Origin of the sequence: Streptomyces sp. NPDC058373, assembly GCF_042723275.1 — a bacterium.
Taxonomy (GTDB): domain Bacteria; phylum Actinomycetota; class Actinomycetes; order Streptomycetales; family Streptomycetaceae; genus Streptomyces.
Map to the genome: position 1 here is coordinate 1 of NZ_JBHXJE010000048.1, position 48667 is coordinate 48667.

At 71.9% G+C, this 48667-nt stretch carries 31 protein-coding genes, 2 tRNA genes and 2 pseudogenes; 10 read left to right on the forward strand and 25 right to left on the reverse strand.

Going from position 1 to position 48667, the window contains the following annotated elements:
* Positions 1 to 1220: 1220 nt before the first annotated feature.
* The 14 genes and pseudogenes from ACFWMZ_RS23345 to ACFWMZ_RS23410 form a co-directional block, all read right to left on the reverse strand.
* A pseudogene (locus ACFWMZ_RS23345) lies at positions 1221 to 4490 on the reverse strand (Rne/Rng family ribonuclease); the annotation flags it as partial.
* Positions 4491 to 4727: 237 nt separating this feature from the next.
* Positions 4728 to 5519, reverse strand: a complete 792-nt coding sequence (locus ACFWMZ_RS23350) for a TIGR03936 family radical SAM-associated protein (protein WP_383183677.1) — start codon at positions 5517 to 5519, stop codon at positions 4728 to 4730.
* A gap of 242 nt (positions 5520 to 5761) precedes the next feature.
* Positions 5762 to 5923 carry a hypothetical protein gene (locus tag ACFWMZ_RS23355; RefSeq protein ID WP_383203870.1) on the reverse strand — a complete coding sequence of 54 codons (162 nt, stop codon included), beginning with the start codon at positions 5921 to 5923 and terminating at the stop codon, positions 5762 to 5764.
* Between the two features lie 323 nt (positions 5924 to 6246).
* Complete coding sequence (locus ACFWMZ_RS23360) at positions 6247 to 8193, reverse strand: TIGR03960 family B12-binding radical SAM protein (RefSeq protein WP_383183681.1); 1947 nt, start codon at positions 8191 to 8193, stop codon at positions 6247 to 6249.
* A gap of 69 nt (positions 8194 to 8262) precedes the next feature.
* Positions 8263 to 9861, reverse strand: a complete 1599-nt coding sequence (locus ACFWMZ_RS23365) for a CHAD domain-containing protein (RefSeq protein WP_383183683.1) — start codon at positions 9859 to 9861, stop codon at positions 8263 to 8265.
* A gap of 84 nt (positions 9862 to 9945) precedes the next feature.
* Positions 9946 to 11136, reverse strand: a complete 1191-nt coding sequence (gene rodA, locus ACFWMZ_RS23370) for a rod shape-determining protein RodA (RefSeq protein ID WP_383183685.1) — start codon at positions 11134 to 11136, stop codon at positions 9946 to 9948.
* Positions 11136 to 13316 carry a penicillin-binding protein 2 gene (gene mrdA / locus ACFWMZ_RS23375; protein ID WP_383203873.1) on the reverse strand — a complete coding sequence of 727 codons (2181 nt, stop codon included), beginning with the start codon at positions 13314 to 13316 and terminating at the stop codon, positions 11136 to 11138. Before mrdA ends, rodA begins: the two co-directional genes overlap by 1 nt.
* Positions 13317 to 13356: 40 nt before the next feature.
* Entirely contained in the window at positions 13357 to 14028 is a 672-nt protein-coding gene (gene mreD / locus ACFWMZ_RS23380; protein ID WP_383183689.1) for a rod shape-determining protein MreD, read from the reverse strand.
* Positions 14029 to 14038: 10 nt separating this feature from the next.
* A complete protein-coding gene (mreC, locus tag ACFWMZ_RS23385) occupies positions 14039 to 15031 on the reverse strand; it encodes a rod shape-determining protein MreC (RefSeq protein ID WP_383183691.1) in 993 nt (330 codons plus the stop codon).
* A 218-nt stretch (positions 15032 to 15249) separates the two neighbouring features.
* Positions 15250 to 16269, reverse strand: a complete 1020-nt coding sequence (locus ACFWMZ_RS23390; RefSeq protein ID WP_383183704.1) for a rod shape-determining protein — start codon at positions 16267 to 16269, stop codon at positions 15250 to 15252.
* Positions 16270 to 16829: 560 nt separating this feature from the next.
* On the reverse strand, positions 16830 to 17243 hold the full coding sequence (ndk, locus tag ACFWMZ_RS23395) for a nucleoside-diphosphate kinase (RefSeq protein ID WP_383203876.1): 414 nt from the start codon (positions 17241 to 17243) through the stop codon (positions 16830 to 16832).
* 210 nt (positions 17244 to 17453) lie between these two features.
* Entirely contained in the window at positions 17454 to 17798 is a 345-nt protein-coding gene (locus ACFWMZ_RS23400) for a DUF4233 domain-containing protein (protein WP_383183695.1), read from the reverse strand.
* Between the two features lie 8 nt (positions 17799 to 17806).
* A complete protein-coding gene (locus tag ACFWMZ_RS23405; RefSeq protein WP_383203880.1) occupies positions 17807 to 19333 on the reverse strand; it encodes a bifunctional folylpolyglutamate synthase/dihydrofolate synthase in 1527 nt (508 codons plus the stop codon).
* Between the two features lie 116 nt (positions 19334 to 19449).
* Positions 19450 to 22071, reverse strand: coding sequence for a valine--tRNA ligase (locus ACFWMZ_RS23410; protein WP_383183699.1), 2622 nt, complete (start codon positions 22069 to 22071; stop codon positions 19450 to 19452).
* Positions 22072 to 22208: 137 nt separating this feature from the next.
* On the opposite strand from ACFWMZ_RS23410, the gene ACFWMZ_RS23415 reads away from it, so the two are divergent.
* Positions 22209 to 23180: a hypothetical protein gene (locus ACFWMZ_RS23415; RefSeq protein ID WP_383183701.1), complete on the forward strand. Its 972-nt coding sequence runs from the start codon at positions 22209 to 22211 to the stop codon at positions 23178 to 23180.
* A 238-nt stretch (positions 23181 to 23418) separates the two neighbouring features.
* Here the strand turns inward: ACFWMZ_RS23415 and clpX are convergent, their stop codons facing one another.
* The 5 genes from clpX to ACFWMZ_RS23440 all read right to left on the reverse strand — a co-directional run bounded on the left by clpX (position 23419) and on the right by ACFWMZ_RS23440 (position 28332).
* A complete protein-coding gene (gene clpX / locus ACFWMZ_RS23420) occupies positions 23419 to 24705 on the reverse strand; it encodes an ATP-dependent Clp protease ATP-binding subunit ClpX (protein ID WP_100452730.1) in 1287 nt (428 codons plus the stop codon).
* Positions 24706 to 24863: 158 nt separating this feature from the next.
* The gene (locus ACFWMZ_RS23425; RefSeq protein WP_383183706.1) at positions 24864 to 25535 is read right to left on the reverse strand and encodes an ATP-dependent Clp protease proteolytic subunit; all 672 of its coding nucleotides are present in this window, start codon (positions 25533 to 25535) and stop codon (positions 24864 to 24866) included.
* A 67-nt stretch (positions 25536 to 25602) separates the two neighbouring features.
* Positions 25603 to 26220, reverse strand: a complete 618-nt coding sequence (locus ACFWMZ_RS23430) for an ATP-dependent Clp protease proteolytic subunit (protein ID WP_277994550.1) — start codon at positions 26218 to 26220, stop codon at positions 25603 to 25605.
* A gap of 454 nt (positions 26221 to 26674) precedes the next feature.
* On the reverse strand, positions 26675 to 28075 hold the full coding sequence (gene tig / locus ACFWMZ_RS23435) for a trigger factor (protein ID WP_383184153.1): 1401 nt from the start codon (positions 28073 to 28075) through the stop codon (positions 26675 to 26677).
* Positions 28076 to 28255: 180 nt separating this feature from the next.
* Positions 28256 to 28332: transfer RNA gene (locus tag ACFWMZ_RS23440), tRNA-Pro, on the reverse strand.
* A 151-nt stretch (positions 28333 to 28483) separates the two neighbouring features.
* On the opposite strand from ACFWMZ_RS23440, the gene ACFWMZ_RS23445 reads away from it, so the two are divergent.
* Positions 28484 to 28557 (forward strand) — tRNA-Gly (locus ACFWMZ_RS23445).
* A gap of 184 nt (positions 28558 to 28741) precedes the next feature.
* Here the strand turns inward: ACFWMZ_RS23445 and ACFWMZ_RS23450 are convergent.
* Positions 28742 to 28936 carry a hypothetical protein gene (locus ACFWMZ_RS23450; RefSeq protein ID WP_003948050.1) on the reverse strand — a complete coding sequence of 65 codons (195 nt, stop codon included), beginning with the start codon at positions 28934 to 28936 and terminating at the stop codon, positions 28742 to 28744.
* Positions 28937 to 29698: 762 nt separating this feature from the next.
* Between ACFWMZ_RS23450 and ACFWMZ_RS23455 the strand changes: the two genes are divergently transcribed.
* A complete protein-coding gene (locus ACFWMZ_RS23455; RefSeq protein ID WP_383184155.1) occupies positions 29699 to 30901 on the forward strand; it encodes an acyltransferase family protein in 1203 nt (400 codons plus the stop codon).
* Between the two features lie 334 nt (positions 30902 to 31235).
* Positions 31236 to 32447: a cation:proton antiporter gene (locus ACFWMZ_RS23460; protein WP_383184157.1), complete on the forward strand. Its 1212-nt coding sequence runs from the start codon at positions 31236 to 31238 to the stop codon at positions 32445 to 32447.
* Positions 32448 to 32913: 466 nt separating this feature from the next.
* On the opposite strand, the gene ACFWMZ_RS23465 is transcribed toward ACFWMZ_RS23460, so the two are convergent.
* The gene (locus tag ACFWMZ_RS23465; protein ID WP_383203891.1) at positions 32914 to 34029 is read right to left on the reverse strand and encodes a PP2C family protein-serine/threonine phosphatase; all 1116 of its coding nucleotides are present in this window, start codon (positions 34027 to 34029) and stop codon (positions 32914 to 32916) included.
* 159 nt (positions 34030 to 34188) lie between these two features.
* On the opposite strand from ACFWMZ_RS23465, the gene ACFWMZ_RS23470 reads away from it, so the two are divergent.
* Positions 34189 to 35418 (forward strand): GNAT family N-acetyltransferase, encoded by a 1230-nt coding sequence (locus ACFWMZ_RS23470; RefSeq protein WP_383178865.1) that lies wholly within the window; start codon positions 34189 to 34191, stop codon positions 35416 to 35418.
* Positions 35419 to 35441: 23 nt separating this feature from the next.
* Here the strand turns inward: ACFWMZ_RS23470 and ACFWMZ_RS23475 are convergent.
* Both ACFWMZ_RS23475 and ACFWMZ_RS23480 read right to left on the reverse strand, forming a co-directional pair.
* Positions 35442 to 36242 (reverse strand): annotated as a pseudogene (locus ACFWMZ_RS23475) (Fpg/Nei family DNA glycosylase); the annotation flags it as partial.
* Positions 36242 to 36733 carry a ribose-5-phosphate isomerase gene (locus tag ACFWMZ_RS23480; protein WP_383178868.1) on the reverse strand — a complete coding sequence of 164 codons (492 nt, stop codon included), beginning with the start codon at positions 36731 to 36733 and terminating at the stop codon, positions 36242 to 36244. The pseudogene ACFWMZ_RS23475 and the gene ACFWMZ_RS23480, both read right to left, overlap by 1 nt.
* 360 nt (positions 36734 to 37093) lie before the next feature.
* On the opposite strand from ACFWMZ_RS23480, the gene ACFWMZ_RS23485 reads away from it, so the two are divergent.
* Positions 37094 to 38539, forward strand: coding sequence for an amino acid permease (locus tag ACFWMZ_RS23485; RefSeq protein WP_383203882.1), 1446 nt, complete (start codon positions 37094 to 37096; stop codon positions 38537 to 38539).
* 1317 nt (positions 38540 to 39856) lie between these two features.
* Here the strand turns inward: ACFWMZ_RS23485 and ACFWMZ_RS23490 are convergent.
* The gene (locus ACFWMZ_RS23490) at positions 39857 to 40447 is read right to left on the reverse strand and encodes a biotin transporter BioY (RefSeq protein ID WP_383178874.1); all 591 of its coding nucleotides are present in this window, start codon (positions 40445 to 40447) and stop codon (positions 39857 to 39859) included.
* Positions 40448 to 40810: 363 nt separating this feature from the next.
* Between ACFWMZ_RS23490 and ACFWMZ_RS23495 the strand changes: the two genes are divergently transcribed.
* The 3 genes from ACFWMZ_RS23495 (at position 40811) to ACFWMZ_RS23505 (ending at position 44662) form a co-directional block, all read left to right on the forward strand.
* Positions 40811 to 42253: an amino acid permease gene (locus ACFWMZ_RS23495; protein WP_383178952.1), complete on the forward strand. Its 1443-nt coding sequence runs from the start codon at positions 40811 to 40813 to the stop codon at positions 42251 to 42253.
* Positions 42254 to 42418: 165 nt separating this feature from the next.
* On the forward strand, positions 42419 to 43867 hold the full coding sequence (locus ACFWMZ_RS23500) for an amino acid permease (protein ID WP_383203885.1): 1449 nt from the start codon (positions 42419 to 42421) through the stop codon (positions 43865 to 43867).
* A gap of 156 nt (positions 43868 to 44023) precedes the next feature.
* Positions 44024 to 44662 carry a superoxide dismutase gene (locus ACFWMZ_RS23505; RefSeq protein ID WP_383178880.1) on the forward strand — a complete coding sequence of 213 codons (639 nt, stop codon included), beginning with the start codon at positions 44024 to 44026 and terminating at the stop codon, positions 44660 to 44662.
* Between the two features lie 554 nt (positions 44663 to 45216).
* Here ACFWMZ_RS23505 and ACFWMZ_RS23510 read toward each other — a convergent pair.
* On the reverse strand, positions 45217 to 45861 hold the full coding sequence (locus ACFWMZ_RS23510) for a DsbA family protein (protein ID WP_383178883.1): 645 nt from the start codon (positions 45859 to 45861) through the stop codon (positions 45217 to 45219).
* A gap of 165 nt (positions 45862 to 46026) precedes the next feature.
* Between ACFWMZ_RS23510 and pepN the strand changes: the two genes are divergently transcribed.
* Positions 46027 to 48612, forward strand: a complete 2586-nt coding sequence (gene pepN, locus ACFWMZ_RS23515) for an aminopeptidase N (protein WP_383203888.1) — start codon at positions 46027 to 46029, stop codon at positions 48610 to 48612.
* Positions 48613 to 48667 lie beyond the last annotated feature (55 nt).

Genomic DNA, 48667 nt, shown 5'->3' on the forward strand with positions numbered 1-48667 from the left:
TGTTTTTTTGTTTCTCCGCCGCGGGCCGGCCCGGGGGGGGGGCGGCGGGGGGGCGCCCCCCCCCCGCCCCCCCACCGCCGTACGGCTCAGTCCTCGGTGGAGGCGGGGGCGGCCGTCTTCTTGGCCGACGCCTTCTTGGCCGTGGTCTTCTTCGCCGTGGTCTTCTTCGCCGTCGTCTTCTTGGCCGCGGCCTTCTTGGCCGTCGCCGTCTTGGCGGCCGTCTTCTTGGCCGTCGTCTTCTTGGCGGCGGGCTCCTCGGGAGCGGTCTCCTCCGAGGCCGTCTCCTCGGCCGCAGCCGGCTTGACCGCGGTCTTCTTGGCCGTCGCCGTCTTCTTGGTGGCGGCCTTCTTCGTCGTGGCCTTCTTCGCCGTCTTGCGCGCCGCCTTCTTGGCGGGCGCCGCCTCGGCCTCGTCCCCCGCGGGAGCCTCGGCGGGCGCCGCGGCCTCCTCGGGCGCGGCCTGGGGCGCGGGCTCCGGACGGTCGGCGGCGACGACCACCACGGCCGCCTCCTCCGACGCGGTCGGCGCCGAGGCCTTACGGACGGCACGCCGACGCGTCCGGGCCGGGGCAGCGGCGGCCGGAGCGGGCTCCGGCCGCGGCTCGGCCTCGGGCTCCGGGGCCACCGGCGAGGCCTGCGGGGCCTCGGCGACGGGCTCGACGACCGGCTCACTCACCGGCTCCGCCGCAGGCGGCGCACCGGCGGGCGCGGAGGCCCGGCGGGTGGCCCGGCGACGGCCCCGCTTGGGCGCCTCCTCGGCCGGGGCCTCGGCGACAGGGGCCTCGGCGACAGGGGCCTCGGCGACCGGCTCCGGCGCGGCGGCCGGCTCCTCGGCGACCGGCACCGCGGGCTCCCGCTCGGCCGCCGGGGCCTGCTCGCGGCCCGACTCCTCCGGCCGGCGCGGCGCACCGGCGGGCGCGGAGGCCCGGCGCGTGGCGCGGCGACGGTTGCGGCGACCCGAACCGGCAGCGGCCTCGGCCTCGGCGGCGCTGCTGTACAGCTCCTCGTCCGGGACGAACTCCGGCGACGGCAGGGCGGCGGGCTCGGCCGTCTCGGCGGCGACCTCGGCCTCGGTCTCGACCTCGAAGCTCTCCGGCTCCGTCTCCTGGTCGTGGACGTGGTCGTGCGTGTGGACGCTGTCCTCGTGGCCGCCCTTGCCGCGCTTCTTGCGCTTGCCGCCGCCACCGCCGTTGCCGGAGGCGGTCGGCTGGTCGAGGTGGACGATGACGCCGCGCCCGTTGCAGTGGACGCAGGTCTCCGAGAACGACTCCAGCAGACCCTGGCCGACCCGCTTACGGGTCATCTGGACCAGGCCCAGCGAGGTCACCTCGGCCACCTGGTGCTTGGTCCGGTCGCGGCCCAGGCACTCCAGCAGACGGCGCAGGACCAGGTCGCGGTTGGACTCCAGGACCATGTCGATGAAGTCGATGACGACGATCCCGCCGAGGTCGCGCAGCCGCAGCTGGCGCACGATCTCCTCGGCCGCCTCCAGGTTGTTCCTGGTGACGGTCTCCTCCAGGTTGCCGCCCTGGCCGGTGAACTTGCCGGTGTTGACGTCGACGACGATCATCGCCTCGGTCTTGTCGATCACCAGCGAACCGCCCGAGGGCAGCCACACCTTGCGGTCCAGCGCCTTGGCCAGTCCCTCGTCGATCCGGTACGTCGCGAAGACGTCGGTCTCCGAGGTCCACCGCTGGAGCCGGTCGACCAGGTCGGGAGCGACCTTGCTGACGTAGCCGTGGACGGTCTTCCATGCCTCGTCACCGCTGACGATGACCTTGGAGAAGTCCTCGTTGAAGATGTCGCGGACGACCCGGACCGTCATGTCCGGCTCGCCGTAGAGCAGGCTCGGCGAGCTGGCGTTGCTCGCGTTGGCCTTCTTCTGGATCTCCTGCCACTGGCCGTGCAGCCGCTCCACGTCGCGGCGCAGCTCCTCCTCGCTCGCGCCCTCGGCGGCGGTGCGCACGATGACACCCGCGTCCTCGGGGACGATCTTCTTGAGGATGCTCTTGAGGCGGGCCCGCTCGGTGTCGGGCAGCTTGCGGCTGATGCCCGTCATCGACCCCTCGGGGACGTAGACGAGGTAGCGGCCGGGCAGCGAGACCTGGCTGGTGAGGCGGGCGCCCTTGTGGCCGATCGGGTCCTTGGTGACCTGCACCAGGACCGACTGGCCGGACTTGAGCGCCGACTCGATGCGGCGCGGGCCGTGCGCCATGCCCAGCGCGGCGAAGTTGACCTCACCGGCGTACAGCACGGCGTTGCGGCCCTTGCCGATGTCGATGAAGGCGGCCTCCATCGACGGCAGGACGTTCTGGACCTTGCCCAGGTAGACGTTGCCGACGTAGGAGGTGGCCTGCTCCTTGTTGACGTAGTGCTCGACGAGGACGTCGTCCTCCAGCACGCCGATCTGGGTGCGCTCGCCGCTCTGGCGGACGACCATCACCCGCTCGACCGCCTCACGGCGGGCCAGGAACTCCGCCTCGGTGATGATCGGCACCCGGCGGCGGCCCTGCTCGCGACCCTCGCGGCGGCGCTGCTTCTTCGCCTCCAGGCGGGTCGAGCCCTTGATGGACTGGACCTCGTCGGGACCGGTGCCCGGCTCGTCCTTCTTCCGCTCGCGCGGCTCGCGGACCTTGACGACGGTGCGCTCCGGGTCATCGCCCGAGGAAGGCTGCTCCGGCTCGCCCGCGCCGTCGCCGGCGCGGCGGCGGCGACGGCGACGACGGCGGCTGCTGCTGGAGCCCGCGCCGTTGTCACCTTCCTGGTCGTCCCGGTCGTCCCGGTCGTCCCGGTCCTCGCGGTCGTCCTGCGCGGCCTCGTCGTCCTGCGCGGCCTCGTCGTCCTGCTCGTCCCGCTCGTCCTCGGCGGCGATCTCCCGGCCGCCGGAACGCGCGCCGGAGTCGGCGCCCCGCTCCTGCTGCTCGTCCTGCTCGTGGTCGGCGTCGCCGGACTCACCGCGACGGCGGCGGCGGCCACCGCGACGACGGCGGCGCGAGGGGCGGTCGCCGTTCTCCTGGTCCTCGTCGTCCCGGGCGCCCCGGTTCTCGTCCTCGGCCGGCTCGGCCTCGTCGGCGGCCTCGGGCTGCGGGGCCCGCTCCACCGGCTTCTCCTGGACCGGCGCGGCCTCCTGGACCGGGGCGTCCTCGCCGCGGCGGCGACGGCGCTTGCGCGGCGCCTGCTCCTCGGCCTCCGGCTCCGGCTCCGGGGCGGAGGTGTCGGCGGCCGACGAGGCGGCCTCGGCGGCGGCGCGCTCCGGCGTCTGGAACATCGGCTCGGAGAAGACCGGCGCCTGGAAGACGGCGACGGCCGGGCGGCGGCGCGAACCGCGGCCACCCGACTCCTTCTCCTGGCGCTCCTCGCGGGCGCCCTTCGGCTGGTCGGGCTCGCTGAACAGCCCGCCCTTGCGGACCGGCTTGCGGCGGGCGCGGCGCGGCGCGGCCTCTTCGGCGGTGTCGCTGCTCGCTGCGGTGCTGTCCTCGGCCACGGTGGTGTCCTCCGGCGTGCTTTCGGCCTCGGCAGCCGCGGGGCTGCCGACGGGTGCGGAAACGCGACGTGTGGCACGGCGGCGCGTACGGGTGGGGGCGGCCTCCTCGGTGGGGGCCTGCGCGGCGGTCTCCGGCTCGGCGGCGGCCGGTTCGGCGGCGGCCTGCTCCTCGACGGGCGCGGCGGCCTCGGCGGGCCGGGTGGCGCGGCGGCGCTTGCGGGCCGGGGCGGCGCTCTCCTCGGCGGGGGCGGCCTGCTCGGCCGGCTCCCGCTCGACGGTCTCCGCGGCCTCGGGGGCACCGGCGGGCGCGGAGGCCCGGCGGGCGGCGCGGCGGCGCGGACGGGCGGGGGCGGCCTCCTCGGCCGGCTCCTCCACCTCGGCCGCCACCGGAGCGGGCTCCGGCTCCGCGGCCGGCGCCTCTGCGGTGGTCTCCGCCTCGGCGGCGGGGGCTCCCGCGGGTGCGGTGGCACGCCGGGTGGCGCGGCGGCGGGGCCGCGCGGGGGCGGCCTCGGCGGTCTCCGGGGGTGCCTCGGCGGCCTGCGGCTCCGCAGCCTCGGCCGCTTCGGCGGCGGGCACCTCCGGCGTACCGGCGGGCGCACCGGCCGGGGCGGACGCCCGGCGGGTCGCACGGCGGCGCGGGCGGGCGGGGGCGGCCTCCTCGGCCGGCTCCTCCACCCGGGCCGTCACCGGAGCGGGCTCCGGCTCCGCGGGGGTCTCGACGGTGGTGTCCGCCGCCACGGGCTTGCCGGCCGGGGCGGAGGCCCGGCGCGTGGCACGGCGGCGCGGGGGCGCGGCCGGTTCCTCACCGGAAGGCACCTCGGCGGCGGGCGCGTCGGCGCCCTGGTCCGCCGGTGCCGAAGCCGGTATGGCCACGGCCGGTGCCTCCGCCCCGGTGGGCGGCCCGGCGGGCCGGGAAGCGGCCCGCCGTCGCCTGCGCGGCGGCAGGGTGTCGCTGGGGCTGTCGTTGTCCACGTCCACGCCTTCGGCGGGATCGTTCGATCCGAGCATGCGGGGGTATCTCCCGTCACGCTCCCGGGCGCCGCGTCGAATCCGGTGGCGGTCGCCTTCGCGCGAAGTGTGCGCGGGACCGTCCTCCGGGGCGCGGGCGCCGCACGGGAGCTTCTCTGTCCTGTTCTCGCCGGTTCCGTACGCGTCTCGCGGGCGGCCTGGCGAAAGTCTTCTGGTCGGTGCGCTGCCCGACCCAGGTGGCTCCCGGATTCGAGGGCGGCGCTGCGGCGAGCGTCCCTACGCGGGACCCACCGCTGTGGTGGCCTGCGCGGCGGCGAGCGGGGCGCCCTCGGAAGGGGCGGCCGTGACTGCCTCGCGGTCGGGCGCGAGCGGATCGGTCACCGTGCCGGTCTCGTCGTCGAAAGGCCCCTGCGCCAGCCTGGTCACCGCTGCGGGGACCGGCGGCGCCAGGTCGGCCACTACTCGGAGACCGGACAGGACGTCGTCGGGTCGTACGGCGGGTGTCTCGTGCCGAACAACCAGGCGCAGTATCGCACAGGGGCGCGCCGACGGCCTATCACCCGGCTCGTCCGAGGGGTCGGCGACGCTGAGCGACACCACGGCGGCGCGGGCGTCGAAGGTCCGCATGCCGTTCTTGGTGCGCCGCTGGACCTCGACCGTCTCGGCCGCCTCGAAGGCGGCGACGGCGGCCCGGGCCGCCTCGGGCTCGACCTTGTCGAGCCGCAGCTCCCAGACCGAGGCCTGGAGCCGGTCGGCGAGGCCGGAGGTACGCGCCTCCACGGCGTCGGTGATGTCGAGGCCCTCGGGCATCGACGCGTCGAGCAGTTCCCGCAGCGTGGCCGGGTCGCGCTGCGCGGAGAGGCCGATCTCCAGGTACTCCGCCTCGCTGCCCGTACCGGTGGGCGCGGCGTTGGCGTAACTCACCTTCGGGTGGGGCGTGAAGCCCGCCGAGTAGGCCATCGGCACCTCGGCGCGGCGCAGGGCCCGCTCGAAGGCGCGCTGGAAGTCTCGGTGGCTGGTGAACCGCAGGCGGCCGCGCTTGGTGTAGCGCAGACGGATCCGCTGCACCGTCGGCGCGGGCGGAGGCCCTACGGGCTGTCGCTTACCCAGTGTCGTTCAGTCCCTCGTGAGTGCGGTCGTACCACTACCTAGGGTACGCGCCACGCCGCCGGGTGGTTCCCGGGCCCGGACGCCGTCCCGCGGCAGCGGGGGCGAGCGGGCGGTCCGCTCCAGCGGATGGCGTCGTCAGGAGCGCCGGACCGCCCGCTCGCCCCCATGCTCCCCGGCCCGCCCGGCCCGCGCTCCCCCGGTTACGGCGTACGGCTCAACATCCCCCGCGCGACCCGCCTCACCAGGCCCGCCGCCACCAGCGCCCAGACGGCCACGGCCACCCACAGCAACGCCCGCCCGAGGGGTTCGAGCCACCCGGACGTGCCCGACCCGGCCTGCCCGGCGGCGGTGAGCGAGGCCACCGCGGCCTCCCGAGGGGAAGACGGTGGCCCAGCGCCGCGCGTCGTACCCCGGCCTCGGCCACCGCACCTCGGCCCCCACCAGACGACACCCGACGGACACGATCCCGGTGGCCGTCACGGCCGCCCCCGCGACGGGGCCGATAGCGGCTCTCCACGGCTCGTGGCCGCCGACCGGAGGCATGGCGGGTTCCATGGGGCCACCTTCTGCGCCGACGCCGCGGCCTGCCACCGGAGGGCGCCCGGCCGTAGCACCGTCCCCGGGCATGGCCGTGCCGGGGGCCGTCAGCACGGCCCCCGGCACGGTCACACTCACATCCCGGTCGCTACTCGCCCTGCCCCACCACGCTCAGCGGCAGCAGCTTCTTGCCCGTGGGCCCGACCTGGATGTCCAGGTCGAGCTGAGGACACACCCCGCAGTCGAAGCAGGGTGTCCAGCGGCAGTCCTCGACCTCGGTCTCGTCGAGGGCGTCCTGCCAGTCCTCCCAGAGCCATTCCTTGTCGAGGCCCGAGTCGAGGTGGTCCCAGGGGAGGACTTCCTCGTAGGTGCGCTCGCGGGTGGTGTACCAGTCGACGTCGACGCCCTGTTCGGGGAGGGTCTTCTCGGCGCAGGCCATCCAGCGGTCGTAGCTGAAGTACTCGCGCCAGCCGTCGAAGCGGCCGCCGTCCTCGTAGACGGCGCGGATGACCGAGCCGATGCGGCGGTCGCCGCGGGAGAGGAGGCCCTCGACGATGCCGGGCTTGCCGTCGTGATAGCGGAAGCCGATGGAACGGCCGTACTTCTTGTCGCCGCGGATCTTGTCGCGGAGCTTCTCCAGGCGGGCGTCGGTCTGCTCGGCGGAGAGCTGCGGGGCCCACTGGAACGGGGTGTGCGGCTTGGGGACGAATCCGCCGATGGAGACGGTGCAGCGGATGTCCTGGGAGCCGGAGACCTGGCGGCCCTTGGCGATGACGTTGGTCGCCATGTCGGCGATCTGGAGGACGTCCTCGTCGGTCTCGGTGGGCAGGCCGCACATGAAGTACAGCTTCACCTGGCGCCAGCCGTTGCCGTAGGCGGTGGCGACGGTGCGGATCAGGTCCTCCTCGGAGACCATCTTGTTGATGACCTTCCGCAACCGCTCGGAGCCGCCCTCGGGGGCGAAGGTGAGGCCGGAGCGGCGGCCGTTGCGGGTCAGCTCGTTGGCCAGGTCGACGTTGAAGGCGTCGACGCGGGTCGAGGGGAGGGACAGGCCGATCTTGTCCTCCTCGTACCGGTCCGCCAGGCCCTTGGCGACGTCGCCGATCTCGCTGTGGTCGGCGGAGGAGAGGGAGAGCAGGCCGACCTCTTCGAAGCCGGTGGCCTTGAGGCCCTTGTCGACCATCTCGCCGATGCCGGTGATGGAGCGCTCGCGGACCGGGCGGGTGATCATGCCGGCCTGGCAGAAGCGGCAGCCGCGGGTGCAGCCGCGGAAGATCTCCACCGACATCCGCTCGTGCACGGTCTCGGCGAGCGGGACCAGCGGCTGCTTCGGGTAGGGCCACTCGTCGAGGTCCATGACGGTGTGCTTGGAGACGCGCCACGGGACGCCGGAGCGGTTGGGGACGACGCGGGCGATGCGGCCGTCGGCCAGGTACTCGACGTCGTAGAAGGCGGGGACGTAGACGCCGCCGGTGCGGGCGAGGCGGAAGAGGACCTCCTCGCGGCCGCCGGGGCGGCCCTCGGCCTTCCAGGCCCGGATGATCTCGGTGATCTCCAGGACGGCCTGCTCGCCGTCGCCGATGACGGCGCAGTCGATGAACTCGGCGATCGGCTCCGGGTTGAAGGCCGCGTGACCGCCGGCGAGGACGATCGGGTCGTCCAGGGTGCGGTCGGCGGCGTTCAGCGGGATGCCGGCGAGGTCGAGCGCGGTGAGCATGTTGGTGTAGCCGAGCTCGGTGGAGAAGCTGAGGCCGAAGACGTCGAAGGCGCCGACGGGCCGGTGGCTGTCCACGGTGAACTGCGGGACGCGGTGCTCGCGCATCAGCTCTTCGAGGTCGGGCCAGACGCTGTAGGTGCGCTCGGCCAGGACGCCTTCGCGCTCGTTCAGCACCTCGTAGAGGATCATGACGCCCTGGTTGGGCAGCCCGACCTCGTACGCGTCGGGGTACATCAGGGCCCAGCGGACGTCGCAGGACTCCCACGGCTTGACGGTGGAGTTCAGCTCACCGCCGACGTACTGGATGGGCTTCTGTACGTGCGGGAGCAGCGCTTCGAGCTGGGGGAAGACCGACTCCGCAGTCGACTGGTCAGTCATCGGAAACCTTCGTGAGCGGGCAGGGCTGATCCTCAAGCGTAGCGTGGTACGGACCGGCCCCTGACACCGTCAGCCGCCCGCTCCCGGCGGTCCCTGGGCCCGGACCGCCTCCCACGCCTCGGGCAGGTCGCGTTCGGCGGCGTCGGCGCGTGCGGTCTCCGTGCCGTACAGCAGCCCCCAGGTGAAGGCGGACTCCCCCGCTCCGTGCGCCTGGAGGCCGAGCTGCCGCAGGGCGTCGCGGGTGACGACGCTGTCCTGGTGGGCGCCGAGGAGCCGCTGGACGGTCTTGACGCGTTTGCGGTAGCGCTTGGCGGGCTTGCCGAGGGCGGGGCGGGCGGCCTCGGTGGCGTAGCGGGCGCGTTTGGCGGCCTTGCGGGCCCGGTGGAGGGCGTGGTCGCGGTCGGCGCCCGGGGGCAGGGCGAGGGCGTGGTCGATGCGGGTGGCGAGGCGCCGGTGGTCGCGGGCGAGGGCGGCGGGGAGCACCTTGCGGGCGGGCCGGTGGGCGGCCTCGCGCAGCGGCGGGTCGGTGGCGAGGCGGGCCAGCGCGGTGAGCAGGGCGAGGTGGCGGGGGCTGTCGAGGGCGGCGTGCACGCGGTCGCGGGCCTCGGCGGCCCGGGCGGTGGACCAGAGCTGGAGCCGAGCGGGGGCGGGGCCGAGGACGAGGGCCGGGTCGGTGGTGTCGAGGAGGTGGTGCAGGCGGGCGGTGAGGACCTCGCCGTCGCGGGCGGGGGCAAGCTGACTCGCGAGCCATTTCAGCTCGTCGCCGATCGGCTCCGTGACGGCCCGGTCGAGGACCTTGCGGTATGTCCTGAACGCGCCGCGCAGGCGGCGGATGGCGACGCGGAGCTGGTGGACCGAGTCGGGCAGGTCGCGGCGGACGTCGGTGTCGAGGGCGACGAGGGCGCGGTGCCACCGGGCGACGTGGGCGAGGACTTCCGCGCCGGCGGTGCCGGGGGCCGGCGCCGGGTCGGGGCCGGGTTCGGTCTCGGGGGGCGGGCCGGTGTCGGCGAGGGCGCGGGCGAACTTGGAGCGGTCATGGGAGCGGCGGATCCCGGCGTCGGTGAGGTGTTCCTCGGCGCGGTCGAGGAGGTCGGCGGGGGCGGCCTCGGTCAGTTCGATCTCGATCTCGCGCCAGGCGGTGGCGCGTCCGGCGAGGCCGCCGGGGGCGCCGTCGAGGCGCTCGGCGCGGACGGTGTCGGCGGCGACCTCGGCGAGGGTGGTGCCGTCGGCGGCGTGCAGGGTGTGGCGGCGGCGGGTGGTGCGCAGCCGGAGCACCGGGCCGAGCGGTGCTCCGCGGGTGCGGGAGCGCAGCAGGCGGGCGAGGTCGGCGGGGACGGTGTCGGCGAGCGGGGCGTGGAGTTCGTCGCGGGCGTCGTCGGCGGTGGTGACGGGGAGTTTGAGGTGCCAGCCCGCGTCGTGGCCGCCGGTGCGGCGGCGCAGGGTGGTGCGGGTGGCGGCGAGGCGGCCGTCGTCGGTGTCGTGGTAGACGGCGTCGAGTTCCTCGGTGTCCTGTTCCCTGACCCGGTCGACGCCGTCGGTGCGGGTCAGCGCGTCGAGGAGGGCGGTGTCGTCGGCGGCGGGCGGACCGTCGCGGCCCGGGGTGCCGGCGGCCGGGGTGTCGGCGGGGGCTTCGTACTTCCGCTCGATCTCGCGCGTGACAGAGGCCATGGAACCGACATTAGCGGCGATACGGGCGCCAGGGCAGTCCCTGGGGAGGGACGGCCCTGGTGGCGGGTGGGATGCGGCGGTGGGTCAGTTGGCGGAGAGGGGGCGTTGCAGCTTGATCGACTGGAGGAGCCCTATGGCGATCCAGGCCGCGAACATGGCGGTGCCGCCGTAGCTGACGAAGGGCAGCGGGAGGCCGGCGACGGGCATGATGCCGAGGGTCATGCCGATGTTCTCGAAGGACTGGAAGGCGAACCAGGCGATGATGCCGCCGGCCACGATCGTGCCGTACAGCTCGGTGGTGGCGCGGGCGATGCGGCAGGCGCGCCAGAGGACGACGCCGAGCAGGGCGATGATCAGTCCGGCGCCGAGGAAGCCGAGTTCCTCACCGGCGACGGTGAAGACGAAGTCGGTCTGCTGCTCGGGGACGAACTGGCCGGTGGTCTGGGTGCCCTGGAAGAGGCCGGTGCCGGTGAGGCCGCCGGAGCCGATGGCGATGCGGGCCTGGTTGGTGTTGTAGCCGACGCCCGCCGGGTCGAGCTGGGGGTTGGCGAAGGCGGCGAACCGGTTGATCTGGTACTCGTCCAGGACGCCGAGCTGCCAGACCAGGATGGCTCCGGTGGCTCCGGCGCCGATCAGGCCGAGGATCCAGCGGTTGGAGGCGCCGGAGGAGAGCAGGACGCCGAGCACGATCATCACCATGACCATGACGGAGCCGAGGTCCGGCATCAGCATGACGATGAGCATCGGGACGGTGGCCAGCGCCAGGGCGAGGACGACGGTGCGGTGGTCGGGATGTTCCCGGTCCCCGGCGTCGACGCGGGCGGCCAGCAGCATCGCCATGCCGAGGATGATGGTGACCTTGACGAACTCGGACGGCTGGAGGCTGAAGCCGCCGATCACCAGCCAGGCGTGGGCGCCGTTGATGGTGGCGCCCAGCGGGGTGAGGACCAGCAGGATCAGCAGCACCGAGATGCCGTAGAGGACCGGGACGGCGGTCCTGAGGGCGCGGTGGCCCAGCCAGATGGTGCCCGCCATCAGGGCGAGGCCGATGCCGGTGTTGAGCAGGTGGCGGACGAGGAAGAAGTACGGGTCGCCCTGGTTGAGTCCGGTGCGGTTGCGGGTGGCGGAGTAGACGAGGGCGACGCCGACCAGGGAGAGGGCGAGCGCGCTCAGCAGCATCGGCCAGTCGAGCCTGCGCACCGCGGAGTCGCGGGCGAAGACCCGGGTCCAGGGGGCGCGCTCGGGCCCGTAGCCGGGGACGGAGAAGCCGGCCATCAGTCGCGCCTCCAGAGAAGGGGGCCACCGGGGGCGGCGGCGAGGTCCTGGGTGTCGGCGGGCGCGGACGGCTTCGCGGGCAGGTACGGCTTGACCGTCGGGGCGTGGATCGAGCCGTCCGGCTGGACCTTGGGCAGCGTGGACTGGGGCTTGGGCAGCAGGGCCTTCTTGACGTCCTGGTCGCCTTCCTCGTTCAGCCCGTACATCGCCTCGAAGATCTTGCGGACGGCCGGGCCGGAGGCGCCGGAGCCGGTGCCGCCCTGGGAGATCGTCATGACGATCGTGTAGTCCGGGGTGTAGCTGGCGAACCAGGAGGTCGTCTGCTTGCCGTAGACCTCGGCGGTGCCGGTCTTGGCGTGCATCGGGATCTTGTCCTGCGGCCAGCCGACGAAGCGCCAGGCGGCGGAGCCGGTGGTCGCGACGCCCGCGAGTGCCTGCTCTATCTGCTTCCTGGTCTTCTGGTTCATCGGCAGCTTGCCGTGGGCCTTGGGCTGGATCTCGGTGGTCTTCTTGCCGTCGGCGCTGATGACGGCCTTGCCGACGGTGGGGTCGTAGAGGGTGCCGCCGTTGGCGATGGCCCCGTAGATGGTGGCCATCTGGATGGGGGTGACGAGGGTGTCGCCCTGGCCGATGGAGTAGTTGACCGAGTCACCGGCGCGCATCCGCATGCCTTCGAGGCAGTTCTCGTAGGCGATCTGCTCGGCGTACTCGCCGCCCTTCTTGCCGGACTTGCACCAGCCGTCCTTGTTGGCCTCCCAGTAGTCCTTCTTCCACTGGCGGTCGGGGACGCGGCCGGTGACCTCGTTGGGGAGGTCGATGCCGGTCTCCTTGCCGAGGCCGAACTGGTGGGCGGTCTTGTAGAACCAGTCCTTGGGGTGCTTGGGGTTGTTGCCGCCGTCCTTCTGCCACTGCTGGTGGGCGAGGTGGTAGAAGACGGTGTCGCAGGAGACCTCCAGGGCGCGGCCGAGGTTGATGGAGCCGTAGCCCTGGGACTCGAAGTTCTTGAAGACCTGCCCGCCGATCGAGTACGAGCTGGGGCAGGGGTAGCTGCCGTTGAAGTCGTACCCGGCGTTGACGGCGGCGGTGGAGGAGATCACCTTGAAGATCGAGCCGGGTGCGGCCTGGCCCTGGATGGCCCGGTTGAGCAGCGGGTAGTTCGACTTCTTGCTGGTGAACTTGGCGTAGTCCTTGCCGGAGATGCCGCCGACCCAGGCGTTGGGGTCGTAGTCGGGCAGGGAGGCCATGGCGACGACGCGGCCGGTCTTGTTCTCCATGACGACGGCGGCGCCCGCGTCGGCCTCGTAGGTCCGGTTGGTGTTGCGGTCCATCTCCTTGCGGGCCGCCTTCATCGCCTCGTTCAGCTCGTACTCGGTGACCGCCTGGACGCGGGAGTCGATGCTGGTGACGACGTTGGCGCCGGCCTCGGCCGGGTCGGACTCGGCCTCGCCGATGACGCGGCCGAGGTTGTCGACCTCGTAGCGGGTGACGCCGGCCTTGCCGCGCAGCTCCTTGTCGTAGGTGCGCTCCAGGCCGGAGCGGCCGACCTGGTCGGAGCGGAGGTAGGGCGAGTCGGTGTGCTCGGCCTTCTTGATCTCCTCGTCGGTGACCGGGGAGAGGTAGCCGAGGACCTGGGAGGTATGGGCCTTGCCGGGGGCCGGGTAGCGGCGCACGGCGGTCGGCTCGGCGGAGATGCCGGGGAACTCCTCGGTCCGCTCGCGGATCTGGAGGGCCTGCTTGGCGGTGGCCTCGTCGGTGATGGGGATGGGCTGGTACGGGGAGCCGTTCCAGCAGGGCTGGGGCGTCTCGGCGTCGCAGAGGCGGACCTTGTCGGCGACCTCCTTGGGCGTCATGCCGAGGACGTCGGCGAGGCGGCCGAGGACGCCCTTCCCGTCGTCCTTCATCTTCATCAGCTCGGTGCGCGAGGCGGAGACGACGAGGCGGGTCTCGTTGTCGGCGATGGGCACGCCGCGGGCGTCGAGGATGGCGCCGCGCACGGCGGGCTTGACGACCTGCTGCACGTGGTTGCCGGAGGCCTTGGCGGCGTACTCGTCGCCCTGGCGGATCTGGAGGTACCACAGCCGCCCGCCGAGGGTGAGCAGCAGGGAGACGACCAGGACCTGGATGACGATGAGCCGGATCTGCACGCGGGGGGTGCGGCCGGTCTCGGGGATGTTGCTCACGGGCGGGGCCTCCTCGCGCGAGGTGCGGCGGGAGTTGCGGTCACAGGCGCTTGACCCCCTTGATGCGTCCGGCCCGGGCGACCCGGGACTTCATGGCTCTGGCGCGCAGGCCGCCGCGCTGGCGGCCGATGGCGAGGCCGGTCCCGGAGGAGAGCCAGCCGGCGGCGACGTCGCCGCCGGAGGGGCCGGAGGAGGGCTCGGCGAGCGGGTCGTGCTCGCCGCGGCGGGCCAGCGCCATGATCACCGGCACGGTGAACGGCGCGAGGAGCAGGTCGTACAGGCTCGCGGTGAAGAGCAGCCAGCCGAGGCCCACGTCGCGGGCGGCGGTGTCGCCGACGAGGGCGCCGACGCCCGCGTAGAGCAGGGTGGAGCCGATGGCGGCGCCGACCACGACGACCAGCGGGGCGGTGGCGGAGCGCAGCTTGCCGCCCTCGGGCTTGGCGAGCCCCGCGACGTAGCCGACGACGCAGAGGACCAGGGCGTACCGGCCCACGGCGTGGTCGGCGGGGGGCGCGAGGTCGGCGAGGAGTCCGGCGCCGAAGCCGACGAGGCTGCCGCTGGTGGGGCCGTAGACCATGGCCAACGCCAGGACCGTGAGCAGCAGCAGGTCGGGGACGGCGCCCGGCAGCTGGAGCCGGGCGAGGACGCTGACCTGGACGACGAGGGCGACCACGATCAGCGCGGCGGAGAGCAGAATCCGGTTGAGGCGCATGGCAGCAGCTCTACTCCTGGTCGGTTCCGGGATCGGGCTGCCCCGCCACGGGGGCGCCGGCTTCCTCGGCCCCCTCCTCGGGGGTCTCGCCCTCACCGGGCGGAGGTGCGGTGACCGTCACGGTGGGGGTGGGGGTCGGCTTCGACTTGGGCGGCAGCACGGTGTCGCGGGGGTCGTCGCGGGGTGCCTGGACGACGATGCCGACGATGTCGAGCTTGGAGAAGCCGACGTACGGCCTGAGGTAGACGGTGCGGGTCAGGTCGCCGCCGAGCGGGTCGACGCGGACCACCTCGCCGACGGGTACACCGGGCACGAACGGCTTGTCGGCGTGGGAGCCGAAGGTGACCATGCGGTCGCCCTTCTTCACCTTGGACTTGCCGTTGAGCAGCTGGACGGCGAGCGGGCGGTCGCCCTGCCCGGTGGCGAAGCCGAGTTCGTCGGAGCCCTCCATGCGGGTGCCGACGGTGAAGTCGGGGTCGCTGGCGAGCAGCACGGTGGCGGTGTGCGGGCCGACGGTGGTGACGCGGCCGACGAGGCCGTCGCCGTTGAGGACGGTCATGTCGCGGGCGATGCCGTCCTTGGTGCCCGCGTCGATGGTGATGGTCCAGGAGAAGCCCTGGGCGGGGCCGATGGCGACGACTTCGGCCCCGCGGATGCCGTACTGCCCGGCGCCGGCCTTCTTCAGCATGGCGTCGAGCTGGCGGACGCGGCTCTGGTTGCGCGCGTCGCTGCCGAGGCGGGTCTTGAGTGCGGCGTTCTCGCGCTCCAGGGCGGCGATGCGGTCGTGGCGCTCGCCGGAGTCGCGGACGGCTCCGATGGCGTTGCCGATCGGGGCGACCGCTCCGGCGACGCCGCTCTCCACCGGTCCGAGGACGGTGGCCGCGGCCTTGCGGGCGCCGTCGACGGGCGAGTCCTCGCCGCCGCGGATGTCCACCGTGATCAGTGCGAACGCGATGGCGATCAGCAGCACCAGGAGCAGCCGGCTCTCTCGTGTGTCCCTCACGTGCGGCGGCCGTGCCTTCCTCGTCGGAATGGGTTCGGGCTTCGGGTCGAACGGGGGGGCGGCGGGCCCGGCCCCGGGTGCGGCGCGGGCGGCGCGGGGGCGGGGCCCTGGTGCCGTCCTGCCGACGAGGGGAGCGCCGGGGACCCGGGGGTCCGCCGGTGCTCCGGCCGCCGTCACCGGGCGGGCCGCGGGGGCCCGCCCGGGTCACTCAGACGCGGTCACCTGCGCGGGGAGGCGTCCAGGACCTGCTGGAGGGCCTCGAACTCCTCGACGCACTTGCCGGAGCCGAGCGCGACGGAGTCGAGCGGGTCCTCGGCGATGTGGATGGGCATGCCCGTCTCGCGGCGGAGCCGCTCGTCCAGGCCGCGGAGCAGGGCGCCGCCGCCGGTGAGGACGATGCCGCGGTCCATGACGTCGCCGGAGAGCTCGGGCGGGCACTTGTCGAGGGTGGTCTTGACCGCGTCGACGATGGCGTTGACCGGCTCCTCGATCGCCTTGCGGACCTCGGCGGCCGAGATCACGACGGTCTTGGGGAGCCCGCTGACCAGGTCGCGGCCGCGGATCTCGGTGTGCTCGTCGGTCTCGAGGTCGTAGGCCGAACCGATGGTGAGCTTGATCTGCTCGGCGGTGCGCTCGCCGAGGAGGAGGCTGTACTCCTTCTTGACGTGCTGGATGATCGCGTTGTCCAGCTCGTCACCGGCCACCCGGATGGACTGGGCGGTGACGATGCCGCCGAGCGAGATCACGGCGACCTCGGTGGTGCCGCCGCCGATGTCCACGACCATGTTGCCGGTGGCCTCGTGGACGGGCAGGCCGGAGCCGATGGCGGCGGCCATGGGCTCCTCGATGATGTGCACCTGGCGGGCGCCTGCCTGGGTGGACGCCTCGATCACGGCGCGGCGTTCGACCCCGGTGATGCCGGAGGGGACGCAGACGACGACGCGGGGGCGGGCCAGGTAGCGCCGCTTGTGGATCTTGAGGATGAAGTAGCGGAGCATCCGCTCGGTGATCTCGAAGTCGGCGATGACGCCGTCCTTCAGTGGCCGCACGGCGACGATGTTGCCGGGTGTGCGGCCGATCATCTTCTTGGCTTCGGCACCTACCGCGAGGATGCCGCCGGTGTTGGTGTTGATGGCGACGACGGACGGTTCGTTGAGAACGATCCCTCGGCCCCTGACGTACACCAGCGTGTTGGCGGTCCCGAGGTCGACAGCCATGTCACGGCCGATGAACGACATTGTGTTCCCCATCAGGATTCGTCTGGCCTTCCCAAAGTGGAGCGTTGACGGCTTTTCAGGATGGCGAGGGTGGGTGCTGTGGCGTGAAGGCTTCCATCGTAGTCTCGCCCGCACGGGCACAGCGCAAGGGCTTCGCCATTGTCAGCAGATGATGGGCCGCCTCGCCCTGGGAGACGTGCCATCCGGGCCATGGGTTCCCCCGAACAGCCCGCATAAGCGGAAGGCGGCCGACTCCTGCCGGCCGCCGCGCGTCGGCACGTCGTCGTGCTGACCCGACGTCACCGGCCGGGGCGGACCCCGGCGCGCCGCGCGGCCGTCCGCACAGTCTGGTCCGGACGGGCGCGCTGCGCAATCCACGAAACGGAGTGTCTCAGGGGGTGGCCGCAAAGTCCCGAGCGGTGTCCGCGGTTTCCGGCGCCTGCTCTCCGCGCGCGAGAGGGAGACCCTCGTAGCGGAGCTACTTGGGCCTCCGGCCGGTGCGGCGAGAGTGCGTGCCGGGCGCCGTGGGCGCCGTGGGGGACTTTGCGGCCACCCCCTGGTCCCCGGTCACGGGGACGGGCTCAGACGCGGCCCGGGAAGAACAGGGCGACCTCGCGCTCGGCCGACTCGGGCGAGTCGGAGGCGTGGATGAGGTTCTCCCGGACGATGGTGCCGAAGTCGCCGCGGATGGAGCCGGGCGCGGCGGCGATCGGGTCGGTCGGGCCGGCGAGCCGGCGCACGCCCTCGACGACCCGCTCGCCCTCGACGATCAGCGCGACGACCGGACCGGACTGCATGAAGCCCATCAGCGGCTCGTAGAAGGGCTTGCCCTTGTGCTCGCCGTAGTGCTGCTCCAGCGTCCCGGCGTCCAGCCTGCGCAGCTCCAGCGCGGTGATCTCCCAGCCCGCCTTGCGCTCGATGCGGCCGATGATCTCGCCGATCAGGCCACGGCGGGCGGCATCGGGCTTGAGCAGGACGAGGGTGCGCTGAGTCATGTGCGGCTCCTTGGCGGCCGGGGGTGTGCGGTTGGGCCGAGGTTACCGGGTGTGACCGGAGCGGCCGCGGGCGGACCCCCACCAGGCCGCCTCCCCCACTGCGGGCGACCGCGCGGGCGCGCTCCGTGGCGGTCGGCGGGGGCAGCCGCAGGAGTGAGCAGGTACGGCGGAAAGGGCCGGCCGGGACCTCCCGCAACCGGCCCCCGCGGGTCAGGCCTCCGCCGCCGCCTGCTCCGCGAACCGCGCCTTGGCCTCGTCGATCTTCCGGCCGAAGTGGATCGAGGCCCACCACAGCCCGGCGAAGCACGCCCCCAGCACGAACATGACCGGCACGAACAAGCCGCTGAGGACCAGCGCGCCCTGCAGCGCCCAGCCGAGCCAGACGCCGACCTGCCGGGAGAGCACCCCGCAGAGCAGGAGGCTGACGGCCATCAGGGCGCCGCAGACCGTCCAGACGGTGCCGGTGGCGAGGCCGGGGTCCTTCATCGCCACCAGGCCGGCGAAGCCGATGACGAAGAACTCACCGATGAGCGTCGAAGCGCAGAGCATCCGCATGGCGCCGCTCAGCCCCTTCCCAGAAGCAGCCGGGCCTCGCCGACCGTGATGACGGAACCGGTGACCAGGACGCCACCGCCGGAGTACTCGCCCTCTTCCTCGGCGAGGGTCACCGCCGCCTCCAGGGCGTCGTCGAGCCGCGGCTCGACCTGGACCCGGTCCTCGCCGAAGACCTCGACGGCCAGGCCCGCCAGCTCGTCCACGTCCATGGCCCGCTCGCTGGAGTTGCGGGTGACGACGACCTCGGCGAGGAGCGGCTCGAAGGCTTCGAGGAGCCCCTTGGCGTCCTTGCCGCCGCTCACCCCGATGACGCCGATCAGGCGGCTGAAGTCGAAGGCCTCACTGACGGCGGTCGCCGTGGCGCGGGCGCCGGAGGGGTTGTGGGCGGCGTCCAGGACGACCGTCGGCGACTTGCGGACGACCTCCAGGCGGCCCGGCGCCGTCACCGCGGCGAACCCCTTGCGCAGGGTGTCGATGTCCAGGGTGCGGGCGTGCTGCGAGCCGATGCCGAAGAAGCCCTCGACGGCGGCGAGCGCCACGGCGGCGTTGTGCGCCTGGTAGGGGCCGTGCAGCGGCAGGTAGATGTCCTCGTACTCGCCACCGAGCCCGCGCAGGGTGACGAGCTGGCCGTCGACCGCGACCTGCCGGGAGACGACGCCGAACTCCATGCCCTCGCGGGCCACGGTCGCGTCGGCCTCCACGGCCTTCTTGAGGATGACCTGGGCGGCGTCCACCGGCTGCTGCGCCATGATCACCGAGGCGTCGGGCTTGATGATCCCGGCCTTCTCCCCCGCGATGGCGCCGGGCGTGGTGCCGAGCCGGTCGGTGTGGTCCAGGTCGATCGGGGTGATCACGGCGACCTGGCCGTCGATGACGTTGGTCGCGTCCCAGCTGCCGCCCATGCCGACCTCGACCACGGCGACGTCCACCGGCGCGTCGGCGAAGGCCGCGTAGGCCATCCCGGTGAGCACCTCGAAGAAGGAGAGCCGGTACGCCCCCTGGTTGTCGATCATCTCGACGTACGGCTTCAGGTCGCGGTAGGTCTCCACGAACCGGTCCGGGGCGATCGGCGCGCCGTCCAGGCTGATCCGCTCGGTGATCGACTGGACGTGCGGCGAGGTGTACCGCCCGGTGCGCAGCTCGAAGGCGCCGAGCAGCGCCTCGATCATGCGGGCCGTGGAGGTCTTGCCGTTGGTCCCGGTGATGTGGATCGACGGGTAGGCGCGCTGCGGGTCGCCCAGCACGTCCATCAGCCCCTGGATGCGGGTGACCGACGGCTCCAGCTTGGTCTCGCCCCAGCGCCCCGCCAGCTCCGTCTCGGCCTCGCGGAGGGCGGCGGCGGTCTCGGGGTCGGCGGGGCGGACCGGCTCGTCCTGCGGCGGAGCGGTCTGGGTCCGCAGGGTGCGGCTGCCCGCCTCGATCACAGCGAGGTCGGGGTCGCGGTCCTGTTCTGCGTCGACGATCTCCTGGAAGGCGTCATCATCGGGTCCGGGCTGCTCGGGCTCGCCGCTGTCGTGCGGGGGGTGGTCGCTCACGCGCCCCAGTCTACGGAGAGGGTCGCGAAGCTCCCGCAGGGCCCGGGTATGTCGTGAGGGCCCCCACCAAGCCCTGGTGACGGCCCTCACGATGCCCGCGCGGCGGCGTCGGCGGGTCAGCCGGCGGGCAGGCCCGCGAGCTGCGCGGTGATGCGCTCGATGTCGGCCTCGGCCTTGCTCAGCCGGCCGCGGATCTTGTCCACGACCTTGTCGGGGGCCTTGGCGAGGAACGCCTCGTTCCCCAGCTTGGCCTCGGCGGCCGCCTTCTCCTTCTCGGCGTTGGCCAGGTCCTTGGCCAGGCGCTTGCGCTCGGCCTCGACGTCGATGGTGCCGGAGAGGTCGAGGGCGACCGTGGCGCCGGAGACCGGGAGGCTGGCGGTGGCCTGGAAGGCGTCGCCCTCCGGGGTCAGCCGGAGCAGCTGGCGGATGGCGGCCTCGTGCGGGGCGAAGGCGGTGCCCTCCAGGGTAAGGCGGGCGGGGACCTTCTGGCCGGGCTGGAGGCCCTGGTCGGAGCGGAACCGGCGGACCTCGGTGATGACCTGCTGGACCTGCTCGATCTCGGCCTCGGCGGCGGTGTCGCGGAAGCCGCTGTCGGCCGGCCAGTCGGCGATGACCAGCGACTCCTGGCCGGTGAGGGTGGTCCAGAGGGTCTCGGTGACGAACGGCATGACCGGGTGGAGCAGCCGCAGCGTCGTGTCGAGGACCTCGCCGAGGACGCGGGCCGAGACCTCGGCCGGGCGCCCGCCGCCCATGAAGGTGGTCTTGGACAGCTCGACGTACCAGTCGAAGACCTCGTCCCACGCGAAGTGGAAGAGGACATCGGAGACCTTCGCGAACTGGTAGTCCTCGTAGTACGCGTCGGCCTCGGCGACCACCGTGTTGAGGCGGGAGAGGATCCACCGGTCGGTGGCGGACAGCTCCTCGGGCGCGGGCAGTTCGCCCTCGACCGTGGCGCCGTTCATCAGGGCGAACCGGGTGGCGTTCCAGATCTTGTTGGCGAAGTTCCGCGAGCCCTGGACCCAGTCCTCGCCGATCGGCACGTCGACGCCCGGGTTGGCGCCGCGCGCCAGGGTGAAGCGGAGCGCGTCGGAACCGTAGGCGTCCATCCAGTCGAGCGGGTTGACCGCGTTGCCGAAGGACTTCGACATCTTCTTACCGAACTGGTCGCGGACCATGCCGTGCAGGGCGATGGTGTGGAACGGCGGGGTGCCGTCCATCGCGTAGAGGCCGAACATCATCATCCGGGCGACCCAGAAGAAGAGGATGTCGTAGCCGGTGACCAGGACGGAGTTCGGGTAGAACTTCGCGAGGCTGTCGGTCTGTTCGGGCCAGCCGAGGGTGGAGAAGGGCCACAGGCCCGAGGAGAACCAGGTGTCGAGGACGTCGGTCTCCTGGTGCCAGCCCTCGCCGCTCGGCGGCTCCTCGTCGGGGCCGACGCAGACGATCTCACCGTCCGGGCCGTACCAGATCGGGATGCGGTGGCCCCACCACAGCTGCCGGGAGATGCACCAGTCGCGCAGGTCGTCGACCCAGTCGAAGTAGCGCTTCTCCATCTCCTGCGGGTGGATCTTGACCTGGCCGTCGCGGACCGCGTCACCGGCGGCCTGGGCGAGCGGGCCGACCTTGACCCACCACTGCATCGACAGGCGCGGCTCGACCGTGGTCTTGCACCGCGAGCAGTGGCCCACCGAGTGGACGTACGGCCGCTTCTCGGCGACGATCCGGCCCTCGGCGCGCAGCGCGGCGACGATCGCCGAGCGGGCCTCCAGCCGGTCAAGGCCCTCGAAGGGGCCGGGGACGGTGATGACCGCGCGCTCGTCCATGACGGTGAGCGAGGGCAGGTCGTGGCGGCGGCCGATCTCGAAGTCGTTCGGGTCGTGGGCCGGGGTGACCTTGACCGCGCCGGTGCCGAACTCCGGGTCGACGTGGGTGTCGGCGACGACCGGGATGGTCCGGTCGGTCAGCGGCAGCTTGATCTGCTTGCCGACGAGGTGCCGGTACCGCTCGTCGTCCGGGTGGACGGCGACCGCGGTGTCACCGAGCATCGTCTCGGCGCGGGTGGTGGCGACGACGAGGGCGTCCTCGCCCTCGCCGTACTTCATGGAGACGAGTTCGCCGTCGTCGTCGCTGTACTCGACCTCGATGTCCGAGATGGCCGTCAGGCAGCGCGGGCACCAGTTGATGATGCGCTCGGCGCGGTAGATCAGCTCGTCCTCGTACATCTTCTTGAAGACGGTCTGAACGGCGCGGGAGAGGCCCTCGTCCATGGTGAACCGCTCGCGGGACCAGGCGACGCCGTCGCCGAGGCGGCGCATCTGGCCGGAGATCTGGCCGCCCGACTCGTTCTTCCACTTCCAGACGCGCTCGATGAACGCCTCACGGCCGAGGTCGTGGCGGGACTTGCCCTCCTTGGCCAGCTCGCGCTCGACGACGTTCTGCGTGGCGATGCCGGCGTGGTCCATGCCGGGCTGCCACAGCGTCTCGTACCCCTGCATCCGCTTGCGGCGGGTCAGGGCGTCGATCAGCGTGTGCTCGAAGGCGTGGCCCAGGTGGAGCGAGCCGGTGACGTTCGGCGGCGGGATGACGATGGTGTACGGGGGCTTGTCGCTGTGCTCGTCGGCCTCGAAATAGCCCCGCTCTACCCAGCGCTCATACAGCTTCCCCTCTACATCGGCCGGCACGTACTGGGTCGGCAGTTCGGGGGTGGCTGCTTGCTGATGCTGAGTGTTGTCGGTCACGAGGCACAGTTTACGGGCGTCACCGCCCCGTCCCGAAACCGGATTCTTCGGTAACGGTGGCGCCCCGGTTTCCCTATGACGCGGTCATGTCCGTCAGGATGAGCCCAACGCATGTACGACGGAGGGGAACCACGCCCATGAGCTACAACCAGCCCGGCCCTTACGGAGGCCAGCCCCAGCAACCCGGCCCCTACGGCCAGCAGCCGCCCCAGGGCCCGCCCCCCGGCGGCCAGCCCGGTTACGGCTACCCACAGCAGGGCGGGGCGCCCCAGCAGCAGCCCGGTTACGGCTACCCGCAGCAGGGGCAGCAGCCGGGGCCGTACGGCCAGGCCCCGCAGCAGCCCGGCCAGCCAGGAGGCCCCTACGGCCAGGTGCCCCCGCCGCCCTCGGGGGGCGGGGGGAAGAAGACGGGCCTGATCGTGGCGGCCAGCGTGGTCGCGGTCGCCGTCCTCGCCGGCGGCGCCTTCCTCCTCACCTCGGGCGGTGACGACGACAAGCCGTCGGGCGGCGACAACGTCGCCTCCGGTGGTCTTCAGGACGACGGTCCGCACAAGCTGACCACCCCGGACAAGATCCTCGGTGGCGAGTACTCCCGCGGTACGCCCGACACCCCGGCCAAGGACGCCTCGTCCTCGGACGCGAAGTCGCTGGCCACGGCGGGCATCAGCGAGGCCAAGGGCCTCGGCACGATCTACTCGACCATCGACCTCACGACGCTGGACCCGAACGACGCGGCGACCGCGGAGAAGGTCGCGGCCGCCAAGAACGTCACGTTCTTCGGGGTGTTCGGGAAGGTGGCGGACCCGCAGGCGACGCTCGACAAGACCTTCGCGGAGTTCACCAAGACCGCCGAGCAGAACGGCACGACCCTGTCGGGCGAGCCCAAGGCCGTCACCCCGGGCAGCCTCGACGGCGCCGTGATGAAGTGCCAGGGCGCCGAGACGAAGAACCCCAGCACCGGCGTCCAGCAGAAGACCAACATGTGCATGTGGGCTGATTACAGCACCATCGGCCTGGTCGAGCCGGTGCAGGGCGTCACCGGCACCACCATGGACGAGGCCGCGGAGATAGCCGCCAAGCTCCGCGCCGATGTACGGGTGCCGCAGTAACCCGGCACCACGCACCGAATCCGTGGACCGGCCTGCTGCCGGGCACAGGAGCCACGCCCCGCGGAACACCTCCGCCAAGGCCGGGCCGTTCGACGGCTCGCAGAGGCTCTACGGCGGCTGCTCCGCACGCGGCTCGTCAACCCGGACTGAGCCGGCAGGGCGCGTGAGCTGAACGTCCGAGGGGCAGGACCAGTGTTCGGTCCTGCCCCTCGGACGTGCGTCAGGCTGCTGACGGCCCTCAGGCCGACTTCTGCTCCCCGCTCCCCCGCCCCCGGGCGTCCCGGGGGATCAGGGTCGGGTTGACGTTGGACTGGACGACCTCGGCGGTGATGACGACGCGGGCGACGTCCTTGCGGGACGGCACCTCGTACATCACCGACATGAGGACCTCCTCCATGATGGCGCGCAGGCCGCGGGCGCCGGTCTGGCGCAGGATCGCCTGGTCGGCGATGGCCTCCAGCGCCTCGCGCTCGAAGTCCAGCTCCACACCGTCGAGTTCGAAGAGGCGCTGGTACTGCTTGACCAGCGCGTTGCGCGGCTCGATGAGGATCTGGAGGAGCGCCTCGCGGTCGAGGTTGTGGACCGAGGTGATGACCGGGAGGCGGCCGATGAACTCGGGGATCATCCCGAACTTCACCAGGTCCTCCGGCATGACCTCCTGGAACTGGTCCTTCTCCTCGATCTCCCGCTTGGAGCGGATCGTGGCGCCGAAGCCGATGCCCTTGGCCCCGGCCCGCGCCTCGATGATCTTCTCCAGGCCCGAGAAGGCGCCGCCCACGATGAACAGGACGTTCGTCGTGTCGATCTGGATGAACTCCTGGTGGGGGTGTTTCCGCCCGCCCTGCGGCGGCACCGAGGCGGTGGTCCCCTCCAGGATCTTCAGCAGCGCCTGCTGCACGCCCTCGCCGGAGACGTCACGGGTGATCGACGGGTTCTCGCTCTTGCGGGCGACCTTGTCGATCTCATCGATGTAGATGATCCCGGTCTCGGCCTTCTTGACGTCGTAGTCGGCGGCCTGGATGAGCTTGAGGAGGATGTTCTCGACATCCTCGCCGACGTAACCGGCCTCGGTCAGCGCCGTGGCGTCCGCGATGGCGAACGGCACGTTGAGCATCCGGGCCAGCGTCTGCGCGAGCAGGGTCTTGCCGGAACCGGTCGGTCCCAGCAGCAGGATGTTGGACTTGCCCAGCTCGATGGCGTCCTCACGCCCGCCGGGCGCGCCGTTCTGCCCCGCCTGCACGCGCTTGTAGTGGTTGTACACAGCGACGGAGAGCGCCTTCTTCGCGGGCTCCTGGCCCACGACGTAACTCTCCAGGAACTCGTAGATCTCGCGCGGCTTGGGCAGTTCGTCCCAGCGCACTTCCGAGGTCTCGGCGAGCTCCTCCTCGATGATCTCGTTGCAGAGGTCGATGCACTCGTCGCAGATGTACACACCGGGGCCTGCGATGAGCTTCTTGACCTGCTTCTGACTCTTGCCGCAGAACGAGCACTTGAGCAGATCGCCGCCGTCACCGATGCGTGCCACGAGGTACTTCCCCTTCGCCTGGGAGGCGCTCGTGCGAGCCCCTCCTGGTGCCTCATATTCGACGGTACCTTGCCGGGCCCCTCGTCCGGGCCCCCCTTGGCAGGGTCCGCTGTGGGGCGAACCCGGCCAAGGGGAGACAAAACCGCTGCCTGTTCGGCTCAGACTCCGGCGCTGAGCTTCCGGGTCGAGACGATCTGGTCGATCAGACCGTAGGAGAGGGCGTCCTCGGCCGTGAGGATCTTGTCGCGCTCGATGTCGTCGCGGATCTTGTCCAGCGGCGTCGTCGAATGCTTGGCCAGCATCTCCTCCAACTGCGAACGCATACGGAGGATTTCGTTGGCCGCGATCTCCAGGTCGGAGACCTGGCCACGCCCGGTCTCACTGTACGGCTGGTGGATCAGCACGCGGGCGTTGGGCAGCGCCATGCGCTTGCCCGGCGAACCGGCGGCCAGCAGCACGGCGGCGGCGGAGGCCGCCTGGCCCATGCAGACCGTCTGGATTTCGGGCTTCACGAACTGCATCGTGTCGTAGATCGCCGTGAGCGCCGTGAACGAGCCGCCGGGGCTGTTGATGTAGATCGAGATGTCCCGGTCGGGGTCGATCGACTCCAGGCACAGGAGCTGCGCCATCACGTCGTTGGCCGACGCGTCGTCGATCTGCACGCCGAGGAAGATCACGCGCTCCTCGAAGAGCTTCGCGTACGGGTCGTACTCCCGCACGCCCTGCGACGTGCGCTCGACGAACCGCGGAACGATGTAACGGGACTCGGCACGCGGGCCCGCGTATTCGCCGTCGGCGCCGTACGCGCCGCTGCCGGGGAAGTTGTTCATCTGGGTGTTCACCGTCCTGGTGATGAGCAGTGGTCTGGAATCGGCCTGGGTACCGGTAAAGGGCTGATCAGGCGCCGGTGCCGCCGCCGCCGGGCACGTTGGCCGCGGAGGCGATGACCTCGTCGATCAGGCCGTACTCCCTGGCCTCGTCGGCGGAGAACCAGCGGTCGCGGTCCGAGTCCCGGGTGATCTGCTCGACGCTCTGGCCGGTGTGGAAGGCGGTCAGCTCGGCCATCCGCTTCTTGGTGTGCAGCAGCCGCTCCGCGTGGATCTTGATGTCCGAGGCGGAACCGGCCAGACCGGCGGACGGCTGGTGGATCAGGATTTCGGCGTTCGGCAGGGCGAAGCGCTTGCCGGGGGTGCCGGCGCTCAGCAGGAACTGGCCCATCGAGGCGGCCAGACCCATGGCGATGGTGACCACGTCGTTCTTGATGAACTGCATGGTGTCGTAGATCGCCATGCCGGCGCTGATCGAACCGCCGGGGCTGTTGATGTAGAGGTTGATGTCCTTGTCAGGGTCGCTGGCAAGGAGCAGGAGCTGCGCGGTGATCTTGTTGGCGATGTCGTCGTCCACGGGCTGGCCGAGGAAGATGATCCGCTCACCGAGCAGCCGGTTGTAGACCTGGTCGCCGAGGCCACCACCGATGGAGGGGTCGCCGGCGGCGGAGGGCATCAGATTCGTCACGTATCCACCTGCTCGTCTTACGACGGCGCCGGGCCGTCTCACGTCTTCTGACGGGGCGCGGGGGCCCGCGCCCGCCGTTTGGGCGGCGATATGAGGGGACTCCCCAGCCCTCGTTATTCATGGACCCTAACGCGCGGGCCGTCGCGGGCCATCCCGCATTCGGAACTGTTCGCTGTGAGCGCAGGTCCGGCGCCCCGGGGGCCTCTTCGGCCGGTACGGGCGGGGCCGTCCGGCGGGCACGTCGGCCCTCCCCGCCGCGGCCCGGCCCGGGGGCGGCCTCCGACCGCGGAGCGCGGCACCGCCCGGGCCCGCGGGGAGCCGTCTGCGGGCCCCGCCGCGCGGCGGGCGGCGGGGCCTCGCGGAGGTCCGGGAACGCGAGCGCCGGACCGGCTGAGGGAATCAGCCGGTCCGGCGCTCGGGGACGGCGGTGCGGGGCCGTCCTGCCCGAAGGTGCTTACTTGTCGCTGTCAGCCTTGGCCTCGGCGGCGGCGTCGTCGCCCTCGGCCTGCTCAGCGGTCTCGGTGGCCTCGGCCGCCTCGTCCTCGTCGTCCGAGAGGTCGATGACCTCGCCGTTGGTGTCCTTGACCGTGACGGCCTCGACCACGACGGCGAGCGCCTTGCCGCGGGCGACCTCGCCGACCAGCATCGGGACCTGGCCGCCTTCGACGACGGCCTGGGCGAACTGGTCGGGGGACATGCCGGAGGAAGCAGCGCGCCGCATGAGGTGCTCGGTGAGCTCCTCCTGGTCGACGTTGAGCTTCTCCTTGTTGACCAGCTCGTCGAGGATGAACTGGGTCTTGATGCCCTTGACGGCCTGCTCGCGCGTCTCGGCGTCGAACTCCTCGGCGGTCTTGCCCTGGATCTCCAGGTACTTGTCGAGGTCGAGGCCCATCTGGCCGAGCTGGTGGTGCTCCAGGTTGTGCTTGCGGGTGTTGACCTCGTCCTCGAGAAGCTTCTCGGGGATCGGCACCTCCGCCAGCTCCAGCAGGGCGTCCAGGACGCGCTCCTGGGCCTGGGTGGCCTGGTCGTACTGCTTCATGTTCTCCAGGCGCTTGCGGCTGTCCGCGCGCACCTCCTCCAGCGTGTCGAACTCGCTGGCGAGCTGGGCGAAGTCGTCGTCCAGCTCGGGGAGTTCGCGCTTGGCGACCTTGGAGACCTTGACCGTGATCTCAGCCTCCTTGCCGGCCGCCGAGCCGCCCTTGAGCTCGGAGGCGAAGGTGGCCTCGCCACCGGCCTCCAGGCCCTTCACGGCCTCGTCGATGCCGTCGAGCAGTTCGCCGGAGCCGATGGTGTAGGAGACGTCGGACGCGAGCCCGTCCTCCAGCACCTCCCCGTCGACCTTGGCCTCCAGGTCGAGGGTGACGACGTCGCCGTCCTCGGCGGGGCGCTCGACGGGCGCGGTGGAGGCGAAGCGCTCACGCAGCTCCTCCACGGCCTTGTCGACGTCCTCGTCGGTGACCTCGACCGGGTCCACCTCGACCTCGATGCCGGAGTAGTCCGGGATCTCGATCTCGGGGCGGATGTCGACCTCGGCGGTGAAGGCCAGCAGCTCGCCGTCCTTCAGCTCGGTGATGTCGACCTCGGGCTGGCCGAGGACGTTCAGCTCACCCTCGTTGACCGCTTCGGTGTAGAACTTCGGGAGCGCGTCGTTGACGGCCTCCTCCAGCACGGCGCCGCGTCCGAACCGCTGGTCGATGACTCGGGCCGGGATCTTGCCCTTACGGAAGCCCTTCACCGTGACCTGCTGGTTGATCTTCTTGTACGCCGCGTCGAGGCTGTCCTTGAGCTCCTCGAAGGGCACCTCGACAGTGAGCCGAACCCGGGTCGGGTTCAGGGTCTCCACGGCGCTCTTCACGGTTCGGTCTCCTTGATGGCTGACTTCTGGGGGTTCTGCCGACACCGCGCACACGGGGTGGCGGAGGAATGCCGGCGGATCGAGCCCGCCGCGGACACGCACAGAGGCACGCGGACACACGGGCTCGCACTTTGCATAGTAACCGTGTGGCGGAGGAGACCCCCAACGCGATCTTGCAGGTGGTCGGGGTGGCCGGATTCGAACCGACGACCTTCCGCTCCCAAAGCGGACGCGCTACCAAGCTGCGCCACACCCCGTCGGTGCGACACGTAGGGTACATGCCCCGTGGCCCGCCGGCGCCCGCGATCACGGGGGCGCGGGGAGTGCGAGCGAGGGGTGTGCGCGCCGGGCCGGTGACCGGCTAACATGCTCTGCGTACCCCGGTCGGTGACCGGCGGTGCGCGACGTGCGGGCGTAGCTCAATGGTAGAGCCCTAGTCTTCCAAACTAGCTACGCGGGTTCGATTCCCGTCGCCCGCTCCAGCGACGCCGAAGGGCCCGGCAGATTCGATCTGCCGGGCCCTTCGGCGTTTCCGTGGTCCGGTGCCGGGACAGGCGCGTAGACGCGGGGAACCGGAGTCGTTCGAGGGGCGCGGGAAGCGTGCGGGCGCGCACCCGGCGGGCGGGGTGGCCGGGCACGCGCCGGAGCGCGGGTGGGCGCCGCGCCTCAGAAGCTGATGCCGCTGACCGTCTGCGCTATCGAGTCGAGGACGCGCTGGATCGCCGGGGCCATGCCGCTGGAGGCGAGGAAGAAGCCGAACAGGATGGCCACCACGGCGGGGCCCGCCTTGAGTGAGCCGCCCCGGATGAGGACGACCATGACGATCGCCAACAGCACCACCACGGACAGTGAAATGGCCACAACTGATCACACCTTCGCGTCGGTCCGCTCTCCCGGCCCGGGTGACACACACCGCGCGCACCCCTCGCCAGGACCATCGTGCCACCAACAGCCCTTCTTCATGCGGCTGGTGACGCAACGTCGGCCATGGCCTCGGCCACACCCGGTGGGCCGCCGCCGCGACCTGCGCGGAGAGTGCGCCGGTGGCGGGGTGGCGACCCTCCGGACCGGCGTACCGGTTCCGGGTGCCCAGGGCATTACGCGGACACCGAATTCGGCTTGATCGTTTCCCCTCCGCCACGAACGCTCACGTGCCCTCCGCAAGGAATTCGAATTCCGGACCCGATCGCTCACCCGGCGAACACACTCTGTGAAATAGCCGACAGATGGCGAACGGGCCACCGCGGAATTCCCGCGCCCGGCGCCACGCTTCACCGGCCACCGCCAACCACCCACCGCACCGCCGCCGTCCACTTGGACCAGGAGCGGCGCAGGCGCAGGTCAGACGGGTGAGCGGCACCTCTCCGGCAGGTGAATGGCCCCTTTACATCTGGACACTCCGGCACCTTTCACCTTGTCCCGTGCCCCGGCGTCCGGTATCGGGACGGGGAGGAAGACTTCGCCCTATCGGGGGTACACGAGGGCCACACCACGAATGAACCACGTGGTTTTACGAACCCGTTCCCCCGACGCTAGGGTGCTGAAAATGTTCCCCACCGCCCCGACCCCCACCCGTGCAGTGAGGTCATGGCGCGTCTCCCCCGAACTCGGGCAGGGCGCCTGGTGACGAACTCGCTGCGTCCGCACGGCCACCACAGTCAGCCGCTGCCCCCGGTTCAGGACCCGGCGGACGGCATGACGGCTCCACGGCCCTCCCACACGTCACAGGAGCGGCCCACCGGTCCTGAGAGACCTCCCGCCGCAGCCTCACAGCCCGCCAAGCCGCGGGACCCCTTCTTCGACAACGCCAAGTACCTCGCGATCGTGCTGGTCGCGATGGGCCACGCCTGGCAGCCGCTCACCAGCGACAGCCGGGCCGCCGAAGCCCTGTACATGGTCGTCTACGCCTTCCACATGCCGGCGTTCATCGTGATCTCCGGCTACTTCTCGCGCAGTTTCGACATGCGCAAGGACCGGCTCCAGCGCCTCGTCACGGGCGTCGCCGTGCCGTACGTCCTCTTCGAGGCCGCGTACAGCCTCTTCAAGCGCTGGGCCGACGACGATCCGACCCATCCGATCAGCCTGCTCGACCCGTGGTACCTCACCTGGTTCCTGGTCGCGCTGTTCGTGTGGCGGCTCACCACGCCGCTGTGGAAGATCGTCCGGTGGCCGGTGCCGCTGGCGCTGGCCGTCGCGCTGCTCGCCTCGGTCTCCCCCGACATCGGCGACGACCTGGACCTCCAGCGGGTCCTGCAGTTCCTGCCGTTCTTCGTGGTCGGCCTGGTCCTCAAGCCCGAGCACTTCCAGATGATGCGGCGCCGCGAGGTCCGGCTGCTGGCACTACCGGTCTTCGCCACCGCCCTGCTGGTCGGCTACTGGGCCGCGCCGCGCATGTCGTCGGCGTGGTTCTACCACCGCGACAGCGCCCAGGAGATGGGCTTCGCCTGGTGGGTGGGGATCGTCATGACCCTGGCCCTCTTCGGCTGCTCGATGGTGCTGACCCTCTGCTTCTTCGCCTGGGTGCCGCGCCGCCACATGTGGTTCACCGCGCTCGGCGCGGGCACGCTCTACGGCTACCTGCTGCACGGCTTCCTCGCCAAGGGGTCGCGCTTCTGGGGCTGGTACGAGACGTACGACTGGGTGCGCACACCGCTCGGCATGATCGGCGTGACGCTGATCGCCGGTGCGATCGTGACCGTGCTCTGCACACCACCGGTGCAGCGCGTCTTCCGCTTCGCGATGGAGCCGAAGATGAGCTGGGCCTTCAAGCGGGACGCGACCGAGCTGGCGCGGGAGCGCGCCAAGTCGGGATCGGCCATCCGCTGACCCGCCGCTCCGCCGGCCCCAGGGGGTCCGGCCGGGGCCGGTGACGGAACGTCCGGGAGCCCGGTCGGGGAGTTCTCCACTCCTCGGCCGGGCTTCCGCCTTTCCCCTACGCGGGCCCGCCCCCCGCGCGCGCGATGCCGCAGCCGCCCCAGGGCCCCACTGGAGAGACCAACTCGCCTTTGATCACAGGGAGTTGATGAACTGTGTCGCGCTGCTCACAGTCGCCCCCGAGCAGAGGTAATGCTTTGGTAAGCTAAGTATTGACGATTCCTTGACGCCCCCTTGACTCAAGAAGGAGGACGGGCTCATCGGACACGCAGAAACGCTGATAGCCATGGGCGGTGCCTTTGTCGCCGCGGCTGTGCTGGCACGCCTCGGCGGCCGTATCGGGTTGCCGACCATTCCGCTGTTCATCCTGGCCGGCATTCTGCTCGGCCCCCACACCCCCGGAGTCGTGCTCGTCTCCGACCCGCACGACCTGGAGATGCTCTCGGCCCTCGGCCTGGTGCTGCTGCTCTTCTATCTCGGTCTTGAGTTCCACATCGACGACCTCAAAGCCGGTGGGCGCAACATGGCCCTCGCCGGCGGGATCTATCTCGCACTGAACGTCGGCGCCGGCCTCGGCTTCGGCTTCGCCCTCGGGTGGGGGGTCTCGGAGGCGCTGGTCCTCGCCGGTGTCCTCGGGTTCTCCTCCTCGGCCATCGTCACCAAGATCCTGGTCGACACGGGCCGCCTCGGTAATCCGGAGACCAAACCGATCCTCGGCATCATCGTCGTCGAGGACGTCTTCATCGCGCTCTACCTCGCGGCGCTCCAGCCCATCCTGTCGGGTGCGGACAGCCTGAGCACCGCCCTGATCGACGGTGGCAAAGCGTTCGGCTTCCTGATCGCGCTGGCGCTCGTCGCCCGCTACGGCACGCGCGTCGTCGGGCGGCTCATCAGCACACCTGACGACGAGATCCTGACCATCTCCTTCCTCGGTGCGGCGGTGCTGATGGCCGGCGTCTCCGAGTGGTTCGGCGTGGCCGACGCCATCGGCGCCTTCATGGTCGGTCTGATGCTCGGGTCCACCACCTCCGGCAAGCGCATCCTCAAACTGGTCCATCCGCTGCGGGACGCGTTCGGTGCCATCTTCTTCTTCGTCTTCGGACTCTCCATCAACCCGGGCGACCTGCCGGGCGTCGTGTGGCCGGTGCTGATCGCCGTGGTCCTCACGCTTTCCATGAACGTGATCTCGGGTATCACCGCGGCGCGGATCTACCGGTTCGACGCGCAGCCCGCCGCCAACATCGCCACCACGCTGCTGGCGCGCGGTGAGTTCGCGCTGATCCTCGCCACGATGGCGGCGGCGGCCGGGCTCGACTCCCGGCTCTCGCCCTTCATCGCGGGGTACGTACTGGTGCTCGCGATCATGGCGCCGCTGGCCGCCGGTCGCAGTGAGTGGCTGGCGCGGGTGCTGCCAGGGGGGAAGCCGAAGGCTTCGGAGGCGGGGGAGGACGACGCGGGGGCGTCGGGGTCCTCGGTGCCTGAGCGGGCGTCTGTCTGACACCCTTCGGTATCCCGTCCTCACACAGGCCCGTTCCCTTCGGGGGGCGGGCCTGCGGGGTGCCTGCGGGGTGCCTGCGGCGCTTGCTGGGCTGGGGGTGGCTGGGCTTGACCGGGCCGGGCGGGGGCTGGCCTCAAGCGCCGGCCGGGCTGGCAGTGGGGGGCGGTGGCGGTCCGCCTTCCGGTCACAGATGGCCTCAAACGCCGGCCAGGCTGAAGGGTGGCCTCAAACGCCGGCCGGGCTGGACGGTGGGAGCGCGGTGGCACTCCATGCTGGAGTTTGCGGTCGATCGGATGTCGGCGCGAGCCCGGGGGCGGCGGCCGTACGAGGCCGGGAGTCCGGGAGTCCGGGAGAGCTTTACGAGCCCGGTGATCCGCCGTGCGATGTCGGGAGCGGTTGCCGCACGCTGGGCGGGGCCGGGCGGGCGGTCGGGGGCGGGCGGGTGGCGTGCAGGGGGACGTAGGGGTCAGTTGGGGGCGCGGCAGAGGAGGAGGAGGGCTCGGTCGTCGTTGACGTCTTTGGCCACTGCTTCGATGAGGTGCCAGGCGGCGCCCTCGAAGCCGCCGGGGACGTAGCGGTCGGCCTCGCCGGTGAGGCGGTCGATGCCCTCGGAGAGGTCGCGGCCGGAGGTCTCCACCAGGCCGTCGGTGTAGAGCATGAGGACGTCGCCGGGGGCGAGGGAGCCCTTCACCGGGTCGAACTGGCAGCCGTCGTAGACACCGAGGAGCGGGCCTTCGGCGGCCTTCTCCTCCCACTGGCCGGTGCCGGAGTGGAGCTGGACGGCGGGGAGGTGCCCGGCGGAGAACAGCTCGTAGTCGCCGGAGTCCAGGTCGAGGACGAGGTGGATGGAGGTGGCGAAGCCCTCGTCCCACTCCTGGCGGAGCAGGTAGCCGTTGGCGGCGGGGAGGAAGGCGTGCGGGGGCAGGGAGCCGAGGAGGCCGCCGAAGGCGCCGGAGAGGAGCAGGGCGCGTGAACCGGCGTCCATGCCCTTGCCGGAGACGTCGGTGAGGACCACTTCGAGGGTGCGGCCGCCGTGGGTTCGGGCGGCGACGACGAAGTCCCCGGAGAACGACTGGCCGCCCGCCGGGCGCAGCGCCATCTCGTGGTGCCAGCCCGAGGGCAGATGGGGCAGGCGGCTCTGCACCCGGATGCGCTCGCGCAGGTCGAAGAGCATGGTGCCGCCGCGCCGCCAGGGCACCCCGACCCGGCTGCGGAACTGGGCGATGACCAGGCCGAAGAGCCCGGCCGCGGCGACCGTCAGCACGGTGCCGGGGGTGACGCCGACCGGGACCGAGGAGGTCGGGCCGCTGCCGAGCACCAGCGACTCCACGACCAGGGCCGCGGTGGCCGAGGCGTAGAGGAGCAGGAGGGTGGCGGGGCGCAGGACGAGGCCGCCGGCGATGACCGGGAGGACCAGGGCTGCGGGGTCGCACCACTCGGGTCCGACGATGGTTCCGGCGGCGATGGCGGGGACGGTCAGGAAGAGACCTGCGAAGGCGACCCAGTCGGAGCCGTCGCCGCGGAAGTAGTCGACGGCGGATCTGCGCATGCCGGTGCGGGCCCGGTGCCAGCGCTTGCGCATCCGGGCCCGGGTCGTCTCTGCTGCCGCCCTTGCTTGTGCCATTGTTCGGGACCTTACCGAGCCGGGCTGTCACTTCGCACGGGAGGTCCCTCTTGTCCCCTGCTCCGGGCGGAGCAAAAACGCCTCGCCGTGTCCCGTCGTCGCTGGTAGGGATGGCGTATGACATCTGGTGCAGAGGTATTGCGGGCCGAGGACTGGGACCAGTGGTACGGCCTGCTGGAGTTGGCGTTCGGCGGTGTGGCGGAGGATCCCGAGGAGCGGGCGCTGTACAGGCGGCTGACCGAGCCCGAGCGGTCGTTGGCGGTGTGGGACGAGACGGAGATCGTGGGCACGGCGGGGGCGTTCTCCTTCCGGGTCTCGGTGCCCGGCGGGCGGCTGGTCCCGGCGGGGGGCGTGACGATGGTCGGGGTGGCGCCCACGCACCGGCGCCGCGGCATCCTGACGACGATGATGCGCCGCCAGCTCGACGACGTACGGGCCCGCGGTGAGGCGCTGACGGTGCTGACCGCCTCCGAGCCGGAGATCTACGGGCGTTTCGGCTACGGGATCGCCTCGATGAAGGTGGGCGTCGAGATCGACACGGCGCAGGTGCGGCTGGCGGTGCCGGAGGGGACGGACGGGGTCGTGCTGCGACGGGCCGACCCGCGGGAGGCGCTGAAGGTCTGCGAGGAGGTGTACGCGCGGCAGGTGGCCGGGCGGCCGGGGATGATCGCGCGGGCGCCGGGGTGGGAGGAGCAGGGGGTCCTCGACCCGCCCGGCGAGCGGAAGGGCGGCTCGCCGCTCCAGTGCGTGCTGGCCGAGCGGGACGGCGAGGTGGTGGGGTACACCCGCTACCGCACCCAGCCGGCCTGGGCGTTGAGCGGGCCCGACGGGTCCGTGGTGGTCCAGGACCTGGAGGCGCCGGACCCGGCGGTGTACGCGGCGCTGCTGCGCTATCTGTGCGGGATGGACCTGATGCGGACGGTGAAGCTGCCGAACCGGCCGGTGGACGACGCCTGGCAGTACCTGGTGAGCGACATCCGGCGCTGCGTGCCGCGGCTGCGGGACGAACTCCAGGTGCGGCTGGTCGACGTGGGCGCGGCCCTCCAGCAGCGGTCCTACCGCACGCCGTTGGACGTGGTGTTCGAGGTGAGCGACGCGTTCTGCCCCTGGAATGAGGGGCGTTGGCGGCTGACCGCGGACGCCGAGGGCGCCGCCTGCGAACGCACCGGCGCCGAGCCCGACCTGGCGCTGTCGGTACGGGAGCTGGGCGCGGCCTACCTCGGCGGGGTGCCGTTGAGCGGGCTGGCGGCGGCCGGGCGGGTGCGGGAGCTGCGGCCGGGGGCGCTGGCGAGTACGTCGACGGCGTTCGGCTCCGACGTGGCGCCCTGGCTGCCGCACGGCTTCTGAGGCTGCTGGGCGGTGGTGCCCGTCTGGCAGTGGGGGCACCAGAAGAGGTTGCGGGCGGCGAGTGAGGCGGTACGGATCCGCTCGCCGCAGACCAGGCAGGGGCGCCCGTCGCGGCGGTAGACGTAGACCTCGCCGCCGTGGTCGTCGACGCGGGGCGGGCGGCCCATCGCCTCGGGGGCGTGCTCGGGGCGGACCGTGTCGATCCGGTCGTTCCGCACGCCCTCGCGCATCAGCTCCGCCAGGTCGTGCCAGAGGGTTTCCCAGGTGGCGCGGTCCAGGCGGTTGCCCGGGGTGTACGGGTCGACGCCGTGCCGGAAGAGGACTTCGGCCCGGTAGACGTTGCCGACGCCCGCGACCACCTTCTGGTCCATGAGCAGGGCGGCCACGGTGGTGCGGGAGCGGGACACCCGGCGCCAGGCCGCGTCAGGGCCGTCGTCGGCGCGCAGCGGGTCGGGGCCGAGGCGGTCGTGGACGGCCTGCTTGCCCTCGTCGGTGAGGAGGGTGCAGGCGGTCGGGCCGCGCAGGTCCGACCAGGCGTTCTCGGCGGTGAGCCGGAGCCGGATGGTGCCGGTGGGCGGCGGCGGGTCGCCCGTGCCCCGGGCGACCTTGCCGAAGAGGCCGAGGTGGATGTGGATCCAGCCGTGGTCGGCGAAGTCGAGGAAGAGGTGCTTGCCGTGCGCCTCGGCTCCGGCGAGCACCGCTCCGTCCAGCAGGGCGGCGGAGGCGGCGAAGCGGCCCTGGGGGCTGGAGACGCGTACCGGCCGGCCGCCGAACCACTCCTGGTGGTCGGCGGCCAACCGGTGCAGGGTGTGCCCTTCGGGCATCAGGCGTTCTGCTGGGGGTGGTGGGCCGGGATCGGGGGGAGCTCGCCGGTGGTCTCGTAGGCGGAGAGCATGTCGATGCGGCGGGTGTGGCGCTCGTCGCCGGAGTACGGGGTCGCCAGGAAGGCGGCGACGAAGGCGGTGGCCTCGTCCTGGGTGTGCATCCGGGCGCCGACGGAGACGACGTTGGCGTTGTTGTGCTCGCGGCCGAGGGCGGCGGTCTCCTTGCTCCAGGCGAGGGCGCAGCGGACGCCCTTGACCTTGTTGGCGGCGATCTGCTCGCCGTTGCCCGAGCCGCCGATGACGACGCCGAGCGAGTCGGCGTCGGCGGCGGCCCGCTCGGCCGCCCGCAGGCAGAACGGCGGGTAGTCGTCGGCGGCGTCGTAGATGTGGGGGCCGCAGTCCACCGGGTCGTGGCCGTTCGCCTTCAGCCAGTCGACGAGGTGGTTCTTGAGTTCGTAGCCGGCATGGTCGGAGCCGAGGTACACGCGCATGAGGGGAGTGTGGCATGCCCGGGGCGGGGTAGCTGATTCCGGGTCCACGGCGGGCGGCCGCCGCTGAGCGCCGCCCCGTGGATGCTCCGTCCGGCACCACGAGGTCACGCCGGTGACCCGGCATGCGGCCGTGATACGCCCGGAGGCCGTGATTCGTTCCACGCCGGCCCGAGGTGTGATCTGTTCCACATCCCTCCTTTCCGGCAGCGGTAGCCCCTGGGAGGACTGGGCTCACGGTCCCTGAGGCGGGCGCCTGGTCACGTCGCGCGACGGAACAAAACGGAATCAGGGGTTCCGCGCTGTGGATTCTTGTGGATTCATTGCCTCAGCTCGGAACCCGAGAGCAAAGGAACAAGGCGCATGACCTCGCAGCCCCCACTTGCGAAGGTGGAAGACCTCCCCCACGAACCCACCGCCCCCACCCCGGGCGACGCGGGTGACGGACAGGGGAGCGACGGCCTCCAGGCCGGACTCAAGAACCGCCACCTGTCGATGATCGCCATCGGCGGTGTCATCGGCGCGGGGCTCTTCGTCGGATCCAGCGCGGGCATCGCCGCCGCCGGACCCGCCATCCTCGTCTCGTACGCCATCGTCGGCCTCATGGTCGTCCTGGTGATGCGCATGCTCGGGGAGATGGCCGCCGCCCGGCCCTCCTCCGGCTCCTTCTCCGCCTACGCCGACATGGCGCTCGGCCGCTGGGCCGGGTTCTCCATCGGCTGGCTCTACTGGTTCTTCTGGGTCGTGGTGCTCGCCGTGGAGGCGACCGCCGGGGCCGTCATCCTCAACGGGTGGATACCGGCCGTCCCCCAATGGGGCTGGGCGCTGATCGTGATGGTGGTCCTCACCGGCACCAACCTCGCCTCGGTCGCCTCCTACGGGGAGTTCGAGTTCTGGTTCGCCGGGATCAAGGTCGTGGCCATCGCGGCGTTCGTCCTCATCGGCGTGCTCGCCGTCTTCGGGGCGCTGCCCGGCTCGGACAACCCGGGCGCCGGGTTCGCCAACCTCACGGCACACGGCGGGTTCCTGCCCAACGGGGCCGGGTCGATCCTCACCGGGGTGCTGATGGTCGTCTTCTCCTTCATGGGGAGCGAGATCGTCACGCTGGCCGCCGGTGAGTCGGCCGACCCGCAGCGTGCCGTACGCAAGGCGACCAACAGCGTGATCTGGCGGATCGCCGTCTTCTACCTCGGCTCGATCTTCGTCGTCGTGGCGCTGCTGCCGTGGGACTCCAAGTCGATCGTCGAGGACGGGTCGTACGTGGCCGCGCTCGACTCGATCGGGATCCCGCACGCCGGGCAGATCATGAACGTCATCGTGCTCACCGCGGTGCTCTCCTGTCTCAACTCCGGGCTCTACACGGCCTCGCGCATGGCCTTCTCGCTGGGGAAGCGCGGGGACGCGCCTTCGGCGTTCGCCCGGGTCAACGCGCGCGGGGTGCCGCAGGCGGCCATCCTCGGGTCGGTCGTGTTCGGGTTCGCCGCGGTGTGGTTCAACTACCAGTGGCCTGAGACGGTGTTCCAGTTCCTGCTCAACTCCTCCGGAGCGGTGGCGTTGTTCGTCTGGCTCGTCATCTGCTTCTCGCAGCTGCGGCTGCGAGAGGTGATCTCTCGTGAGACGCCGGAGAAGCTGGTGGTGCGGATGTGGCTCTTCCCCTACCTCACCTGGGTGACGATCGCGGGGATCGTCTTTGTCATCGGGTACATGCTCTTCGATGAGGCCGGGCGTACGCAGATGGGGTTGTCTTTGCTGGTGGCTGTGGTTGTTGTCGTGGTCTCCCTTGTGAAGCACCGGGGGGCCCGGGGCTGAGCCCCGGGGTCCCCTCGCCCCGGGTCCCCTTGTGGGCCCGGGGCCCTTTTTTGGCCTCAGGCGCCGGCCGGGCTGAGTCTTGGCGCGCGCCGTCTCGACCGTGCCGGTCACTGATTGGCCTCAAGCGCCGGCCGGGCTGGGGTGTGGCTAGGCGCCGCTTGACCGCGCCGATCCAAGATGGCCTCAAGCGCCGGCCGGGCTGGGGTGTGGCTGGGCGCCGCTTGGCCGCGCCGGTCACTGATTGGCCTCAACCGCCGGCCGGGCTGGGGTGTGGCTGGGCGCCGCTTGACCGTGCCGGTCCAAGATGGCCTCAAGCGCCGGCCGGGCTGGGGGGGGCTTTCAGTTGCCGATGGTTTTGAGTGACGGCCCTGCCGGGGGTTCGCGGTTGGTCCGGTGGGTGGGTGGGGTGGGGGCGCCCCCGGGTAACACCAAAAAAAAAAAAGAGGGGGGGGCACGTCGTAAGAGACGGCAGGAACCCGCACTCAGAAAAGGGGGGCCCCCCCCCCCCCGCTGTGTGGTTTTTTTTGGGGTCCGGTTGTTTTGGTGGGGGGCGGGTTTGGGGTGGTTTGTCGTGTGGGGGGGGGGGGGGGGGGGGCGCGCCCCCGCACCGGTGTACCTCCTCACAGACTGACGAGGTGGGAGCACGTCTTCAGCTCGGGCTGATCCCGTCAGTCTGCTGCGGGGGCACCCCGGCCCGTCCCCACCCCACGGTCTCGTACGCGACTGCCACCCGGTGGTGGCGAGACCGTCCCCTATTGCTCGATCCGCCATAGGGACGGGGGGTGTCGGTTTCGGGACAGTGGCCGCTGGCCGGGGTCGGGACCACGCACACGAAGCGGGCGGTGGTGGGACCACCGCCCGCTTCGTGTGCGTGCGTACGACCACCGAGTGGTCAGTGTGGGACGAGAGAGTGCTGGGGGACGGCCCCGCCCGCCACCGGCGGTTGGCCGCCGACGAGACGGGAGGGCGGGGACGGGCCGGGGTGCCCCCGCAGCAGACTGACGTGAGGAGCCTGAATGATGCGACTGGCTCCGGCCTCGTCAGTCTGTGAGGAGGTACACCGGTGCGGCCCCGCCCGCGCCACCCGGCGGACAAACCGCGAACCCCGAGCCCGGCCGGCGCTTGAGGCCATCTCGGACCGGCACGGTCAAGACGAACCGCACCCACCCCAGAGCCCGGCCGGCGCTTGAGGCCATCCCTGACCGGCACGGTCGAGCCGCGGCCGAGCCAAAAGACAGCCCGGCCGGCGCTTGAGGCCAGCAGGGGAGCCGGCCCACGGCCAGGCGAAGGAAGAGCCCAGCCGGCACATGAGGCGGGTCAGCGGGAGAGGCGCCAAGCGGCGGGGAGGGCCCCCATGGCGAGGGCGGCCTTGAGGGCGTCGCCGATGAGGAAGGGGACGAGCCCCGCGGCGACCGCGGAGGTGAGGGTCATGCCGGTGGAGAGGGCGAGGTAGGGCACCCCGACGGCGTAGATGAGGGCGGAGCCCAGCACCATGAGCCCGGCCGTGCGCGCCACGGACCGGTCGGCCCCGCGCCGGGCCAGGGCGCCGACCACGGTGGCCGCGAGGAGCATCCCGAGGACGTACCCGAAGGACGGCATCGTGAAGCCCGAGGTCCCCTCGGCGAACCAGGGCACCCCGGCCATGCCGACGAGGGCGTACAGGGCGAGCGAGGCGAAGCCGCGCCCCGCGCCGAGGGCGGTGCCGACGAGGAGCGCGGCGAAGGTCTGCCCGGTGACGGGGACCGGCGAGCCGGGGACGGGCAGGACGATCTGCGCCGCCAGCCCGGTGAGAGCGGCCCCGCCGGTGACGAGGGCGGCGTCGCGCAGACGGGCCTTCGGGACGGTGGAGGCGGGCAGCAGGTCGGCGAGGACCTGACCCGGGCGGATGGAGGCGGCGGCAGTGCTCATCGGGGCTCCCCGAGGGTGAGGGCTGGGACAGCGCGTGGGACGGCTGAGGACAGGCCGACGCTATCCCAGTGCGCCCGCCCGATCACCAGCAGCCGCCGACAAAGCGCCGGTTGGGCCGTTGGTGGACTCCGCACAAAGGTCCGCTTGTACACCCGCGAGGGCGTGATGCTGCTCACTCGGCCCCGTGCGGCGGCTTTACCGCGTTGCCGCCGGGCCCACGGGGTGGGGAGACTGTAGGGTCCCGCCAATTCCGGGAAGGGCGCCCGCCCGCACCCGGAAGCCTCGGGACACGTCCCCCCACTCCCCGCGCACGGGCAGGCCTCCCGCCCGGCCCGCGGGCACGACGAAGCAGTGAGCACCGCCATGCACGACTCCCCCGCGAGCCCCGCCGACCCTGGCGCCACCAGCGCCACCACGGCCAGGGACCCCTTCGACGCCGGAGAGCCGCTCGGCCACGGCCTGAAGCAGCGGCACCTGACCATGCTGGGGCTGGGCGGAGTGATCGGCGCGGGCCTGTTCGTGGGGTCGGGCGCGGGCATCGCGGTGGCGGGGCCGGGGATCGTGGTGTCGTACCTGATCGCGGGCTCGCTGGCGATGCTGGTGATGCGGATGCTCGGGGAGATGTCGGCGGCGATGCCCGCCTCGGGCTCGTTCTCGGTGCACGCGGAGCGGGCGCTCGGGCGATGGGCCGGGTTCAGCGTGGGGTGGCTGTACTGGTTCCTGCTGGTGGTGGTGCTGGCGGTGGAGGCGACCGGCGCCGCGCAGATCGCCAACGGCTGGGTGCCGTCGGTGCCGCAGTGGGCGTGGGTGCTGCTGTTCATGCTGGTCTTCACCGGGGCCAACCTTGCGGCGGTGAAGCACTTCGGCGAGTTCGAGTTCTGGTTCGCGGCGCTGAAGGTCGGCGCGATCGTCCTCTTCCTGGTGCTGGGTGTGCTGGCGATCCTCGGGTGGCTGCCCGAGACGGAGCCGGTGGGGCTGGCCCATCTGTCGGGCGACGGCGGTTTCCTGCCCAACGGCTGGTCGGGCGTGGTCTCCGGGGTGCTGGCCGTGGTCTTCGCCTTCGGCGGCCTGGAGGTCGTGACGATCGCGGCGGCCGAGTCGGACGACCCGGCGCGCTCGGTGGCGCGCGCGGTGCGCAGCGCGGTCTACCGCATCCTCTTCTTCTACGTGGGCTCGATGCTGGTCATCGTGACGCTGCTGCCGTGGACGGCGATGCGGCCGGGGCTGAGCCCGTACGTCGCGGTGCTGGACGGGATCGGCATCCCCTCGGCGGGCCAGATCATGAACATCGTGGTCTTCGTGGCGCTGCTGTCGGCACTCAACGCCAACCTGTACGGCTCCTCGCGGATGGTCTTCTCGCTGGCGGAGCGCGGGGAGGCGCCGCGCTCGCTGCTGAAGGTGGCGCCGGGCGGGGTGCCCAGGCGGGCGGTGCTGGCCTCGGTGGCGTTCGGGTTCGTCTCGGTGCTGCTCAATCTGAAGTGGCCGGACTCCGTCTTCCTCTACATGCTCAACGCGGTGGGCGCGGTGCTGATCTTCGTGTGGGCGCTGATCGCCGTCTCGCAGCTGCGGCTGCGGCGGCTGATCGAGCGGGAGGCGCCGGAGCGGCTGGTGCTGCGGATGTGGGGGTACCCGTGGCTGACCTGGGCGGCGCTGGTGGCGATGGCGGCGGTCTTCGCGCTGATGCTCTTCGACGACACCGCCCGGCCGCAGCTGCTCTGGTCCTCGGGGGCGGCGGCGCTGGTGCTGCTGGTGGCCGGGGTGCGGGAGTGGCGGCTGCGGCGCGGCGAGGCGGTGTGCGCCGGGTGAGGCGTACGCGGCCCGGAGTGTGTGCGGAGTGCACCGCCCCTGTGCGCGGGTGTTCACGCCAGGTGAGGGAAGTGTCCGGATAACGGTCGCGATCTTTGCGTGACCGGACGGTGCCCGCAGACTGAGGGACTTCACCGTCGTCTCACGTACTGGACCGATACGACCATGACTCGGACAACCCTCACTCCTGGGGACACGTCGGGCGCCGACCAGCGGCCCGACGGCGTCCAGGCGTCCGACACCGGTTCCGCCCTGGGGAACGGGCTGAAGCAGCGCCATCTGTCGATGATCGCCCTCGGCGGCGTCATCGGCGCCGGCCTCTTCGTCGGCTCGGGTGCGGGCATCGCCGCCGCGGGGCCCTCGATCGTCGTCGCCTACGCGGCCTCCGGCCTGCTGGTGATGCTGGTCATGCGGATGCTCGGCGAGATGTCGGCCGCCAACCCGGCCTCCGGGTCGTTCTCCGTCCACGCCGAGCGGGCGATCGGCCCGTGGGCCGGGTTCACCTCGGGGTGGGCCTTCTGGTTCCTGCTCTGCGTGGCGGTGGGCCTGGAAGGCATCGGCGCGGCCGAGATCATGACGGGCTGGCTGCCGGGGACCCCGGAGTGGGCCTGGGTGGCCCTCTTCATGGTGGTCTTCTGCGGCACCAACCTGGCGGCGGTGAAGAACTTCGGGGAGTTCGAGTTCTGGTTCGCCACGCTGAAGGTGGTGGCCATCATCGCCTTCCTCGTCATCGGCGCGCTGGCGATCCTCGGCATGCTGCCGGGCAGCGAGGCGCCGGGCACCGCCCACCTCACCGGCGAGGGCGGCTTCCTGCCCAACGGCACCGAGGGGCTGATCATCGGCCTGCTCGCCTCGGTCTTCGCGTACGGCGGCCTGGAGACGGTCACCATCGCGGCGGCCGAGTCGGAGCAGCCGGTGCGGGGCGTCGCGAAGGCGGTGCGGACGGCCATGTGGCGGATCGGGATCTTCTACGTCGGCTCGATGGCGGTCATCGTCACCCTGGTGCCGTGGGACGACCCGGCGGTGGCCGAGAAGGGCCCGTACGTGGCGACCCTGGACCACCTGGGCATCCCCGGCTCGGGCCAGATCATGAACGTGGTCGTGCTGATCGCGCTGCTCTCGGCGATGAACGCCAACGTGTACGGCGCCTCCCGGATGGCCTGCTCGCTGGTGGCCCGCGGCCAGGGCCCGAGGAAACTCGGCCAGGTCTACGGCGGGGTGCCGCGGATCGCGGTGCTGGCCTCGTCGGTCTTCGGCTTCGCCTGCGTGCTGCTCAGCTACTGGCGCCCGGACGACGTCTTCGCCTGGCTGCTCAACATGATCGGCGCGGTCATCCTGGTGGTCTGGTTCTTCACCGCCGCCTCGCAGCTCGTGCTGCGCCGGCGCACCGAGCGGGAGGCGCCGGAGCGGCTGGTGGTGCGGATGTGGCTCTTCCCGGGGCTGACCTGGGTGGCGCTCGCCGCGATGGTGGGGGTCTTCGTCCTGATGGCGATGGAGCCGGGCACCCGCGTCCAGCTCCTGTCGACCGGTGGCCTCACGGTGGCGCTGGCCGTCGCCGGGTACCTCCTCCAGCGCTCGCGCGGCGCGGCGCCCGCCGGGGTCGGCAAGGACTGACCCCGCACCCTCAGCAGCACGGCAGGACCCCCGCCCCGGGACCCGGGGGCGGGGGTCCTTTTGTCGTAGGCACCGCCGTGGACGCGCGAGAGTGATCTGTTGTTGATAGCGTGCACTTGCAAGTCAGTCGCAATTGCAGTCCGGAGGGAATACGTCTTGTCCGTCTACACGCTTCCTGAACTCCCTTACGACTACGCGGCGCTCGAACCCGTCATCAGCCCCGCGATCATCGAGCTGCACCACGACAAGCACCACGCGGCCTACGTCAAGGGCGCCAACGACACGCTGGAGCAGCTCGCGGAGGCCCGGGACAAGGACCAGTGGGGGGCGGTGACGGGCCTGGAGAAGAGCCTCGCCTTCAACCTCTCCGGCCACATCCTGCACTCGATCTACTGGCACAACATGACGGGCGACGGCGGGGGCGAGCCGCTGGCGGAGGACGGCGTGGGCGATCTGGCCGACGCGATCCGCGACTCCTTCGGCTCCTTCGCCGGGTTCAAGGCGCAGCTCACCAAGGCCGCGGCGACCACCCAGGGCTCCGGCTGGGGCGTCCTCGCCTACGAGCCGCTCTCCGGCCGCCTGATCGTCGAGCAGATCTACGACCACCAGGGCAATGTCGGGCAGGGGTCCACGCCGATCCTGGTCTTCGACGCCTGGGAGCACGCCTTCTACCTGCAGTACAAGAACCAGAAGGTGGACTTCATCGAGGCGATGTGGCGGGTCGTCAACTGGCAGGACGTCGCTCGGCGCTATGCCGCGGCCAAGGAGCGGGTCAATGTGCTTCTCGCTCCCTGAGGAGCGGGTTCTCTGAGCGGCCCGCCTCGTGATCGTCTTCTCAACCTTCGCCTGGCGGGCGGATGAAGGGAAGGCCCCTGTGAGGACGTGACTCACAGGGGCCTTTCCGTGCCGGTTCACGATGGCCTCAAACGCCGGCCGGGCTGGGGATGGTGGACATGGCGCCCCACCCGCCCGTACAAGACGGCCTCAAACGCCGGCCGGGCTGGGGATGGCGAACGTGGCACCCCACCCGCCGGCACAAGACGGCCTCAAACGCCGGCCGGGCTGGAGGTGGTGGGCGTGGCGCCCCACCCGCCCGTACAAGACGGCCGCAAACGCCGGCCGGGCCGTATGTGCGCTGGATGTGGAAGGCCGAGCCGACGAGCTCGGTCAGGAGGCGCTCCTTCAGGCGGTTCGGGAGGGCGTCGGGGAGGGCCAGTACGGGGCCATGCGGTCGGGGGTACCCGATGGTCCGCCGCGATGCCCGCGTAGGCGGGTATCTCCGCCGCCGCCTCCTCGTCGGTTCCTGGCGGGGCCCGCCCCGTGGCCGGGCGGGCCCTGCCGGGCGGGGGTCAGTCGAAGCTGGGCTCGGCGGTCCGGGTGCGCTTCAGCTCGTAGAAGCCGGGGACTGAAGCGACCAGCAGGGTGCCGTCCCAGAGGGCGGCGGCCTGCTCGCCCTTGGGGGCGGGGGTGACGACGGGGCCGAAGAAGGCGACCTCCTCGCCGTCGGCGCCGGGGACGGCGATGACCGGGGTGCCGACGTCCTGGCCGACCTTGGTGATGCCCTCGGCGTGCGAGGCGCGCAGTTCGGCGTCGTAGGTGTCCTTCTCCGCGTAGTCGGCGAGGTCGGCGGGGAGGCCGGCCTCTTCGAGGGCGGCGACCAGGGTGGCGCGGTCCTTCGGCTGCTGCTGGTTGTGGTAGCGGGTGCCGAGGGCGGTGTAGAGCGGGCCCGCGACCTCGGCGCCGTGCAGCTGCTGGGCGGCGATGACGACACGTACCGGGCCCCACGCCTGCTGCAGGAGCTCCCGGTAGCTCTCGGGGAGTTCGTCGAGGCGGTCCTCGTTGAGGACGGCGAGGCTCATGACGTTCCAGCGGACGCGGACGGGCCGGACCTTCTCGACCTCCAGCATCCAGCGGGACGTCATCCAGGCCCAGGGGCAGAGCGGGTCGAACCAGAAGTCGGCGGTGACCTCGGTGGGCTGCTGCGGGTCGGTCATGTCTCTCCCTCAGGTGTCGGACGGGACGGCGAAGGCATCCCCTCGGAGCCGTACGCGAGCGGCAACCGCCGGGAGGCCGGGTCCATTCCCCGGCGTCACGGGTGGTCCCGCGAACCGCCCGTGACAGGATCTGCGTGTCGAAATGCGCCACGAAGGAGTACCGCCGTGCCCGGAGAGAACCTGACCCGAGAAGAGGCCCGCGAGCGGGCCGCCCTGGTCGCCGTCGAGTCCTACGACGTCGCACTCGACCTGCGCTCGGCGCTCGGCGAGGCGGAGGGGGACGGGCCGCGCACCTTCCGGTCGGTGACCACCGTCCGGTTCGCCGGGCGGAAGCCGGGCGCCGCCACCTTCGTGGACCTGATCGCCCCCTCGGTGACGGCGGTGACGCTCAACGGCCGGAGCCTGGACCCGGCGGAGGTCTTCGACGGCACCCGGATCGCGCTGGACGGCCTGGAGGCCGAGAACACCCTGGTGGTCGACGCGCAGTGCGCGTACAGCCGCACCGGCGAGGGCATGCACCGCTTCGTCGACCCGGAGGACGGCGAGGTCTACCTCTACACGCAGTACGAGCCGGCCGACGCCCGCCGCGTCTACGCCAACTTCGAGCAGCCCGACCTGAAGGGCCGCTACCGCTTCTCGGTGACCGCTCCCGACGCGTGGCGGGTCTGGTCCAACGGCGCGGGCGAGCGGGACGCCGACGGGGTGTGGCGGTTCGCCGAGACCGAGCCCATCTCGACGTACATCACCTGCGTGGTGGCCGGGCCCTACCACTACGTCACCGACGACTACCGGCGGACCCTCCCCGACGGCTCCGAGCTGCGGATCCCGCTCGGCGCGATGTGCCGCAAGGGACTGGCGCCGTTCTTCGACGCCGACGACGTCTTCCTCGTCACCAGGCAGGGCCTGGACTTCTTCCACGACCACTTCGGCTACCCGTACCCGTTCGGCAAGTACGACCAGGCGTTCGTGCCCGAGTACAACCTCGGCGCGATGGAGAACCCGGGGATGGTGACCTTCCGCGAGGAGTACATCTACCGGGGCAAGGTCACCGCCGCCTCGTACGAGCGGCGGGCCACCACCATCCTGCACGAGATGGCGCACATGTGGTTCGGCGACCTGGTCACCATGAAGTGGTGGGACGACCTGTGGCTGAAGGAGTCCTTCGCCGACTTCATGGGCAGCTTCGCGCTGGTCGAGGCGACGCGCTTCACCAACGGCTGGACCACCTTCGCCAACAACCGCAAGGCGTGGGCCTACCGCGCCGACCAGCTCCCCTCCACCCACCCCGTCACCGCCGACATCCGCGACCTCCAGGACGCCAAGCTCAACTTCGACGGCATCACCTACGCCAAGGGCGCCTCGGTCCTCAAGCAGCTCGTCGCCTACGTCGGCCGGGACGCCTTCCTGGAGGGTAGCCGCCGCTACTTCCAGCGCCACGCCTACGGCAACACCACCCTCGCCGACCTGCTGGCGGTGCTGGCGGAGACCTCCGGGCGCGACCTCGCGGGCTGGTCGAAGGCGTGGCTCCAGACGGCCGGGGTCAACGCGCTCACCCCCGAGCTGACCCTCGACGCGCAGAACCGGATCACCGAGCTGGCCGTCGCCCAGGAGGCCGCCGCCTCCCACCCGGAGCTGCGGCCGCACCGGGTCGCGGTGGGCCTCTACCGGCTGGACGGTGTCGAGGGCGCGCTGGTGCGGTACGCCCGCGCCGAGCTGGACGTGACCGGGGCGCGCACCGTCGTCACCGAGCTGGCCGGGGCCCAGGCGCCGGACCTGGTCCTGGTCAACGACGACGACCTGACGTACTGCAAGGTCCGGTTCGACGAGAACTCGCTGGCGACGCTGCGGACCCGGCTCGGCGACCTCACCGACCCGCTGGCCCGCGCGCTGTGCTGGTCGGCGCTGTGGAACATGACCCGGGACGCGCTGATGCCCGCCCGGGACTTCCTCACCCTGGTGCTGGAGCACGCGGGGCGCGAGAGCGACATCGGCGTCCTGCAGATGCTGCACGCCTGGACGCGGACGGCGCTGACGCACTACGTCGACCCGGCGCACCGCGAGGAGGCCGGGCGGGCGCTGGCGCAGGGCGCGCTGGCGGAGCTGCGGGCGGCCGAACCGGGCGGGTCCTCCCAGCTCACATGGGCGCGGTTCTTCGCCTCGGTCGCCGCCGACCAGGCCGACCTTCAGCTGCTGGAGTCGCTGCTGGACGGCCCGGCCCGGGTCGACGGGCTCGACATGGACCAGGAGTTGCGCTGGACGTTCCTGGAGCCGCTGGCCGCGTACGGCGTCGCGGACGAGGAGCGGATCGCGGCCGAGCTGGCCCGGGACGACACCGCCTCGGGCAAGCGGCACCAGGTGCGGTGCCTGGCGGCGCGGCCGTCGGAGGCGGTGAAGGCCCAGGCCTGGGCCCAGGTGGTGGAGTCCGACCAGTTGTCGAACGCGCTGGTGGAGGCGACGATCGCCGGGTTCGCGCAGGGGTCGCAGCGGGAGTTGACCGCGCCGTACGCTGCGAAGTACTTCGACGTGATCGAGCGGGTGTGGGAGGAGCGGTCGATCCAGATCGGGGTGCTCATCGTGCGGGGGCTGTTCCCCTCGCTGCAGGACGGGCCTGAGCCGCTGGCGGCGGCCGACGCCTGGCTGCGCGACCACGCGGACGCGGCGCCGGCCCTGCGCCGCCTGGTCCTGGAGGCCCGGGACGACTTGGCGCGCGCGCACCGGGCGCGGGCGCGGGACGCCGGCACGGCGGCCTGAGCCGCCCCCGTCCTCGGCGCACGGGCCCGCCGCCCCACCCCGTACGGGGTGGGGC

Excerpts from the sequence above, each read along its gene's own strand:
- ACFWMZ_RS23360 (WP_383183681.1), bottom strand. The coding sequence starts at position 8,193 with ATGACTGACCAGTCGACTGCGGAGTCGGTCTTCCCCCAGCTCGAAGCG.
- ACFWMZ_RS23365 (WP_383183683.1), bottom strand. The coding sequence starts at position 9,861 with ATGGCCTCTGTCACGCGCGAGATCGAGCGGAAGTACGAAGCCCCCGCC.
- rodA (WP_383183685.1), bottom strand. The coding sequence starts at position 11,136 with ATGGCCGGCTTCTCCGTCCCCGGCTACGGGCCCGAGCGCGCCCCCTGG.
- mreD (WP_383183689.1), bottom strand. The coding sequence starts at position 14,028 with ATGCGCCTCAACCGGATTCTGCTCTCCGCCGCGCTGATCGTGGTCGCC.
- ACFWMZ_RS23390 (WP_383183704.1), bottom strand. The coding sequence starts at position 16,269 with ATGTCGTTCATCGGCCGTGACATGGCTGTCGACCTCGGGACCGCCAAC.
- ndk (WP_383203876.1), bottom strand. The coding sequence starts at position 17,243 with ATGACTCAGCGCACCCTCGTCCTGCTCAAGCCCGATGCCGCCCGCCGT.
- ACFWMZ_RS23400 (WP_383183695.1), bottom strand. The coding sequence starts at position 17,798 with ATGCGGATGCTCTGCGCTTCGACGCTCATCGGTGAGTTCTTCGTCATC.
- ACFWMZ_RS23415 (WP_383183701.1), top strand. The coding sequence starts at position 22,209 with ATGAGCTACAACCAGCCCGGCCCTTACGGAGGCCAGCCCCAGCAACCC.
- ACFWMZ_RS23425 (WP_383183706.1), bottom strand. The coding sequence starts at position 25,535 with ATGAACAACTTCCCCGGCAGCGGCGCGTACGGCGCCGACGGCGAATAC.
- ACFWMZ_RS23460 (WP_383184157.1), top strand. The coding sequence starts at position 31,236 with ATGGGCGGTGCCTTTGTCGCCGCGGCTGTGCTGGCACGCCTCGGCGGC.
- ACFWMZ_RS23465 (WP_383203891.1), bottom strand. The coding sequence starts at position 34,029 with ATGCGCAAGCGCTGGCACCGGGCCCGCACCGGCATGCGCAGATCCGCC.
- ACFWMZ_RS23470 (WP_383178865.1), top strand. The coding sequence starts at position 34,189 with ATGACATCTGGTGCAGAGGTATTGCGGGCCGAGGACTGGGACCAGTGG.
- ACFWMZ_RS23480 (WP_383178868.1), bottom strand. The coding sequence starts at position 36,733 with ATGCGCGTGTACCTCGGCTCCGACCATGCCGGCTACGAACTCAAGAAC.
- ACFWMZ_RS23485 (WP_383203882.1), top strand. The coding sequence starts at position 37,094 with ATGACCTCGCAGCCCCCACTTGCGAAGGTGGAAGACCTCCCCCACGAA.
- ACFWMZ_RS23490 (WP_383178874.1), bottom strand. The coding sequence starts at position 40,447 with ATGAGCACTGCCGCCGCCTCCATCCGCCCGGGTCAGGTCCTCGCCGAC.
- ACFWMZ_RS23495 (WP_383178952.1), top strand. The coding sequence starts at position 40,811 with ATGCACGACTCCCCCGCGAGCCCCGCCGACCCTGGCGCCACCAGCGCC.
- ACFWMZ_RS23500 (WP_383203885.1), top strand. The coding sequence starts at position 42,419 with ATGACTCGGACAACCCTCACTCCTGGGGACACGTCGGGCGCCGACCAG.
- ACFWMZ_RS23510 (WP_383178883.1), bottom strand. The coding sequence starts at position 45,861 with ATGACCGACCCGCAGCAGCCCACCGAGGTCACCGCCGACTTCTGGTTC.